We start from the raw sequence: 55076 nt of genomic DNA on the forward strand, positions 1-55076 counted from the left end.
GCCTCCGCCTGGAACTCGGCCTTGGCCAGCGCGAGCTCCTGGCGCGTCAGTTGTCCCAGGTCGGTGGTCAGCTGGGAGACCAGCTCGCCGACCGACCCGTCCATCGACAACCGATGCGAACCGCTGCCGGGTGGTGATCCGCTGACGGTCATCTCACAGCCCCGATCCCGGACCGAACCTGGGGGTGACGGGCGTTCCCGGATCCGGGTCGGGTGCTACCGGCGTGGGCGTCGGAGGCGGCGGCGTGGTCGGGGCGACCGGCGGGGCACTCATCGGCGCCGACGGCGGCGGGACGAGATAGTCATCGGTAGCGTCGCCGCCGACCGGCTGCTCTGTAAACCCGTTCCCGCTCGGCGATCCGACAGTGCTCGGGGTGACGGTGCTGCTCGACGTACGGGTGTCGCCTGACGCCAGCGCTCGTGTGAGGCGGCCGGCTACGACGCCGGCGGCCGCGGCGACCAGCAGGAACGTTCCGGGCTTGCGCCGCGCGAACCCGCGGACCTCTTCCAGCAAGTCACCCGGCTCGTGCTTCTGCAGGAAGTCCGCCGCCTGATCCGAGAAGTCCGCACCGTGCCGTGCCAACTGAGCGCCCAGACCGGACTGACCGTGCTCGGCCATCCCACGCAGCTCATCGCTCACCGAACGAAGTCCGTCGGCGGCCCGGTCCTTCTGCTGGCTCGCCTGCCCGATCAACTCGTCCCGTGCCTGACTCGCCAGCCGCCGGGTCTGCTCGACGGCATCCGACGTCACGTCCGATGCCTTCTCCTTGACGGTTCCCGCAACCTGACGAGCGGCCTCCGCCGATGTCTCCTTCAACTGCCCGGCTTCGTCTCGGGCTGTCTCGCTCACACCTTCCGTGGGTGGACGGTCGGCATCCATCCGATGGTTCGTCGTACGCGTCATGTGACGGCTCCTCCCAGGAGCGTTGATGGACGTCGCGAGGCCGCGTCTGATCCGCCGTCCGAGAACGACGGCAACAGAACGTGAAAGGGGGCGACCGACCAGGCCGAAGGGCGCAGCATCTCTGCCTCGCAACAAGGACTTACTGAAATGGCACTCTTCCGTACCACCACCGAAACTAGCTGCCCGGTACCCGCCACCAAACACGCAAACCAGGCAACTCGGGCGATCTTTCACAGACCTCGTACGCCGAGGACAGCCGGCGCGAGCCGTCGCCCAACGGATCGCTGTCAGGACTCGGTGCGCGGCTCTTGAGGCTCGCCGCAGGGCTGCAGCTAGTCCGATCCCGGCCCGGCATTCTGTGCGGCTGGTGATGGTGACTGGGTTGCTGGTGCGCTTGTCGTGGGTGCGTCGGTTGGCGCGGTGCTGGAGGGAGAGGTCGTGGGCGTGGGGTCGCTGGGCGTCGTGCTGGACCGGGCGGTCGTGCTGGGTGACGTGGTGGTGGGCGACGTCGTACTGGTCGGAGCAGTGCTCGGCGAAGGGGTGCCAGACTTAGACGGGCTTTGCGACGGCTGAACTGACGTGCTCGCAGTCGACTGACGCGCAGTACCAGGCTGGGTTGGGCCAGCGGTGGATGTAGTTCTCGTCGCGGCGGGCTTTGGTCCTGGCGTGCTTTGGGTCGGTTGGGGACCGACGTCGGTGGTTGGAGGCAGCCGCTTGTCGTTTTCGTTGAGTACGACGCCAGCCGTCACAGCCGCCGCCGTGGCGATGACGGCGATCAACCCCGCCACAAGGGATCTGTTTCGCATCCGATTGGGCGGCGCGCTGTCACCATCGCTGATGACGTCTTGCTTGGTGTCTAGAGCTGAGGCGGCAGGGACGGCCACGAGTGGCCAGGGGGCATGTCCGGGCGCCTGGGTACGCAAGGCGCCCGCGGCGATCTCGTCGGCCGTTGGACGGTCAGCGGGATCCTTGGCGAGCATCTGGAGCAGAACGGTCTCGAACGATCCACTGAGCTCGGGGCGGTTCGCGCTCGGTGGTGCGGGAGGAGTGTCGACGTGCTGGTACAGAATTGCCGCCGGGTGATCCGCCGTGAACGGCGGTCGACCGGTGACCAACTGGTAGAGCACACAACCGAGCGCGTACACGTCTGATGCCTTGCCGGCCTGCGCGCCTTTCGCTTGCTCGGGCGCGAGGTAGTGCGTGGTACCGATGATCTGGCCGGCCGCGGTGAGCGTGGTCGATCCTTCTCCTGGAAGGTGCGCGATACCGAAGTCCGCGACCTTGACGGTCCCGTCCGCCGCGAGCAGCAGGTTGCCCGGTTTCACATCACGATGGACGACGTCCTCCCGGTGCGCCGCGGCCAGGCCCATGGCGGCCTGTTCGACGATGTCGATGGCGCGGTCTTTCGGCAGGGTGCCGTGCTCGGCGAGTTCTTCGGCGACTGACCGGCCCTCGACCAACTCCATCACCAAGAAGAATCCGTCGTCGTGGTCGCCGAAGTCGTACACAGACACGACGTGCGCATCGCTCACCCTCGCGGCGGCTCGCGCCTCGCGATGGAATCGCTCAGCCGCTCTCACACCGTGATCGGTCGGCAACAGCAACTTGACGGCGACCAAACGCCCCAACTGCTCATCGGTGGCGCGGAAGACCTCTCCCATGCCGCCCCGACCAATTGAGGGACCCATTCTGTACCGCTTCGCAACCAGCATCCCGCCACCCGTACCCAATGCCATCCCCAGCCAACCTAACCAGGGGCCCAAGGTGGCCGCATGGGTGTGGGTACTGGTCGGGGCCAAACGAGCTGGAGGGACAGTTAGATGGCCGGGGATGTTGTTGATCTGATCATGCAGGACCACCGCGAGGTCGAGCGATTGTTCGACGAGCTCAAGGAGAATCCGGAGAAGCGTCCGAATTTGCTGCCAGTGCTGACGATCTTGCTGACCGCTCACAGTCGCGCCGAGGAAGCCGAGGTCTACCCGGTCGCGGCCGCGGAGGCCGGTGAGAAGGAAGAGGTCTCGCACAGCCAGCAGGAACATATCGAGGCGGACCAACTGCTGGCCGAACTCGCCGCGACGGACCCGACTTCACCCAAGTTCGACAGCGCGCTGCAGAATCTGGTCGACGCGGTGTCGCATCACGTCGAGGAAGAAGAGACCAAGGTCCTGCCCGGGATGCGCTCCAACCTGTCCGACAAGCGCCGTACCGAGCTCGGCGAAGCTTTCGTTGCCAGCCGCAAACAACACCTCGGCGAGCAGCCCGGCGACATGACCCGCGACCAACTCGCCCAGCAGGCAGCCAATGCCGACATCTCCGGCACGTCAGGCCTGAGCAAGGACAAGCTGCAGAAGAAGGTCCAAAGCGAAGCGGATCGCTGACAGGCCACGACGAGAACCTGAAGGAGACCCCGCAGGTTGCTACCCCGAGAGCCTTGAGTAGGGCTTCGGGGAAAGCGGGGAGGTCGTCTGGGTTGCGGCTTGTGATCAGGTTTTCGTCGGTGGCTGCTTCTCGGCGAGGAGGGCGAGGCGTTCTAGGGTTTCGGCGTTGCGGGCGCGGAGCATGACGTCTGTTGCCGCTGAGGGCATCAGGGCTACCGGACCGCTGGTTGTGTGTTCGCGCATGACGAGTCGGCAGCCTTCGGTGGTCTCGGTTGCTACGAACTCGACCTCGCCTTCGCCCACCGGCCAGACCCGGACCCGCAACAGCAGGCGGCGCAGGGGCTCGTACTCGAGGGCCCTCGTCGTGTCGTCGATCAGCAGCGGCCAGGCCCCGACCGAGTGGTGGATGCTGCGACCGGGTTCCGGGAAACCCGCTTCGACGTCGCGGACCCTGGATGCGCCGACGACCCAGCCGGCGTACGACCATCCGTCCGTCAGGATCGCGAATACGTCCTTGATGTCCGCGTGGATCAGCCGCTCGTTCTCGCTCATTGGTCGACCTCCCGTTCCTGGCCCTCAGGTACCCCACAGCGAGCACTTCATCCGAACGAGTACGCCACTAGCCGAGGACGCGCCGTGCCTGAGTCGCCATGGTCAGGTCCTCCCGCGCCGGTACGACGTACGCCGTCACCCGCGATCCAGACCCGGTGATGACCCGCTCGCCGGCCTCGTTGCTGGCGGCATCGAGCTCGACGCCGAGCCATTCGAGACGCCGGCAGGTCTCGGCGCGGACCGCTGCGGAGTGCTCACCGACCCCACCGCGCCCAAGGTGGCAGCTCACGACCCGTCGCGCTTCGACGGTGCGAGCGACGTACTCGTGCGACAACCCGTGGAAGCCGAACTTGCGCAGCCCGAACCCGGGACGCCGCGATCCGGATCGCCCGATCGAGCACGTTCGGCAGCTGCTCCGGGACCATCACCGTCAGCAGGTGGATCGCGCTGGGGGCCGCTGGTCGCCGTACGGACGCCAACCCGGCCCGTGAACTTGGCATACCCGACCGCCTCGAACGCCGCCATCTCCTCGTGCCGTGCGGCGTGGGGATCACGCCTGACCTTGTGTAACGTCTTTCGGTTGGGGCGCGATGTGGGGGGTGAAGCGTGGGCCGGTCGATGTCGCACTGCCTTGGCCGGGTCACGGCACCATCTACGGGGGTTGGTCACACGTGAGACCAACGACTCCAGGTCCCGGTGTTCAGAACAGCAGCTCCGGGACCGTCCAACTCGGCAAGCGCTGCCGGCGTGTCCGGGTTGGGGTCAGCGAACGACGGCTGGGGGGAGGACCCGACGATGTGCGCAACGACGCAACGGCTCATCACGCTGCTGCGCATCCTCGAACGCGAGCCTGCCCCCTTCGGAGCCCTCGGCGACGACGCGCTCCTCGACGCCTGGTTCGGGACCCGCTCTCCCCTCGTCGGACACCCGCAGCGCCCGGAGCCCCACGAGGACGTGCCGGCGCCTGTGTCGCCGTGACCACAGTCAAGAGCGCCGGAGTCGCAGCTGGGCGACGAGGCTGATCAGGGCGAGCAGCACGGTCGACGCGGTGTACAAGGTCACTGCCGGGATCTCCCCGAGCGGGCCGGCGAGTTGCCCGGCGATCACGATCGGAACACCGAGGGCGACGTACGAGACCAGGTAGATCCCGGCCACGACCGCGGCACGCTGGTGAACCGGAGCGAGCGGGAAGATCAGCCGCAGTGCGGCCGTGAACGCCGCGCCGAAGCCGACGCCGGCCACAGCCTGACCGACGATCATGATCGGCAGGCTCCCGGCCAGGACACCACCGATGATGCCGACCGCTCCGACGATCGACGCATGGATCCCGATCGTCATCGCCCGTCGTGGCTCGACCCTCGCGAAGGCGAGGCCGACGACGGCGGAGACGGCTGGTGCGACGAATCCGGCGAAGCCGTTGAGCAGGCCGCTGTTCAGGTGGAACACGCTGCGCACCATGCTCGGCGCGAGTCCGCCGGACAAGCCGGCGAGCATCCACACCGCGGCGACCACGGGCGCCGCCGCGGCGAACTCCCGTCGTACAGCCGGTGGGAAGGCAATCCGCGGAATCAGCGACCGCGCTGCGCCCGGCACCCGCGACACGGTCTCCGGCGACAGTACGGCGACGACGATCCCCAGCGTGGTGAGGACCGTCAGCGAGATGAAGACGATCGAGTTGGCTCGGGGCGTGAGCTGGATCGCAAGCCCCGCCAGCAACGAGCCGGCTCCGAGCCCCCCGGTGAGACCGACGCTACCGAGGACCGCACCCAGTCGCTTGCGGTTCGGCGGCGCCAACTCGACGAGCGCCGCCGTGAACGCCGACGTGGCGGCGCCGCTCGCAACGCCCTGCACGATCCGGCCGGCGATCACCCAGCCGACGTCCGAAGCAGCCAGGAACAACAGGTTGGACGCGATCTGGACGATCATTGCCCCGATCAACACCGGTCGCCGTCCGATGTGGTCGGACAGTGAACCAACGGTGAGTACGGCGGCCAGGAAGCCGACCGCGTAGACGGCGAAGGCCACCGTGAGAACGGCCGGCGCGAAATTCCACCTCTCCTTGTAGACCACCAGGAGCGGGGTCAGCGCACCGGCGGCCAGGTAGAGGCTCGTGAACGAGATCGCCGCACCGGCGACCGCGAACCCGGCCGGTAGCGTGCGACGGCGCCGACTTGACGGCACCTCAGTACGAAGCTGTGTCGACAGCAAGAGAAAGCTCCTTCGAGAAGACCAGGCGCGCTGGTCGAGAGTTGTCGATACCTGCGCGCCGGTCCCGAAGCTCAGCTGCTCTGCACGTCGGCCCAATCTCCGTTGGCGACGATCGCGAGGTCCTCGAGCTCGAGGTCGCGGCCGGATTCGGTCCGCGGACCGATGACCACCGGCTCACCGGTGCCGCGCTCCACCAGACGCAGCGGACCACCGTCCTCGGCCTGCAGGTACTTGTTGCCCCACTGCATCAGTGCGAACACCGCAGGGAGCAGGTCCCTCCCTTTGTCGGTCAGGACGTATTCGTAGCGGGTGCGTTTACCTGGCTCCCGGTACGGCTCTTTCGTGAACAGCTCGATGTCGCTGAGTTCCTTGAGGCGGGCCGCGACGATGGCGTCGGTCGACTTGGTCCGCCGGACGAAGTCGTCGAACCTGGTCGTGCCGTACAGCGCCTCGCGCAGGATCAGCATCGACGACCGCGTGCCGATCAGGTCCATCGCTCGCGCGATCGAGCAGTTGTCCAGCCGCCATGTGCTCCGGTCGGCCAGAACCCCTTCGAAGGTGATCGACATCTTCTCGTCTCCATGACTCGGTACCCGGTCCCATGGAGAGGATAGAGGCTGACTACCAGGTAAACGAGCCAGCGGTCAGTCGGTGATCACGACGACGCCGGTGGCACTTCCGAGCGCCTCGACGGTCAGGTCGGCGGCGCGATCGATGTGAACGCGCGGCTCCGCCGGCACGTCCGCCTCGTTGTAGGTGCCAGGTCCGTAGAACTGGCCATAGCTCAGTACGACGCCACCCTCGGCCAGCACGACTCGCTCCAACTCATGGACCGCCAGCTTGTCCGGGCCGTCCGGCAACTGCCAAGCCACGCTCTGCGCCAGGATCTTCGGCGATCCACTCTGCCGGGCGGCGTCGATCAGGTTCTGATTTCCTTCGGTCCGGATCCGCGCGTTCAGCGCCGTGAACTCACCGATCCGCGTCACGTCGTCCGGAAGATCGGTCAACTCGTTCAAGATCAGGTCCGGCTTGAACTCCTGGACCGCCTCGACCAGGGCGGACCGGTCGAAGACATCGCACACGATCGGTTCGGCACCGAGCTCGCTGAGCAGTTCCGTCTTGCCCGCCGAGCGGGTCAACCCGCCGACAACATGGCCGGCCGCGACCAGGCGCGGAACCAGCCGCTGCCCGATCACGCCGGTCGCCCCGGCCAGAAAGATCTTCATCCTGTTCCTCCTTCAGTTATTCTGGACTTTCAATGTCCTGGATAGACTCTAACCCCTGACTACCACAATGTCTAGTCAGCTATCGGCCACTGGACTCACTTCCACGCCGGGCGTTCAATGCCGTTGGCAAGGACCTTTGGGAGGGCAGTTGACCAGCGCGGTGATCACGGCCGACGGGCTGCGGAAGTCGTACGGGCGCCACGATGCGGTGCGCGGGATCGACCTGGAGGTTCGCGCGGGCGAGATCTTCGCCTTCCTCGGCCCGAACGGCGCCGGCAAGACGACGACCGTCGAGATTCTCGAGGGATACCGGGACCCGACCGCCGGGAAGGTCGAAGTGCTCGGCGCCGATCCGGCCCGCGCGGATCGGGAGTGGCGCTCGCGGATCGGTGTGATGTTGCAGAGCTGGCAGGTCGAGCCCGCGCTCACCGTCCGCGAGTCGCTCGAGCAGTTCGCCGGCTACTACCCACGACCGCTACCGGTCGAGGAGGTGGTCCAGCTCGTCGGTCTCGAGGAACAAGGCCGTACTCGCGCCGGCCGACTCTCCGGTGGTCAGCAGCGCCGGCTCGACCTCGGGATCGCCCTGATCGGTGACCCTGAACTCTTGTTCCTCGACGAGCCCACCACCGGTTTCGATCCGGCAGCACGTCGCGGGGCGTGGCAGATCATCGCCTCGCTACGAGAAGCCGGCAAGACCGTACTGCTGACGACTCATTACCTGGACGAGGCCCAAGCACTCGCCGACCGCGTCGCGATCCTCGTGGACGGCCGGATCCGGACCGAGGGCCCGCCGGACTCCCTGGTGGCCGGTCACGCGACGCGGATCACCTTCACACTCCCCCACGGCGTCGAGCTCCCCGCCCTCCCCGAGCCGGCCGAGGTATCAGCCGGCCGGGTCGAGCTTCGCTCCGACGAACCTGTGCCACTGGTCCACGCACTGACCGCCTGGGCCGTCCAGAACGAACTCGACCTCACCGACTTCGAGGTACGACGACCCAGCCTCGAGGACGTCTACCTCGAGCTCACGACGGGGGCGGCACAACCGTGAGCCTCGTGCGGCACCAGGTCCGCTACGACTGGAAGACGTTCTGGCGGAGTCCGAGCACGATCTTCTTCGCCGTCGTCCTGCCGATCATGTTCCTGGTCATCTTCGTCACCGTGTTCGGCAACCAGCGGATGGAACTCGCCGACGGGCAGCTGGTCAGCGGCGCGACGTACTATCTGCCGGGCATCGTGACCCTCGGGATCGTTCAGACCACCTTCACCAACCTCACCGTCTCACTCACCGCGTCCCGCGAACGCGGTCTGCTGAAACGGCTCCGCACCACGCCACTCCCGACCTGGACGTTCATGGCCGGACGCATCATCACGTCCGCGGTCGCGGCGATCCTGCTTGTCGTGGTCCTCGTGGCCATCGGGCGGATCGTGTACGGCGTCGCCGTACCGACCACCACGATCGCGGCCGGTCTGCTGGCTCTCGTGGTCGGGACCTTCACCTTCTCGGCCCTCGCGTTCGCCGTGTCGGCGGCGATCCCGTCCCAGGACGCGGCCGTACCGATCACGAACGCCATCACCCTCCCGCTGTACTTCATCTCCGGAATCTTCATCCCGCAGGAACTCATCCCGAATGGCGTCCGTGAGTTCGCGCAGATCTTCCCGGTGCAGCGGCTCTACGACGCGTTCCTGACCGTCTTCGACCCAGCAACCACAGGCGCCGGATTCGAACCCGTCGACCTCGCCATCGTCGCCGCCTGGGGCGTGGCCGCCACCATCATCGGTACGACGACCTTCCGCTGGGCACCTCGGACAAGCTAGGCCGGCAGAAGGCGATGGACCAGGTCGAGGATGCGGGACGGTGGCGGCTCCCAGAAGCTGTCGTCGGCTGACAGCGCATAGGTCAGGGATCCGCCGGCGATGAAGTCCAGCAGGCCCGGGTCGGCGAGTTCGTTGGCCGACCATTTGTAGAGCTGTCGCAGCCGCGGGACGATCACCCCGAAGTCCAGGAGCCGACCGAAACCGAGTTCCTGTCGGAGGTAGTACCGGACCTCTTCGCGCAGGGGATACTCGTCCGGCAGCACGCGGGACAGCTGGAGGAAGATCCCGGCCATGCCGACCCTTGGGTCACCGAGCAGCGGGGCGAGCGGACGGAGCCAGCCCAGTGCGATCCGGGGCGCGGCCACCAGGGCGTGGGTGTAGAGCACCCGGCAGAGCACGACGTTCATGAAGAACCGCTCGGCCGCGGTCTCCGTCTCGGCCAGCGCGCGGTGCTCCAGGTACCCGGCGACCACGCTTCCGTTGTGCGCTCGCCACCATGCCCGTGCGGTCGGGTACTGCGCGAAGGACAACCAGTACGCGACCGTGCGCGACGAAGCCGAGCCGGCCAGTTCCCCGCTCAGTGCCACCGCCTCGCAGCCGTCCCGAAGGACGCGCTCATTCACCGCCCGCCACCACGGACTCCCTGGACGGTCACTGAACGGTGGCTGCAGCACACCGCGCCGCAACTCCCATCGCATCGCCGACATCGCCGCACGCCGATAGGGCAGGTGCCGAGGTGCCTTGCCGAACGGACCGTAGTAGCAGCGCTGCATCAGCGCGAGCCGACCGGACGGGTCATCCCGGACGGCCGCGACCTGCTGCTCGGCCCAAGCAGCGGCCGTCATGCCAGAACTCACCGCAACAGGATGGCACTCAACCCCAGGCCCGCGATCACCACACTGCAGGTGACGAGCAGGCTGACGAGCAGCGGGGCCCGGACTCTGCGCGGTGGCCTGTCGTGGCCGCGGGGCAACTCTTCGTGACGGCCGAGCGCGGGTCCCCACCCGAACGGGGCGAACGGCGGATCGCCGCCTGGCATTCCCGGTAGCGGATGGCTGTCGTAGTACGGCATCGATCCGTCGGGCAACGCCGGGCGCGGCTTCGCTGTCCTGTCCTGGTCTGACAAACCTCACTCCTCCCCACGACACCTGCGGCCACTCCCCAGTACCCACAACACGACAGGTGTGACATCGAATGTACGACGTCATCCCGACACCGGCGAGGGCCGAATATCCACGCCGCCGCTGTCGCTCACACCGTGCAGGCGGGCGGAGACGTTCCGTCGAATTTCCTTCCCGACAAGGGGTTCGGCCTATCCGCCCGGCGGCCGGCGCCGAACGCGAGGTGGTCCGACTGCCGGTGTTCGCCGGTGGTCCAGGCAAAGGGAGGAACAGTCATGAGTGACGCCACACGCCGCGGATTCCTGGTGTTCGCGGGGGCGGGCACGGCGGCCGCGGTCGGTGCGGTCGCAGCGCCGAAGATCTTCAGCGACCGGCCCGAACCGACCGCACCACAGGCCGCATCGAAGCTGACGGCGGCCGAGCTGGCCAACGCCGAGTCGTTCGTCGTGCACGTCAAGAACGTCAAGAAGGGGCAGATGGCCATCATGGTCGGCCAGCGCGAAGTCCTCGTCACCGATCACGAACTGGCCGAGCGCCTGGCCGGCAAGACCACGGCCTGAGGAAGGAACCTGTCATGTCCTCGCACCGCGAAGCGCCCGAGATCTCGAAGGATCCGGTCGCCGACAACACCGATGTGTACGCGTTCGTGTCCCCGGACAAGCCGGACACGGTCACGATCATCGCCAACTTCATCCCGTTCGAGAACCCGTACGGCGGCCCGAACTTCTACGAGTTCGGCGACGACGTGCTCTACCAGATCCACATTTCCAACAGCGGTACCGGGAGGGCGGACATCAGCTACCAGTTCCGCTTCCAGGCCAAGATCCGCAACCCCAAGACGTTCCTGTACAACACCGGCCCGATCACCTCGATCAAGGACCCGAACTGGAACCGCCCGCAGTTCTACTCGGTCACCCGGGTCGAGGCCGGCAAGTCCCGGATCATCGCGCGTGACCTCGCCTCACCGCCGGTCAACGTCGGAGTCCGCAGTACGCCGAACTACACCAAGCTGGCGCGGCAGGCGATCCACACCATCGGGAGGAACCGCCAGGTCTTCGCCGGTCAGCGCGCGGACGGCTTCTTCGCCGATCTCGGCAGCATCTTCGACCTCGCGACCCTCCGGCCGTTCCAGATGGCCCACCTGATCCCGTCGGCCGCCGCGATGGGTGTCAACGGGCTGCAGGGATCCAACGTGCACACGATCGCGCTCCAGGTCCCGATCAGCGACCTGACCCGCGACGGCTCGACTCCCAAAGACGTGCTGGACCCGAAGTCCGTCATCGGCGTCTACGCCTCCGCGAGCCGGCAGCAGTCCCGGATCCTCGACGACCTGAGCGGTGACCCGATCTGGCACGGCCCCTACAAGCAGGTCTCGCGGCTGGGCAACCCGCTGTTCAACGAGGTCATCGTGCCGATGGCCGAGAAGGACAGGTGGAACCGCCTGGCACCCAAGGACGACAAGGCCTTCGCGAAGTACGTCACCACGCCGGAGCTGGCCGGGCTGTTGCCGGTGCTCTACCCGGGTGTGTTCCCGCGGCTGGCGGCGTACAAGAAGCCCCGGGCCGACCTCGCGGCGATCCTGCTGACCGGTATCCCCAAGGGTGTCGTGCCCGGCTTCCAGAACTACACCGGGCCGGTCCAGGCCGACATGCTGCGGCTGAACGTCGCCGTACCGCCGTCGAAGTCGCCGAACCCGCTCGGGCTGGTGGCAGGCGACGCGGCCGGCTTCCCGAACGGACGCCGGGTCTTCGACGACGTCGTCACCGTCGAGCTGCGCGCGGTCGCCGGAATCACGATCCCGCTGGTCGACCCCGCCTTCAAGCCCGACGACGCGGCCGGTGCGATCAAGGACGGTACGTCGAACACGAACTCCGACTACCTCAACTGGTTCCCGTACCTCGGTACGCCGGCCGGCGGCTACTCGTCCACCCCCGGCAAGCCGGCCGTCGCATGACCAGGCCGCTCACGAACGCCGAGGAGAATCCCCATGCGGGTAGGGGATCCTCGGTCCTGCTCGACATCGGCGACGACATCGGCGCGATCGTCGTCACCGCCCCCGCCGAGTTGTACGACGCCGAGATCGTCCGCCGCCCGGCCGGCGAACACCGTCATGGGCACTTTCCCCATGTCGGAGTGGTCCAACGATCCGCGCCCGACGGCCACACCATCCACTCGGCAGTCTTCTTCGACGTACCAGAAGGCCGCTACGACCTCGCCGTACTGCCCGACGGTCCCGTCCGGCTCACCGTCAACGTCTCCGGCGGCCGGGTCACCGAAGTGTCCTGGTAGCAACGCCTGAACTCTGGCACAAGGCAAACCGGCCACCTACCCTCGAAACAGGGGGTGGGTGGCCGGCTGCAGCCGGCAATGGCGGGTGAGAGGCCCACGCCCTAGCGGGGTTGTTTCCCGGGGGATCTGATGACGTGGGTGCTCGACCTTGGCCTAGGTGCACGTACCAAGGCGATCGCGCGTGCAATCAGCGCCGCACACCCCGACCTGCGCCTGGTGACAGCTCCCGAACCAGGTGAGCTGACCGGCGTCGTCGTGTGCTCGGCCGTCTCCCGCGATCTCGAACAAGCGCTGGCGATGGCGGCGTCGTCCAACGCCCATGTGATCGTCGTGTCGGAAGCCGGACACAGCCTCGAGCCCTGGTCGCTGCTGGCGTGTGGTGCGACCGATCTGATGATCTGGCACGACGATCCCCGACCGATCCAGGCTCGCCTCGAGCGACTGATCGAGGTGGAGAACGTGGTCGAGTCTCCACCCGTCGCCGACGTCATCCGGGGCAGCAGCCCGGCCTTGCGACAGGCCCTGCGAGACCTGGTCACGGCCGCCAAGTTCGGCGGCGGGCCGATCCTGATCACGGGTGAGACCGGGACCGGGAAGGAGCTGGCCGCGAAGGTGGCGCACACGGTGAGCGCGGCCGGCCGGTCCGGGCATCTCGTGGTGGTGGACTGCACGACCATCGTGCCCAGCCTGTCCGGCTCGGAGTTGTTCGGCCACGAACGAGGTGCGTTCACCGGCGCGGTCAGCGTGCGAACCGGCGCGTGCGCGGCGGCGAACGGCGGGACGCTGATGCTCGACGAAGTGGGCGAGCTCCCCCTCGAGCTGCAGCCGGAACTGCTGCGCGTGGTCCAGGAGGGTATGTACAAGCGAGTCGGCGCGGACACCTGGCAACACACGAGCTTCCGGCTGATCTGTGCCACCAACCGCGTCCTCGAGGACGACGTCACCGCCGGCCGGTTCCGGGCCGACTTCTACTACCGCATCGCCGCGTACTCGGTGCAGCTGCCACCGCTGCGGGACCGTCCCGGGGATCTCATCCCGCTGTTCCGCAGCTTCCTGTCCGAGGCCCAAGGCCAGGCCGAACCGGCGGAGGTGACACCCGAGGTGGAGGTCGCGTTGCGGCGCCGCGACTACCCCGGCAATCTCCGGGACCTCCGGCAGCTCGCCCACCGGGTGGCGTCGCGGCACGTCGGCCCGGGCCCGGTCACCCCAGGAGATCTCCCGCCGTCGGACCGCCCACTGTCCACGGACGGTACGGCCGACAGCCGGGCGCCGACCCTGATGGACGCGATCCGGCAGCAGCTGCGGCAGGGCATGACGCTCAAGGAACTGCGCGACTACGTTGCCGACCTCGCGGTGGCGGCCGCGATGGAGGATTCCGGTGGCAGCATCCGCGCGGCCGCGGCACGGCTGGGCGTCACCGACCGGGCTCTGCAGTTGCGCAGGGCGAAGCGCCGTACCTAAGCAACAGCCATCGCCTCCAGCTCAGACGCTAGCTCCGCGTACAACGGATCGCGCACTTGGCGCGCCAACTCGCGGTAGAAGTCGGCGAGCTCGGAGTAGGTCATGTCCGGGCCTGGTGAGGGACCGCCCGCGGTCGTCCACTTCCGCTGCGGAGTCGCCAGCGCGACCGCCAGTTTCACCCGCTCCTGGACGACGGGCTCGACCGCCCAGCCGAAAGCGGGCGCATGGTCCACCGGCGGGTGACTCATCGTCGGTTCCAGTTTGGTGAATCCCAGGTAGTGCCACCTCCCCGGCTGGTTGTACGCCGCCAGCGTGGGTTTCGGCTTGGCGTTCACCACCACCGCGTAGACCCGCAGGTACTTCGCCATGCCCTTGCTGAGCGGATTGCCGCGGGCGTCGGTCCCCACGTAGGTCGCGAGCACCCCGCTCGGGAGGTTTGCCTTCTCCAGGCGGGCGCCGAGCTGAGCCAGGCCGGAGCGGATCCCGGAGAGCGTGTGTGGCTTGATCTCCACGTACCCCGGCGTGCGCAGAGTCAGGCTCTGCCCCGGCGAGGATGCGGGCGGAAGGAAGCTGGTCGCCCAGTTCCGGACCTCGGACTCCTGCGGTGAGATGGTCATCGTTTGTACCTCCGGTTCTGGGTGGCCGCTCGATCAGGCGATGGCCGGGCCGAGCGGCGGGCGGTCCGGGTCAGTCGCAGGAGGTTGCCCCCGAGCACCAGAGCGGCGTCCTCGGCGGACAGGTGGAGGGCGTGGATCTTGCTGATCTCCACCGCGGGATGGAGGAACGGACCGTCGGATCCGAACAGCACCTTGTCGGGTCCGGCCCGGCGGACCGCATCGGCCAGTACGTCGAAGTACCGCACGCCGGCGGTGTCGGTGAAGAGGTTCGGCAGCCGGACCAGTTGGTCGACGAAGGCGATCTGCGCCTTCCAGTCGTCGGCGAACGAGGACAGGTGCGGGATGATCCACGCGACCTCCGGGTACGACGTCGCGGCCATCTCGACCGTGGCGGTATCGCCGGCCGGGTCGTACAGGATCGGCAACTGCCGGCGTCGCGCCACCTCGGCCACCTCACGGGTGATCCGGCCGTCGCGCCAATGCACCTTGATCCCGCACGCACCCCACGCACGCGCCTCATCCACCATGGCAGCGATCCGGCCCCGATCGGTCACGGGATTGACGAAGGCGAAGCCGAAGTAGCATCGCGGCTCCGCGGTCACCATCGCGCCCACCGCTCGATTGGCCGTGCGGTAGTCGGAGGTGAGCGGCGCCAGCAGCACCGTCATGTCGATGCCGGCCTCCTTGGCGCGCTCGCGATAGCGGTCGAGCGATGCATCGGTGTCCCACGGGCCGGTGAACCCGTCGCCGAGGCCGGCGTGGCAATGCGAATCGATGACCAGGGACCGCCTCATGCCACACCTCGCTGTCCAGCGAGCAGCGCCGCGGTCAGCCGTTCGAGATCGGCAGGTGAGTGATCGGCACGCACCAGGACGGTGAGCATGGCTCCTCGGCGGCACCGGGACTGCTGCAGTAGCGCGCGGATGCCGGCCGACTGAAGTCGCGACCACCACCTCTGCGCGTCCGATCCTGGCAACCGGATGCTCACGACCGGGAACGGCAGGCCGTTGGCCGTCAGGCCGAGGTCATGCAGTCGGCTGCGCAGACGCAGAACCTGCCCCTGCAGCCGGGTACGGCGAACTCGGTTGCCGCTCGGGTCATGCAGAGCCGTGCTCGCAGCCGCCAGATCCGCGGCCGAAGGCGGACTGCTGTGCACCCGGTTGCCACCCTCCCCCGCCAGCCGCCTGATCGTCGTGGAATCGCCGGTCGTCACCGCCAGCGGCGCCCCGAAAGCCTTGGCCAGCGAGGCGACCCACACGATGCCCGCGTGATCCAGTCCGCACCACCTCGGCGTACCGCTACCGTCGCCGAACACCTCGCCTCGGCGTTTGTTGCCTAGGACACCGAATGCCAGCGAGTCGTCGACGATGAGTGCGCCGCCCGTCTCGCGGGCCAACTGCTGCAACTCCGGCAGCGGCGCCGGCCGGTTGCAGCCGGGGCACCACCCATCGGTCAGGACGAACAGCCGGCGACCGGTCGTGGGGACGATCGCCTCCGGGCGGTGGTGCGGATACCTCCGCACCACGGCGCCGTTGGCTGCGGCCCGCAACGCCGCCCACTCGGCGAGCGAATAGGCCGCCGAGTCGATCGCGACGACGTCGCCGCGTTGCGGAATCATCCCCATCACGTCCATCAGCGCATGCAGAGCGGAACGTCCGACCACGCCGGCCTGCGCACCTTGCGCTGCCGCGACGGTGTCAGCGACTCGGTGCGCATCGGCCGCCTCGTGCAGCACCGTCGGTACGCCGGTCGTGAGCGAAGCCCATGGCGGCAGCGACCCGCTGCCGTGGTGCAGGCCGAGGAACAACGACGAGGTGAAGTCGAGCCTCGGGTCCAGTGCGGCATGACCGGTCACGCTCGGCGGATTTGCCGGCCGCCGCGGCGCGCCAGCAGGACCGAGGGCATCGTGGCGTCGACCGTGGTCGCCAGATCGACTCCGGTGACAGTCCGGTACGCGTGCAGGTAGCGCTGGACTTCGTTGCGCCAGGTCAGTGCCCAGTTCGCGGCGTCCTCGCGGGTCCGGCTCGACTCGTTCCAGCGTCCGTGCCGGATCGAGAGCAGCAGTTGCTCGCCATGGACGGCCAGTTCGAAGAAGTGCGTGATGCTGGCCTCGGGCCACCCCTGGATGCTCTTCATCGTGTCGACCCGGTCCATCCAGTCCTCTTCGTACGGAACCATGGTCGGGCCGCCGAGGAACTCCCGCATCTCCGGCTGGGCGAGGATCCACTGCATCGTCAGCATCTCCGCGCGGGCCACCAGCGGAAGGTCGGCGAACTGGTTGTGCGCCCCATGCGCGAGGACCAGGTGCACCTCACGCAGGCTGCTCAGCAACGGGAACGCGTCCGCGTCGACGGTCTTGTCGTCGCGTTCCTTGTAGAACTCGTGCGCCGCGTGCAGAAGCGCGTGGAAGCCCTCGAGGAACTGCGTCCGCCGATCCACCATCGTGTACGGCGGTGGCACGGCCCGGCCGACCAGCGGTAGCCCGTACTGCACCATGTACTCCGCCGCCCGGCGACGTACCGTCAGCCGGCTCTGCTCGTCCTCCGCGAACCCCCACAGCAGGTTGCGCAGTGGTAGCAGCGGATTGAGGTCGAACCGGGCCAGAGCGTCGTACTGCGGTCCGATCCGGCGGTTCTGGAACCGCGCGAGGATGTGGTTCATCGTCTGCACGAGACCACCTTCCTCATGCCAGTAGTTCCAGATGAGCTCGACAAACGGCACATTCGGCAACGGGAACAGCGCAGCGGGTCCGCCGCCGGCCCTGGTCGCCACACTGACGTCGTTCCGGACCGGAACGTCGGCGGCGAAGCGCAGTAACGGCTGGGCCAGGTCATCGCGCTCGCTGCTCACGTAGGACCGCTCGAGCCCGCCGGCCACGGTTCCCGGCGAGATCTCGTGCTTGAGCAGCTTCCGCTTCTCGACCGCGCGCAGCGGGTCGGCGGCTGCCTCGACGAAGGTCTCGGCGGCCCGGAACAGCCGGCGGTAGGCGTCGGTGCCGAACCACTCGGGTCCGGACAGACCGGTGAGCTTGGGCTCGACGAACTCGTGGAACTCCTCGAACCGCAACTGCCCGGTGAGTTCGCGGATGAAGCTCCAGAGCACCTCGTCGTCGCTCTGCGGCGGATCTCCTGCCACCAGGGCGACCGTCTGGGTCGGTACCTGCGCAACAGCCGCGGCGAGCACCGGGATGGTCACCTCCGGGTCCCCCTCGAAGGGCCCGGTGTCCTTTCCCCTGGTGATCGTGAGCGTCTTGGACCCTTCGACGCTGAAGAGCATCTCGGGTTCGAAGTCCAGGCCGCGCCGCATGCGATGGGCGATGCCGGTGCCGAAGGGGTTGACCTCGTCGGTCGCCACGGTGAGCCGGAAGGTGTAGTCGCCCGGGTCGTCGGTGTCCTCCAGCAAGAGCTGTAGGACGGCCAACTGGCCGGCCCGGATGGGGTCCGGTGTCCACGAAACTTGCACGGTCGTGTCCTTTCAATCGTTCTTCATGACGCCCGGCGCGCGGACGGCAGGTGGTTGGTATGAGGTCGTTGGACGACGTCGAGGCTGCTGCGGACCGCCCAGGCCTGGAGGAGGGCCGACAGCAGGTCGCTCTCCGCCTCCGGGCTGATCAGGTCGGCCGCCTTGGCCTGGCCGATGACGGCGAACACCAGCGACGGCGGCCGGCGCGCCATCACCGCGACATCGCCGGCCCACTCGCGGTGCAGCCGGATCAGCCGTTCCGGTTGGCGTTCCCGGGCCGGCCAGATGTCTCCAAGCCGCCGGCCGTGCAGGGCGGGTGCGCGGTGCGCGAGCAGCAGCCGGACGAAGGACGGGATCGCGGCCTCGAGCCGCTCCAGGTCGGTACGACGGCCGGCCGGCAGCTCGTGGGTCGGATAGAGCTGCTTCCAGGTGTGCCGCATCGCCGCCCACTGCGGGTGCGGGTACACGGCCTCGCCGATGGTCGCGCTGATCAGGACGCGCAGGTACGGAACCGGATGCGGGTCACTGCCGGACGGCCGGAAGACGAAGAAGGCCGGTAGGCTGACGACGGCGAGCAGACCGACCGTGGACGTGATCCCGAGCTTCCCGACCGACCAGCAGTCGGCGACGATCTCACTGATCCACTTGTCCCACGTTGGCCAGCAACCCTTGGGATCCTTGGTCGCCGCCCGGGCGATGTCGACCCGCAACGACTCGACCAGCCCCAGTTGCGCAGCTCCCTGGTGCCCCACCTCGTGAACCAGTGAGCTCGCGACACCGCTACCCACCATGCGCTCCCGGGGCACCCGGATGATCGCGACCGGGTTCGAATCGCCGCCGGGCAAGCGCGTGCGGGCCCGGCGGATCGCGGCACCGGGACCGCGGGCGAGGTAGCACACGGCCGGCACCTGCTCGTAGCCGTCGAGGTCGAGCCGGAGTGCGTCCCGCGCCAGTACGTCGAGACCGGACAACCACACCCCCGTCCCGTGCTCGCTGCGCTGGGTGATCACCTCGGTGAACAGATCGAACTGGGACAGCACGTCGTTGAATCCCAGCCGGATCAGCACGAAGCGCCGCTGCTGTTCGGCCGCGCCCGCCCGCCGACCCTGGCCGTGCAGCCAGTCGAGGTATCCATGGACCTTCTCCCGAAGGCGGCCGCGGCTCGCGTGCAGGAAGCGCTCGATGATCACCTGCGCTTCGTACGGGAGCGTCGCGGCGAGCACCATCGTCTCGTGCAGCGCGAAGGGCCTCACCTGGTCCAGACGGGCCAGCAGCCCTCGAGCCTCATGCTCGAGCAGGCGCGTCGCCAGGCCTCCGGGATCGACCATCGGAACCTCTCACGCACCAAGGACGACGATGCGGCCACCCCGGCGTACCCAGCGCCCGGACATGGCCCGTGACCCGTTGCTGCTGGGCGGACGGCCCGCCGCCTCGCCCTCGCCCTCTCCGGACTCGTAGTCGTCGCCGCCCTGCCACCACCCATCGGGCTCGCCGCCGTAACCGCCGCCGGCGTAGTCGTCCCCACCGCCGTACCACGGGGCCGGCTCGACGTACTGCCACGCCGGCCGGTAGCCGCCGCCGTACGAACGCCGGCGCGAGCGCCACGGCGACATCCGCTGGCCGGATTGGAGCAGGCTGGGCGCGTAGCGGCGGGCCGAGCTGATGCTGGCCGCACGGACGGCTGCCCGCATCGGCACGTTCTGCGGGGCGCGCGCCGCGTTGGAGTACGCGCCGCGGGCGAACCGGACGTAGCGGCTCGCGGCCTCCCACTCGGCCTCGACCTCACCCATGGACTCGGCTTCCTGCGCCTCGAGCAGACCACCTGCCATCGATCCCAGCTTGGCACCGATCGCGGTCCCGGCCCCCGGCAGCACCATGGAACCGAGTGCTCCGCCGACCATCGGCAACGCGGTCTTGGCGACGTTCTTCAGTACGCCGCCCAGCGCCTTGCCGATCGGCGACTTGACGAACTTCGACGCGCCCTTGATCACGCTGCTGGCCAGCTTGCCGAGGAACCGGTCCAGCTCAGCCTCGGTGGTGACCTCCAGCAATTCCTGGACGAGCTCGGCTTCCATCGCCTCGGCTTCACCCTCGTACGCCTCGCCCGACTCCCACTCGGACTCGGCCTCACCAGGAAACTCGTAGCTCTCCCCCGGGATCTCAAATGCCTCGTACATGCCGGTGTCCCTTCTTTCTTGGCTGTATCACGCGTCGAGGATGATGATTCGGTTGCCGCGACGGATCCAGCGGCCCTCGCTGCCGCGACCGCCGCCGGCCGCGCCCCGGGCCCCCACCAGTCCGGGCAGATGCCGCTGAGCCGCGGCGATGGCAGCCCGCTGGGCGGCCACCGCGGGCGGCATCGTGGGAGGCGCCTGCGCGGCGCCGCGGGCGGTCTCCTCCGCGAAGCGGACGAAAGCGCGTGCGGTCTCGTACTCGCGGTCTTCGGCCGACAGCCCCTCGGTCTGCAGCCCCAGCTCCAGCCTGCCGCCGAGCCACTGACCGGCCCGCTGGCCGATCGCGCCACCCCGCCCGGGGGCCACGGTGTCGCCGACCAGCTTCCCCAGTTGCGGCAAGGCCTGCTTGGCCGCCGACTTGAGGATCCCGCCGACCGCCCGGCCGGCATCGGAGCCGGCGAAGCCGCGGGCCGCGGAGATCGCGCTGCTGACCAACTGGCCGAGGAACCGGTCGAGCTCGGCCTCGGTCGTCACTTCCAGCAGCTCCGAGGCCAGCGCCAGCTCGTTCTCCGACGTCTCGCCGAACTCCTGGTACTCGTTGTACTCACCCTCGCCGAAGGCTTCGGACTCGAACAGCGCCCGGTCGATGTCGTGCATGGATATCTCCTTCTCCGCGTGGTCTCACCCACCTACTGCACAATTCGTGCCAACTCGGTCGAGCGCCCGTACGGCCTGCGCATGCGAAGCGCTCTTCGTGCGGAAGCAGTGGATCGGACCTGCGACCGAAGTCAGGTTCGGCGGCGGAGCCCGCCTGCCGCGATGCCCAGTTCGGCGCGGTACTTCGCGACCGTCCGGCGGGCGACGATGTGTCCGCTGTCCGCGAGCGCCCGGCACAAACGGGCATCGCTGACCCGGCCGGCCGCGGCCAACTCGGCGATCCGCGCCTTGATCGCGACCGCGCCGCCGAGCAGGTCGGCGAGTGCGACGATCTGCCCGTCCGGATCGCGCAGCAGCTTGCCGGCAACGCAGCGACTGACCGTCGACGGGTGCAGCCCGAGCTCGACGGCTACGTCGGTCCGGGTGAGCGGGACGTGGCCCGCCGGTCCGCGCGCGAAGTACCCAGCCTGTCGATCGACGATGTACGTCGCCACCCGGCGCAGCACGCTTCCCCGGATGTCGAGTTGGCGGAGCAGCTCTCGGGCAGCGCGTTCGTGTCCGCCGAGCCAGGCCACGGCTTCGGCGTCGGCCCGAACGGCGGGCGTCACCTCGGCCAGGCGCAGACCGAACCACTCGCTGTCGGGAACCTCGACCTCGAGGACTCCCGAGCGGGTCCGATAGACGAAGACATCCGGGATCCCCGACGAGCCCGTCCGTTCGGCTACCTCGACGGCGGCGACGGGCCGCAGCTTCGCCCGAACCAGCCGGAACGCTGCTTCGACGTCCTGCTGCGAAAGCCGGAGCACTCCGGCGACGGTCGCTGTGTTGCCTGCGGCAACGGCTTCCAGGTGGTCCCGCACCAGGGGGACGATCCAGGGCTCGGCCTCGCCGGCCGTCACGAGTGCGCGGGCCTGGGCGAGCAACAGGTCGATGACGGAGGTCTCCGCGACGCCGACCGGTCCGGCCGCCTTGATCGCGCGGACCGCTTCGGCGACCGCCTGCGGCGCGATGCCGTGCGCTGCCGCGATCTCGTCCGGCTCGGCGTCGAGCAGTCCACGGCGGGTGAGATGTGCGATCACGACTGGCAGCACCTCTCGGCAGTCCGACCGGATCTCGCAGGCAGCGGCCGACTCCAAGGTGTCGAACGGCATGACGGTTGGATCGCGACCGGTGTAGCGAGGTACGCCGGAACACCGCTTGCAGCTGTTCGACGTACGGTGGCGACCGCACCCCGGGCACGCCGAGCCGGATGCACGCTCCAGCATCGGGTTGTCGTTGAGTGCGCGCTCCACTGTGCCGGACAGAGCGTCGTACCCGAGCGGTAGAAGTTGTAGGGAATGGAGCAGGCCAGGGACAGCTCGAAGCTCACCCCGAGCCCCCAACTCCAGCCGAACCGCCGGCCCCCGCCCCACCTGTCAACGGTAGGCCTGAGACAGCGTCTGGCAACGGCGTCGGGACAGTTAGAGTTCGGTAGTCGTCTTACATATCTAGGTGGGGGCTGATGCTGGACCGGTCCGAGTCCGCGCTGCAAATCGTCTTGCGGTCCCGTTTCTACCGTTCTGCGTTCCTGTCCTTGCTGATAGCCGGCATCGGGCTGTCGGCCGCGACTCCTCAGCTGACCCTGTTCCTGGTGCGGGAGCTCGGCACTCCCCTGCCCGTGGCGGGGTTGTACTACGTCACGAACCTGGCCGCCCCTGTCGCCGGCTACCTCGTCGGGCGGTGGTCGGACCGTACTCAAGACCGGCTTCTCTGGTTCCGGGTGTGCACGGTGATCGGAACTGCCGGTTGGCTGGCCATGGCCGCGGCGAACACGGTCTGGCTCCCATTTGTCATCAGCACCGTCGCGCTGAGCATCGCAGGCGGGTCCATGGCCCAGCTGTTCGCCGCATGCCGGGACGAGCTGAGCCGGCACCCGACGAAGGCCGAGAACCGCGTCGTCGCGACCATCCGGATGGCCTTCACCGTCGGGTGGATCCTCGGACCGGTACTGGGCAGCTGGTTCGGCGGTGTCTTCGGGCTCCGAGCGCTGCTGGTCGCCACCGCTACCTGCGTCTTCGCAGCACTCATCCCGCTCGGCCGCCAACGAGTGGAGCGGTACGAGGTGGTGATTCCGCCGCGACCCGAGTCCCGGCGACGGATCGACCACATGATGCCGTTGCTGACCTTCACCGCCATCTGCATCCTGGCGATGACCGGCGACACGATCAAGTTCGGCTACCTGCCGATCTACATGGCCGAGCAACTCCACATCTCCGACTCCGTCCGCGGCGTGGTCATCGGAATCCAGCCCCTTCTCGAACTACTGCTCCTCACCGTCGTGGCGCATCTGGCCGACCGCTTCGGAGCACTCCGCATCATGACGGCGGGGACCGTGCTCGGCCTGGCCGGAAACCTCGCCTACGCCACCAGCACCTCCGTCGCCGGACTCCTCCTCGGACAAGCGTTGACCGCGGGCGTCTGGGCCTGTGTCGGAGCCCTCGGAGTCTCTATCGCCCAGCACCTCTACCCCGAAGGTGTCGCCACCGCGTCCGGCATCTACCTGAGCAGCATCGCCGTCAGCTCCGCCATCGGCGGCACGATCGGCGGCATCGGCGTGGCCGCCATCGGCCTCCCCCACGTCTTCTTCATCCCGGCGTTCCTGACCACGCTCGCCACGGTCGCCTTCGTCGTACTCGACACACGCCTCAAACCGATCAGCTGAATGCGTATCAGCGGGCGCACTCTCTGCGTCCGTACAGGTACAGGTGAGTGCAGAGGGGAGCATCACGATGAGTTGTACTACTGCCGCGCGTCCGCCCAGAGGGGGACCGGTGTAGGGGTATGTACCTGCCGCCGGTCCTAAGGCCCTTGGCGGCCGATGGGCCGATCACCCCGGCAGTCCAGCGCATCGCGGAGGCGCCGTTCACGGTGGTTCGCGGAGTACCGGGTTCCTACGCGGCCGAGCGGTTGGCCGGTGTGGTCGACAGCTGGCAGCGGTGGAACGACTGCGTCTGGCTGCGGGCCCACGACATCCGTTCGGCCGACCTGCCGCATGCCCTCGCAGCGGCCTGCAAGCATCGCTGGTCACCCGGAGCGCCGCTACGACGTGGGCTCGGCGAGGAGCTTGAAGCAGCACCCGAAGGCGCGGTCATCGTGCTCGAGCTCGGGACCCGCGTGACGCCTCGCATCGCCCGGCTGGTCAAGGCGATCCGGCCTGTCATCACCGGTCGCGGACTCAGAATGGTGGTGGTCGCCGAGAGCCGGTTGCATCCGCCGCTCGTCGGCGGACCGGACTGCGTCGTACCGGCGACCGACCTCGTCGACAGTGCTGCTCTCGAGCGCCATTCCTTGGCTCCCCGGCTGCTGACGTACGCCGGTCGGCACCCGGCAGTCCTCGACGACGTACTGGCCTCCGCGCGGTTGTGGTCCCCGGACTCCGTGGACGAAGCGCTCAAGTCGTCGTACGGTCTCCCGTCGTTGCTCGGCCGGCTCACCGCCACGCTGGTCGGCCAACTGACGCCCGAGCAACGCAGCGCACTGCAGGTTGCGCTGACCGTCGGCTATTGGCATCCGCAGATGGGTACCCGCCCGGTCGCTACCGAACAACTTCGCCCTTGGCTGGTGCCGATGGAGCAGCAGTGGGGCTGGCTGCGCCCGATCTGGGTCGCTCCTCTTCGCAGAGAGCTCACCAGTGCCAGACCTCGCAGAGTCGGCAAAACCCCTGAATTGCCAGCGATTCCGGCCACGCAGGCACCGACGCGCCAGGGCATCCTGCAAGCGCGGCTGCTCGGCTCCCTCGAGGTGCGGGTCGACGGCTCGCCGGTCACGTCATGGAACGGCCAGAAGGGGACGAGCGTGCTCCGGTACCTGCTCTACCGCCGGCAGCACGCCTGTTCGCGGGACGAACTGCTCGAGGAGTTCTGGCCCGACGTCCCGGCGGCCGCCGCGCGGAACCGGCTGCAGGTCGCGATCAGCGGTCTGCGCCGGGCGTTCCTCGACGTCACCGCGCTCAACGTCGTCGAGTACGCCGACGGCGGCTACCGGATCAACCCGGAACTTCTCGTCGAGGTCGACGTCGAGACCTTCGAACGCGACCTGCGCGCCGCCGCCGCGGCCGACCGGACCAACGTGCCAGACGAGGCCAGAACGGCGTACCAGCAGGCAATCGCGCTCTACCGTGACGACTTCGCCACCGACGCGCCGTTCGAGCAATGGACCTTGCTGCCGCGTGAGAGCCTGCGGATCAAACTCGTCGATGCACTCGACAGGCTCAGCCACATCGCACTGACCGACCGCCGGACGGACGACTGCATTGCCACAGCGCACCGCATGCTCGACGTCGACCCGTGCCGCGAGGACGCCCACCGGCTGCTGATGCGCTGCTACGCCGCCCAGGGACGGACCTATCAGGCCCTGCGGCAGTACGAGTTCTGCACCCGGATCCTGCAGGCCAGGATCGACGCCAGCCCGGCACCCGACACCATCAAGCTGTACGACGCGATCCGGTCCAGCTCGGCCCTGGAGCCTGAGCAGGCCAACTGATGCGGAGATGGGCACCGCAACCGCGCGGTGCCCATCTCCCCGAAGGCACCGGTCAGACCGGGTTCTCGACCTGGATGATCGGGCCCTCGTTGAACCCGGTCATGTCGAAGCCCGGGGCGCCCAGCGTGCTGTCGAGGAACACCGAGACGACCAGCTTGTAGATGCCACTGGTCTGGCTGCCCGGGTTGCCCTCGTCCAGGGTGTTCGGCGGAACCGTGAGCTCGACGGCGTAGTCCGAGACCGCCGGGTCGGCGGCCACCGTGTTGTCACTGGCGAGCAAGAGCTCCGGACCGCCGCCGATGGACTCGGCGAACACCTGTACGTTCCACCGGCCGCCGAGCGCGGACAGCCAGAGCGGCCGGAGCAGACCGGTGATCTTCCACGCCACCTTGATCTTGAACGAGTCGTTCCGGTTCAGGACGTGGTTGCCGACCTCGAACGGCGGGAACGTACCGGCCGGGTCGATCACGACCACGGTGGTGATGTCGCCCTCGATCAGGCCGGGAATGTTGGGATCGAACTGCTGCATGACTACTCCCCCTGGTACGGGCGGGCCCACGATTGATCCGCCTCGCACCGAGGGTCGCGCGCGGCACTGAGCCGGCGGCCACAGCAGTGCTGAGCGTCGGCGCTCAGCCTTCGCTAAGGGGGAAAGCGCAGGTCAGTCGCTGATTCCGAGGGAGATCTCCAGACCGTTCGTACCTCCGGAGTGCACGGCGAAGAAGTCGCCCCGGTCCAGCACCGTCAGCCCTCCCGACCGCTTGAACACCAGTCGACGGCCGCATCCGTCGTACGGACAGACGAACAGGAGCTCGGCTCCGTTGTCGGCCTCGAGAACCATCCGGTGGTGGGGATTCATGCCAACCTCCTCGGCGCAGCGATCACCGCGAGCCACTGACCGACATAGTTCCCCACCAAGCACCCAACATCCACCGGTGGTGTCCGCTAAGCGGTCGACTCAGAGAATTTCGGTATACACGATCCGAAATCCGCTTCTAGTGTGGAATTGCTCGCCTGGCGGTTGTAACCCCCACAACCGGACAGCCTGACCGAAATGCGCTGGGTCGCGCGACCCTCACCCCAAGAGGCGTGCCACTGCCCCGCCCGGTCCAAGCCGTTGTCCGGCACCGCCAGGCGGCCTGCGTTTCCCCACCCGCCGCGGCTCCGGCTCGTACCGCGCAGCACTCTTACCCGCCAGGGTGCATGATGGCACCAGGGTGTGCTCCGGAAAGTGGGCGCGTTTCCCGTTGTGCGACCCCTCGGGAGTCGTTGGTGTCCCTGGACCAGAGGTCGGCCGAAGATTTCGGCCAGTTCGCGCTCGACCTGCATGACCTCGGTGGAGTCGAAGAGACCGTCGAAGCCGTGGTTCAGTTCGCCCGGCAGGCGGTGTGGTGCAAACATGCCTCCGTCGTGCTCATCACGCGCGGCCGGCGGCCGGAGATCATGGCATTGACCGACCCGCAGCTCGCCGACCTGTATCACCAGCAGATCGCTGCCGGTATCGGGCCCCTCCTCACCGTGGTCGAAACCGGCGAGCCGCTGCTCATCCCGGATGTGACCGCCGAAGCCAGGTGGTCACCGCAGTGGAGCGAGCAGGTCATGGCGGTCGGCATCCGGTCGGCGATGCATCTGCCGTTGCTCTCCGGTGGCCACGCCGCGGCGGTGATGAGTTTGTACTGCGACGAGCCTGACGGGTTCGAGGTCGACGACATCGCCATTGCCCACATCCTCGCCCGGCACGCCTCGGTCGCGATCGCCGTGGCCCGCAACGACGCGTCCATGGCGCAGGCCGTCGACGCCCGCAAGCTCGTCGGCCAGGCCATGGGAATCCTGATGGAACGCTACGACCTCGACGGCGACCGTGCCTTCGACGTCCTCAAGCGCTACTCCCAGGACAACAACCGCAAGCTACGCGACGTCGCCCAAGAACTGATCGACACCCGCAAACTCCCGCACTGAAACCGCGTGCCGCCAGGTGTCATTCCTGGCGGCATCACTCCCTACGGACTCAGTCCTTGAAGGCGTCCTTGACCTTCTCGCCGGCTTGCTTGAGGTTTGCCTTGGTCTGGTCCGCCTGGCCTTCGGCTTGCAGGTCGCGGTCGTCGGTGGCGTCGCCGGCCTTCTCCTTGACCTTTCCCTTGGCCTCTTCGGCCGCATTCCGAAGTTTGTCGTCCGCACCCATCGATCTCTCCTGACCTGGTTCCGATGTTCTAGGTCTCGGGTGCCCCTCCCCCGCCACTCCATGCGTGGAAGGCTTCTACTGCGGTGGGGAGGGTGTAGAAGACGCGGTCCGGGCCCAGGCGGTCCAGGAAGCCGGCGGCTTGGAGGTCGTCGCGGAGTTCTTGTTTGACGCGGGCCAGGGCGAGGGTGATGCCGCGGTCGGCGAGTTCTTCGCGCAGCGAGTCGAGGGCGTCGATCGCGGTGATGTCGATCTCGATGTTCGCCTCGGTGTTGAGGAGCAGCCAGCGGACCGGCGTACCGGCGGTGTCGACCGCGGCCAGGGCGCGGCGGCGGAAGTTTTCGGCGTTCGCGAAGAACAGCGGGGAGTCGTAGCGATAGACCACGAGCCCTGGGACGGGCTGGGCGTCGGGGTAGTCGTCGACGTCGTGCATGCCCGCGATACCTGGCACGTAGCCGAGGATGCCGTCGTGCGGTCGCGCGACCCGGCGCAGCACGTCGAGCACCGACAACGCGACCGCCACGAGTACGCCGTACAGGACGTTGAGAGCGATCACGCCGATAGTCGTTGCCACCGCCAACAACAACTCACTGAACCGGAAGGACGCGATCCGGCGGAACTCGCCGAGCTCGATCAGCCGGAGGGCCGCGAAGACCACAAGCGCTCCGAGCGCCGGGATCGGGAACGTCGAGAGCAGCGGCCCCGCGAACAGCAGGGTCGCGACGATCACCGCAGCCGCGACCAGCGAATACACCTGGCTCTTCGCTCCGGATGCCTGAGCGACCGCCGTACGGCTTCCACTACTGCTGACCGGGAAACCACGGACCAAGCCCGCGCTGATGTTCGCCAACCCGAGAACCAGCAACTCCCGGTCGGCATCGACGCGCTCATCACCTCTGGCCGCAAAGGCCCGGCCGGTCAGCACAGTGTCCGTGTAGCCGACCAGCGCAACCCCGAGCGCGGGCAGTGCGAGCAGTGCGAGATCTTCTCCGGTCAGCGCAGGCACGTGCAGCTCCGGAAGGCCGCTCGGCACCTGACCGACCAGCGCCACGCCCTTGTCCTCCAGTCCCGCCGCCCACGCGACGAAAGCGGCCAGCGCAACGACGATCAGCGGCCCAGGCAGCCGGGGTGCCCAGCGCGCCAGCGCCAGCAACGACGCCAAGGCGGTCACCGACAACAGCACCGGCGCCAGCTGCCACTCGCCGAACAACCGGATCGCAGACAACACCTCGGCCGGCGGCGAGTCTCCGCTCACAGGAGCGCCGGTCAGCCGCCCGAGCTGACCGGCGATCATGATCACCGCGATACCCGCCATGTAGCCGACGAGTACCGGCTTCGACAACAGATCCGCAAGAAACCCCAGCCGGGCCAGCCAGCCCACCACACAGATCGCGCCGACCAGCAACGCCAGTACGGCGGCCAGCAGCGCATAGCGAGCCGGATCACCCGCTGCCAGCGGCCCGATCGCCGCTGCGGTCAGCAACGCGGTCGTGGACTCCGGCCCGAGCGACAGCAACCGAGATGTGCCGAGCAGGAAGTAGATCACCAGCGGCGCCAGTGCGACCCAGAGCCCGGTCACCGCGGGCAGCCCGGCCAGCTGGGCATACGCCATCACCTGCGGGACGAAGTACGCCGCCACCGTGACGCCCGCGATCAGGTCGGAACGAAGCCAGGCCACGCGGTACTGACGAAGTGTCGCAACCCCGGGAGACGACAATCTCCAGCCCGCCATCGCGAACCCCCCTCGCCTCGATCATTGTGCACGCGACCCCGGCCCCAGGACACGCAACTGGAGCTGGATGCCGAAGCGTACGTCGGGATCGTCGAGGTCGAGAGCACCGACGTCGACGGCGCGGCGGAGGCGGTAGCGGAAGGTGTTGGGGTGCACATGCAGCGTCTCTGACGCGGCCGTGACATCGCCGAAGAAGTCCAGCCAGGCCTGCAAGGTCTCGAGCAGGTTGCTCTGGTGCAGGCCGTCGTAGTGGATCAGCCGCGCCAGCGGGTCGCTCGGGCGGTCGCCGCGCGAGGTCGCCAGATCACGCATCTCGAGGATCAAGGCCTCCACCTGCACGTCGGCCAGCCGCGCGATCCGGGAGCCGCTGCGACGCTCACGAAGAACCCGCAGCGCACGATCGGCGCAGTCCCGGGCATGAACGATGCCGGGCAGATCCCGCGCGACCGGGCCGATACCGACGATCGGGCACATCCGGTCGCCGACCCGATGGAGGAAGTCGGTCGCCATCCGCACGACCCGGTGCTCGCCGTCGTCGTTCGCGGTCGGCACCGGGACGAGACCGTAGACGACTGCGCCGACCTGAGCGGCGGCCGCTCGGGACTGGACCGCCCCGAGGTGCACCGCGAGCGCGTCGCCGAGTCGTTCCAGCTCCTGGGCGACCGCTGCCCCCTCAGTGACGGATTCCCGGACGGCGACCGCGAGTACGACGAGCGGCTGGCGGGCGAGGCCCAGCCGTTCCAGCGCCTCGTGGGCTCCGACGCCGCCTTCGAGGACGGAGCTGAGTAGATCGGTCCGCAACCGCCGTCGGACATCCGCGCCCGCACGCACCCGCATCAGATGGAGGGCAACCAACTTCGCAGCCTCCAGCATCGCCTCGGCGCGCTTGTCACTCAGCGGTCCGTGCACCGCCGCCCAGATCGAACCGAGAAACTGGTCGCCGGCCCGGACCGCGACTGCGACGCGCGGCATCGTCAGACCGTCCGGATCGTTGGGCAGTGGGTAGATGTACACCGGCTGATCGCTGCGGTGCAGCTCGCGGAAGACCCCCCGCTCGGACAGCACCCGGGAGAACCGCTCGGGCACCTGCCGGCCGAGGATGGTCTCGACCCGCGAGGAATCCGCCTCGTCCTGCCGGCCGGAGAACGCCAGTACGCGCGAGCTGCGGTCCTCGATCGTGATCGGTGCGTCGAGCAACGCTGCCACCGCGTTCGCCACCGCGAACAGGTCGCCGGACGGCATGCCGCCCAAGGACTCGTCCTCCATCTGACCGACGTCGTCCTCGGCGAGCAAGGACCGCAGCATCGCGGCGAGGTGAGCCCAGGGCACACCACGGCTGAGGCCGATCAGGGCGACCTGCGAGGTGTCGGCCGCGGCCCGCACCGCGGGCGTCAACGGTACGGGCGCCCGCAGTACGAGCGCCGCCGCTTCCGCTCGCCCCAACTGCTCGAGGACGTCGACGACCTCCGCCGGTTCGTCCAGGCCCACACCCAGCATCAGAGCGTGTGGAGGCAGCGATGGAGCGTCGACCCGGTCGTGGATCACGACTCCACTGACGTCGACCGTGTGCTCGGGATCGCCGCGCACCAGGTCGAGCAACGTCGCACCGAGGTCGTCGAGGATCCTGGCCAGACTCGCGCGCGGCCGCGCGCCAGGGATCGAGCTCATCGCGGGGAGCACCTCCCGACGGTAGGCGTCGTCCCGAGCAGGCTACTTTGTCCAGGCGGACAAGATCTAGGGTTCTGATTCGTCCGCGTCGACAATCAGACCGCCAGCCACTCCATCCCGGTGGTGACCTCCTCGAGCCGTTCGGCGACCGGTACGACCCCGAGTCCGGCGCCGGTCGGTACGGCGAGATGCCCGTCCTCCAGGACAAAGGGTTCGGTGATGTCGGTGCGGTAGTAGCGCGACGACCCCGAAGTGTCCCCAGGGAGCGTGAAGCCCGGCAGGGCCGCGAGCGCGACGTTGCCGGCCCGGCCGATACCGGTCTCGAGCATGCCGCCACACCAGACCGGGATCCCGTGGGCGACGCACACGTCGTGGATGCGACGGGCCTCGAGATAACCGCCCACCCGGCCAGGCTTGATGTTCACTACATCGCAGGCGCCCATTCGGATCGCTGCCGCGGCCGACCGCGCAGAGGTGATCGACTCGTCCAGACAGACCGGGGTGTTGATCAGCTTCGCGAGATCCGCATGGCCGAGTACGTCCTCCTCGTCGAGCGGCTGCTCGATCAGCAGCAGCCCGAACGCGTCCAGCTGTGCCAGGTGCCGCGCGTCCGCGATGGTGTACGCCGTGTTCGCGTCGACCTGCAGCAGTACGTCGTCGCCGAACCGTTCACGCACTGCCCGCACCGGCTCGATGTCCCAGCCGGGCTCGATCTTCAGCTTGATCCGCAGGTACCCCTCGTCGAGATACCCGCCGACCGCGTCGAGCAGCGCCGGGATGCTGTCCATGATCCCGACCGAAACCCCGCACGGCACACGTTCGTGCACGGCACCGAGCTCACGAGCGAACGAGCGTCCCGTCGCCCGCAGCTCAGCGTCGAGCACGGCGGCTTCGAGTGCTGCCTTGGCCATCCGATGACCCCGGATCGGCTCCAGCACCGGTGCGACGAGCTGCGCCTCGAGCGGTCCAGCCGCCGCAAGCGCAGGAACGAGAAACCTCCGCAGTACGTCGGCCGCACCCTCGACGTACTCGGATGAGTACAGCGGTTCCGTCATCGCCACGCACTCGCCCCAACCCTCGGCCTCGTCGGTGACGACGCGGACCAGCAGCACGTCACGGGTGGTCTGCGAACCGAAGGACGTCCGGAACGGCGCGACGAGCGGCATCGCGATGTGCCGCAGTTCGACCCCGGTGAGCTTCATTCGCCTCTCCTCACGACGTACCAACCGGCGCGGTCGAACCCGGTGATCCGCGCGCCGTCGGACAGCAGCTCTGCCAGCGTTTCGCGGACCGCTGTCCGCCACTGCCGTGCGATCGCGGGCTCGGTCACCCGCAACGCCTCGATGTCGGCCGGCACCGCGACGAGGCAGGTCGTCCCGGTCGACCGGCCGGCGACCGGTTTGCCGGCACCCGACCGGCCGAGGGCCACCACCGCGCCTGCGGCGACCTCGCTCTCAGCGGATGACGACCCTGCCGCGGCCCGGTCGCAGGCCGCGGCGACGGCGGGATCGGCAAGCTGCCAGCGCACCAGCAGCCGGTCCGACTCATCTCCATCATTGATCGAATCGGTCATCGGGCCGTAGAAGTTGGGCAGGTACTCGTCGGTCTGTGCGCCGAGCTTCACGAGGTTGAAGTAGGCGTTGCGGCTGACCAACGGATCGAAGGTCCACGCAACTTCGGAGACTCCGCGTTGCAGCGCCCACGATCGCTGGTGAAGCTTGAGTGCGAACCCAACCCCGTGCCCGGTGCCGTTCCGCGAGACACCGGCGATGTGGCTGTGCAACGCGTCCTCGGCAGGCGCGTGGAAGAAGCCGACACAGGCACCGACAAGTCGCGGTCCGTCGAACGCGCCCCCGACGTAGTTGCCGGCTTTCGTCAGCGCCCGCAAGAGCTCGACCGACACCTGCGGGTTGCTACCGCGACCCCAGATCTCCACGTAGAGGCGTACGACGTCCTCGAGCTCCGGCAGCTCGACGAGCTCGCGCACCACGACGCGCGCCGCCACGGCCGCGGAATCGGCCGCGCGGGCGGCTCGGTCCCGGACGGGATCCGTCAGCACCTCCAGGCCGCCAAGTGGCTCAGGTCTGATCATGGTGGGTCCCCGTCGTCTCGAGTTGGTGGATCGGATCGGCCAGCAGGTCGTCGATCAGTGCCCGCAGCAGGTCGGTCCGCGCTGCGAGCGGCTCGACGAGTACGTGCTCGTCGTCGGCATGCGCTCCTCCCCCGACCGCGCCGAGGCCGTCGAGGGTCGGCGTACCCACGCCTGCGGTGAAGTTTCCGTCCGAGGCCCCACCGACCGCCGCCGAGGTCGGCTCCGGCAGGCCCAGTCGCCTGGCGACGGTGCGGACCCGCTCGAACAGCTGGGCGGACGACTCGGCCTCCAGCGGCGGCCGGTTCGGTCCGCCACTGACCAGCACCTGTGCAGCCGAGAGGACTGGCCGAAGGTTGCGGATCGCGGTGTCGACCCGGTCCTGCTCGGCGCGAGTCCTGGTCCGCACGTCAACCGAGAACGACCCCTCGGCCGGCACGGTGTTGCTGGTCGTGCCCGCGCGCGAGACGGTCGGGGTGACCGTCGTACCGACCTCGGGAGACGTCAGCGCACTCACCGCCAGCGCCTGATGTGCAAGCTCCAAGGTGGCGTTCACACCCCGCTCGGGATCCAGTCCCGCGTGAGCGGCCCGCCCGACGAGCTGTACGTCGTACAGGGAGACGCCCTTGCGCTCGGTCTTCAGTGCACCGCCGTCGGCGGACGCCTCGAGGACCAGGGTCACCTCGGCCCGGCGGGCCTCCTCCTCGATCAGTTCCCGTGACGAGGGTGAGCCGAGCTCCTCATCACCGGTGACGAGGAGCGTGACCCCGTCGCGGCCCGCGGCCGCATGGAAGGCCATCGCGAGTCCGGCCTTCATGTCGAAACAGCCCGGGCCGCGCAGGACGCCGCCCTCGACCGAATACGGCCGGGTGGCGAGCGAACCGAGCGGCCAGACCGTGTCGTGATGCCCGAGCAGCAGAACCCGCGAACCGCCGCCGATCCGCCAGCGCAGGTGGGTGCGCCCGTCCACCACGATCCAGTCGGGTTCGACGCCGAGCCGCGCGGTGCCGACCCGCTCCACCACGGCGGCGGAGCGGGCGACCGCGGACAGGTCGGACGACGGCGACTCGCACTCGACCAGGGCGCGGATGTCGGACAGCAGGTCGGTCAGCATCAGTCCGCCCGCGGTGTCGCGCGGACGCCGAAGTGGACGTACCGCTCGCCGGTCGGCAGCGCGTAGAAGGTCACCGGCAGCCAGGTCTCGGCCGAGGGCGGCTTGACCACGAACAGCCCGGGCCCGACCGGGACCATCGGGAACTCCTCCACCGGATTCGGCTGCAGCTCGGCCAGCGGGCCGGTGAGGATCGTCCGCAGCAGCGGACCGTCGTCGGTCGCCTCGACCTCCATCCGAACCGAGGCTCGCTCGTAGCCCCCGACGTACGGCGTGATGTCGACGGTCACCGGTTCGGCCGGCGGAGCCAACGGCGCCGGCATGTCGACGCCGGCGACCTCGGCGAAGATCTCGCGGTACAGATCCTGGTAGAGATCGCGGGTGTTGCCGCCGTTCGTCAACAGGCTGACGGCCAGCCCTGCGTCGGGAAGGACCCGCAGGAAGGCTGCCTGGCCGATCGTGTTGCCGTCGTGGCCGTACAACCGGTGCCCGTCCCAGCCGAAGCGGATCCACCCCAGTCCCCACGAGTCGCCGCGGGCGTACTTGTCAGGAAGATCGGCCTGGTGCGCGGCCATGGCGGTCGCGCTGTCCTCCGCGAGAACCCGCGTGCCGTCGGCGATCGTGCCGCCGGTCAGGTGCAACCGGGCGAAGGCCAGCACGTCCGCGACAGTCGACGTCACCAGTCCGGCGGGTCCAAGGGATCGCGGCAACCCCCAGACCGGGGCCGGCTGCTGCGTGCCGTCGTTCTCGATGTGTCCCACGGCCGCCGAGAACAGCAACGCATCCTCCGGCAGGGTGCTGGTGTGGATCAGCCCGAGCGGGGTGAACAGCTGCTCCCGCATCGCCGCGTCCCACGTCTTCCCGGTGACCTTCTCGATCACCCGTCCGAGCAGGGAGTAACCCGAGTTGCAGTACGACCAGGTCGCGCCGAGCGGGTGGTTCTGTGCCGCGTCGGCCAGCAGGTCGACGTACTTCTCCAGGCAGTCGTCGCCGCGGCCGGTGTCGGTGAAGATGTCGCCGTCGATCCCGCTGGTGTGGGTCAGGAGGTGCCGCAGGGTCACGGACTTGGTCACCTCGGGATCGCGCAGCCGCAGTTCCGGCAGCACCTCAACAAGCGGAGCGTCGAGGTCGAGCAGTCCCTCGTCGACCAGACGCATCGCGACCGTTGCCGTCCACACCTTCGTGATGGAGCCGATCTGGAAGACCGACTCGGCGCTCACCGGGGCCGCGGTCCTCAGGTTGAGTACGCCGTACGACGCCACCACCTGCTCATCCGCTTCGCCCTCGTGCAGGCGCAGGATGCCGAGCTGGGCACCCGGAACACCGTGCCGCTCGGCGAGTTGCGCCAGCCGCCGCTGCCAATGCGCAACGTCGATCCGCCCGCGTCCCGCGTGCACTGTGTACTGCTCGACCCAGTCGACAACGCGACGGTTGTAGTCGAGCCGTTGCGACGGCGGACCGCTGACGATGAACAGGTGCGACGCGTCCGGGTACAGCACCAACCGCGTCGGTACGCCGAGTTGCCGCAACGCAGTGTGCCACTCCTGGGCCTGGCCGACCGGGCATCGCACGTCGGCCCCACCGTGCAGCACGAGTGTCGGCGTCCGTACGGCGCTCACGTTGGTGATCGGCGACATCGCGGCGAATCGCTCCGGCTCCGCCCAGGGCGTCCCGTTGAGCTCGAGCACGTTGAGGAAATGCCCCTCGTCGCTGGTACCACCCATGCTCACCAGGTCACTCACCACGCCGCCCGCCACCGCGGCGGCGAACCGATCGTCGTGCCCGGTCAGCCAGCACGTCATGAAACCGCCGTAGCTGTAGCCGGTGACCGCCAGCCGATCGCGGTCCACCAGTCCTTCCGCGACGAGCTGATCGACGGGCTCGAGGAAGTCGTTGCCGTCAGCAACGCCCCAGCCACCCTTCACGCCGTTGTAGAAGGCCGAACCGTAGCCGTCGCTGCCGCGCGGGTTGATCAGCAGCACCGTCCAGCCGCGGGCCGCGAGCTCCTGGTGATAGAGATGCACCTCGTCGGCGGCGGCATTCCAGGCATTGTGCGGACCGCCGTGAATGTCGAGCAGCAGCGGACTCGGTCCGGTCCGCTCCGGATCACGGACCAGCCAGCCGGAGACGCTCGTACCATCGGAGATCGTGAACGTCCGCTCCTCGCGAAGGAACAGCTCGACCTCGCTCACCGCGGCGCCGTGCTCAGTCAGTACCTTCAGGTCCGTACTCGCGAGGTCCACCACACAGATCTCGCCGTACGACGTGGGCGTGGCGAGCGCGCTCGCAGCCTTGCCCGCGGCAACGGACAGGCCGGACACCACTCGCCCATCTCCCGCAATGACCGGGCGAGCGTCACTGCCGTCGAGTGCGACCGACCACAGGTTCGAACAGCCACGGTCGCGGACACAGAGGTACACGCGGCCTTCGTGCTCGTGCGGCCGACCGCCCGGGTACGCCGCCGCGCCGGGCATCACGTTGCGATCAAGGGAAGCGGACAGGTCGACGATCTCGCCTCCGTCCAGCGGGACGCGCAGCAGGCTTGCGTGCCCTTCCGGGTCGCCGAGCCATCCGACGACCAAGAGTGCGCTTCCGTCTGAGGAGTAGTCGACAGTCCCCGCAACGCCTTCGGTCAGTGCGATCACCTGTGGCTTGGCCTTCGGGTCATCGACCGCGAGGGTGTGAACGGCTGTGCGGTACCGCAGGTCGCTGTCGGTTCCGACGCGGCGGGCGAACGCGATCGTCGTACTGTCCGGCGACCAGCTCAGCGCGCCGACGCTCTCCGAACCATCGGTGAGCTGGCTCAGCTTGCGTGTCTCCGGCTCGATCACGTGCAGCTGGGCGCGGGCAGCGCCGTACAGGCCTGCGCCATCCGCTTGATAGTCCAGCCCGTCCGATACCAACGGCCCGCTCGCACCGCCGGCCGGATCGACCGGTGCACTGAACGCCAATCGAGTGCCGTCCGGGCTCCACGCCGGCGCGCCCGCACCGAGGGCAAGGTCGGTCACACTCTCGGGTTCGCCACCGTCAGCCGCGAGTACGGCGAGCTGGCCGTCACGGAGGAACGCGAGCCGCGAGCCGTCCGGTGACCAGACCGGTCCGGTGTCGCTCGGGCCGCTGGTGAGTTGCCGTGCCGTCCCACCGTCGGTCGGGACCAGCCACAACCGGTCGACGTTGCGGTCCTCCTCGGCGTCGAGAGTCCTCACCACGTAGGCGATCCGGGATCCGTCCGGGGACAACGCGGGCTGGGACGGGACCACGAGGCCGGTGAGATCATCGATGCGCATCCGTCGGGTCATGATGTGCTCCTGTCGGTCGCGCCCTGCCGCCCGGGTACGGCGGCGAGCAGCTCACGGGTGTAGTCGTCGCGGGGATCGGCCAGCACCTGTTCGGTGGGACCGTGCTCGACGATCCGGCCGCGATACATGACAGCGATGTGCGCCGCGACGTAGCGGACCACCGCGAGGTTGTGCGAGATGAAGAGGATGGACAAGCCGAGCTCGCGCTGCAGCTCGCGCACCAGGTTCAGTACGGCGCCCTGGATCGAGACGTCGAGCGCCGACGTGATCTCGTCGGCGATCACGACCTCGGGACGGCCGGCCAGCGCGCGGGCCAGGGCGACCCGCTGGCGCTGACCACCGGACAGCTCGGCCGGGTAGGACCTGGCCTGCGCCGGATCGAGGTGCACGAGCTCGAGGAGGCGCGCGACCTCGGCTCGCCGCTCGGCCCGTGAACTGCCGGGCGGGATCGTCTCGGCGACGCTCTCCCCGATCCGCATCCGTGGGTCGAGTGCGGAGTACGGATCCTGGAAGACCAGCTGCAACGGTCGCTGCCGCCCGCGGGTCGGAACGGGCCGGCCATCGAGCCGGATCTGCCCGGCGTGCAAGGGCGCGAGCCCCACGGCAGCGCGAGCGAGGGTGGACTTGCCCGACCCCGATTCGCCCACCAGCCCGACGATCTGACCAGCCGGAACGGTCAGGCTGACCCCGTCGACCGCGGTCGTCCGTCCGTAACAGACGCTGACGTCGTCGAAGTGCAACTCGCTCATGGTGCCTCCACCAACTCGTCGATCGCCTCGTCCAGGTCCAGCGGCTCGCCCGGATGCCAGCACGCGACCCGACGTTCGGAGCCGTCCGCGATCAGCGCTGGGTCCTCAGCACGGCAACGCTCGTCGGCCAGCGGACACCGGTCCGCGAACGCACAGCCCACCGGGACCTCCGCGGGCGCAACCGGACGGCCCGGGATCACCGCGAGCGGACGATCGAGGTCGGTGTCCAGATCGGGGACGGCGGCAACCAACGCCCGCGTGTACGGATGACGAGCCGCGGTCGTCAGCTCGTCCGCCGGGAGATCCTCGACGATGCGACCGGCGTACATCACCAGCACGCGGTCACACACCTCGCGGACGACGGTCACGTCGTGACTGATGAGAACCAGCGCGACATCGTCGGCCCGGCGGATCGAGTCGAGCAGGTCGAGGACCTGTCGCTGGACGGTGACGTCGAGCGCGGTGGTCGGCTCGTCGGCCACGATCAAGGCCGGCGTACCCATCAGCCCCATGGCGATCATCGCCCGCTGGCGCATGCCGCCGGAGAACTCGTGCGGGTACTGCCGGACCCGGCGATCGGCGCCGGGAATCCGGACCGCACGCAACCGATCCACGGCACGGGCCATGGCATCCTTGCGACCCAGACCCTGGTGATGGTGCGCGACCTCGGCGAGCTGCCCACCCACTCGACGCGTGGGGTTGAGCGAGGTCATCGGATCCTGGAACACCATGGCGAGCGACGTTCCGAGTAGCCGCTGCCGCGCCTTGGTGTCACGGCCCAGCAGGTCGGTGCCGAGCAACTCGAGCCGGTCGGCTTCGACCCGTCCTGGTACGTCGACCAGCCCGGACACAGCGAGCGCGGTGAGCGACTTGCCCGAACCCGACTCGCCCACGACACCGAGTGCCTCGCCGCGCCGTACGACGAACGAGACGCCGCGGACGGGGTGGATGTCGCCGGTCGGTCCGGGGAAGCTGACGGTCAGGTCGTCCACGTGCAACACAACGTCGGGCTGATCGCTGCTTCCCTTCACTGAGGACGTTTCGGGTACGGGACTCGAGACTCCGCCGACCTTGTTGGTGATACCGAGGCCCTTGGCAACGGTCTCGCCGAACAGGTTGAACGCCAGGCCCGCCAGCAGCACGGCGGCGCCAGGTGCTAGCGCCGCGGCCGGGTTCACGTAGATCGCGCTGATGCCGTCGTACAGCAACCGGCCCCAGTCGTACGCCGGCGGCTGCACACCGAGTCCGAGGAACGAGAGCCCCGCGAAGGCCAGCAACGCGCCGCCGGCAGCGATCGTGGCATTGACGATCAATGGCTCGGCGATGTTCGGCAGGATGTGCCGGAACAGGATGCGGACCCGATTGACGCCCGCGATCCGCGACGCCGCGACGAAGTCCCGAGCAGCCAGCCCGGCGACGAGCGTCTGGGTGAGCCGGGCGAACGCCGGTGCGCCGGCGAACCCGATCGCGAGTACCGCGCCGGTCGCGCCGACGCCGAAGATCACCGCGAAGAACAGTGCGAGCAACAGACCCGGGAAGGCGACCACGACGTTCACGGCCGCCGACACGAACCGTCCACCGCGCCGGCCGAGCAGGAACGGCGCCGCTCCGAGGATCAGGCCGGCGACGATCGCGATGGCAGTCGCAGCGAGGGCGAGCGCGACCGACAACCGGCCGGCGACCAGCACGCGGTAGAGGATGTCGCGGCCGAGGTTGTCGGTTCCCACCCAGTGCGCGCCGGACGGACCGGCCAGGATGTCACCGGTGTCGACCACGTTCGCCCGGGTGGTCCAGAGCTCTGGCCCGAGGACGGCGAGGACCAGGATCATCGCCACCAGGACGGTCGCGGTGAGCCCGAGCGGCGTGCGGAGTACGGCGTACCACCGTCGCTTCATCTCAGTCCTCCCGGATCACGGAGCGCGGATCGAGCAGCGCGAGCGCCACGTCGACGACGGTGTTCGCGAGCAGGACGCCCACGCCGTACACCAGGACGATGCCCTGGACGACCGGGTAATCCTTGCTGAGGATCGACTGCACGATCGTCATCCCCAGGCCCGGCCAGCTGAAGACGTTCTCGATCAGCACGGTCCCGGCGACCATCGAACTCAGGATCAGGGCGCCGAGGGTGAGCGCTGCGGTCGCCGCATTGGGCAGCGCATGGCCGAGGTAGACCGTCCGGGCCGGGAGGCGCTTGGCACGGGCGGTGCGAATGAAGTCCGCGTCCAGCACGCTGACCATCTCGACCCGAAGGATGCGCGCCAGGATCGCCGCCGGACCGAGTGCCAGGCACAGCACGGGAAGGACGTACGCGCCGGCCGTCTGGTTGCCCGCGACCGGCAGCCAGTGCAGGCTCACGCCGAAGACGAAGACCAGTCCGACACCGATCAGGAAGTCGGGAATGATCCCGAGCACGACGCTGACCGCGGTGAACCCGAGCTCGGTCCGGCGGCCGTGCCCTCGCCGCGTCAGCACGCCGACGACGACACCCACCGGTACGGCGATCGCCACGGCGAGCGCGAACGCGAGCACCGCCAGGATCACCGTGGCCGGCAGCCGCTGGGCGATCACGTCGGAGACCGGTAGCTGCGACTGCAGCGAGGTGCCGAGGTCACCGCTGAAGAGTCGCTTGAGGTAGTCGGCGTACTGCATCCACAGTGGGTCGTCGAGCCCGAGCTCCAACCGCTTGGCCGCGACCAGGTCGGCCGGTGCCGTCGGTCCCAACGCGGCCCGGATCGGGTCGCCCGGAATCAGGTGGATCATCAGGAACGACGCCGTCACGACCACCCACAGGGAGACGAGCAGGCGGCCGAGACGTCGTACGCCGAAGCGCACCCAGGCGTGTGACCAGAGGGCTTGCCGGGTTTCGGCTGGAATCGTGGTGGCCATCTGGTCAGTGCGCCAGCATGCGGATGCTGGTCGGGACGATCTGCCCCGGAGTCTCGAACCGCGCCTTGGCTCCGAACGTCTTGACCGGGCTGTTGGCAAACGGCACCAGATCCGCGTCGGCGACGATGGCCGACTCGGCCTCCAGCCACGTGGCACAGCTGTCCTTGCCGGACAACGCGGTGGCCTTGGCGACCGTCGCCTCGTACTTGGCGTTGTGGATGCCGGAGAAGTTCGTCCCATTCGGAGCGGCCGGTCCGGACAGGAACGGCACCACTCCGTCGGGACTGTTGACGTTGAGCGGGACCCAGGCGATGTCCCAGTCACCGGCGCTGAAGATGGTCTCGGTCAGCGTGGACGCGGCCTGGCCTCTCGCGGTCACCTTGACGCCGGCCGCCTGCCACTGCTGGACGGCGAGCTCCGCGGCCGCCGCCATCCCACTGCCCCGGCTGTTGTCGTAGAGGAAGGTGAGTGGCGGGACGTTCGCCTTCTGCAAGGCCGCCTTCGCCGCTTCGACGTTCCGCGTGGGCAGGCTCTTCGAGACGGAGTCACCCGGGCAGGCGACCGCGCCGATGGTGGCCAAGGTCGTTGCCGGTCCACCCTTTCCGGACGTCAGCACCTTCTGGAGCTCGGCCAGATCGAGCGCCTGGGTGAGCGCCATCCTGACCGCGGGGTCGCTCGCTGCCCTCCCCTTGGCGTGGTTGTACCACTGCTCGCCGATCAGGGCGGTCGTCTCGGCCGCGAACAGGCCCGACTTCTCCAGCCGGTCCGCATCCGGGCCGATCACCGTGGCGGCGTTGAGTCCGCCGGACAGCAGCAGGTTCGCGGCCGTCGTCTCGTTCTGGATGACCTTCATCACGATCGTGTCGGGCATCCCCGCGGTGGCGGTGGTCGCGCCGTTCGGTCCCCAGGTGTAGCCCTCGCGGATCTTGTAGGTGTAGTGGTCGCCGGGAGCGGCCTCGGTCAGCTGGTAAGGCCCGGTTCCCGCGGTCGTCCGGGCCAGCGACTTGCGGTCCTGCAGGCCGTTCGGGCACACGATCGGCAGGCTCGCCAGTCCGTTCAGGACGAACGGCGCGGGCGTGGCGAGGGTGAGCGTCACGGTCCCGGCCGCGTCGTCGGCCTTGGCGGTGGCGCCGACCGGGAGGAAGGTGCCGAGGAACGGACTCTTGTTCTTCGGATCGCCGACGTACGCGACGTTGGCGGCGACGTCGGAGGCCTTCAGCGCCGTACCGTCGGCGCAGTTGATGCCGTCGGCAAGCGTCAGGGTGACGGTCTTGCCGCTCACCGCCCACTTGGTGGCCAGGCCGGACCGGATCTCACCGTCGTCGGACTTGACCGACAGCAGCGAGTCGTAGGCCAGCTGGGTGACGGTGAAGAGCGCGCTCGCAGCCGACGACTGCGGGTCCAGGTTCCCCGGGTCGGTCGAGAGCGCCATCGTGAACGTGCCGCCGTCCACCACGGCGGCTGCGTCGCCACCGCCGGACGGATCGCTCTTATTGCCGCAGGCAACTAGGAGGGCGAGGGCGAGCACGGCGCCGGTGGTGGCGGCAGGCAGTTTCATATCGGAGTCCGTTCCGTCGGTGAGGGGTGGTCCGCTGCTCAGACGCCGGCGCGCCGGACGGCGCGACCCATGTGCAGGTAACGGGCGTGGCCGTCGCCCTGATCGCCGATGAACACGTACGGCAGGTACATCCCCCGGTCGGCCTCGAGCGGGATCAGCCGGTCGGTGCCGTAGGGCACGAGCTCCTTGCGCTCGGCCTGCTCCCCCAGTTCCACGAACAGCCCCTTCGGTGCCTGGACGAGCCAGATCCGGCCGTCGTCGTCCTGGCTGACGGTCAGCTCGACCACGTCCGCTTCGTAGGTCCCGACGTACCGGCTCGCGTCGATCCGCCCCGGGTATCCGCGCCGCGGCATCCTCGTCGGCGATCCGGAACTCCGGAAGATACGTACGGATCTAGCGTGCCGGTCCACAACTTCGCGATCGACCCGATCTGGAACACCGAGTCGGCGGTCGCCTCGACCTCTGTCGCCTTGCTCAGCACCCCCGCGGCGCCGTCCAGGACCTCGCCACCCGCCAGAACCGCCCAAGCCACTCCCGGCACCTCGTGCCGAGCGATCGCCGCCGGAACATACTCCCCCAGCCACTTCCCGACCTCTCCCAAACCAGTCATGCGGACAAGCTAGGCACCCCGTCCACCCGGGTATCTGTCCCACCCAACAGAATCCCGCCCACCCCTCTGTCCCCCACAACAACCACCCCGGACCGGTCAGTTTTGTATCAACTCGTAGCGCTGGACGGTCCGATCTACGACCACACCTTCGAGATCAGCGTTCTCGATCCCGGGGGTTCGGGTCTACGCAGTCACCTTCGGCTAGATCAGGGGGGTCCGGCCATGTCAGATCAAGTTCCTGCGGTTGCCGACACTCAGCGGCGACGAGTGCGCGTCTGGTTCGGGAGCCACGTGATCGCCGAGCTCATCGCCGTACCGGCCACCGCGGACCGTTACGCCGCGGCGATGGACCGAAGGTTCGGTGGTCTGCGGATCACCAACGACCCCATGCCCGGCACAGGCCGCGCCGAAGACGCTGCGCCACCGCTCTGGTCGCCCTGAGCGAGCACAGCACAGCGAGCAGTCACCAGACCGGTGGGCGGGCGTTCAGAGTCTCCTCAGCGCCCGCCCGCCGTGCCAACCGGTTCTTGGGGCAGTCGGTCAGGAGCGGTCGTAGTGGCTCGGGGGGAACGGGTGGCGTTCGGTCAGCGGATAGGCCTCGCCCTCCGCCTCCTCCCGGCGCAGCTCCGCCTGTGCCTCCTGGAACTCCTCGGACTCGGTCACATCGGTCGGCACCGGGTCGTCCGTCGCCGGCGGCACGTCGTCCGGGTCGTAGTCGTCGATACCGGCCTCGACGCGCTCCTGCTCGGTCCGGCGGGCCAGGTCGTCGTCGTCCGGCCGGATCGACGATGCCCCACCGTGCTCGCGCCGATCACGCCGAGCATCCTCAGTAGTCTCGAACGGTTCCTCCGTCATCACTCCTCCTCAGCCCATGACCCCACCAACCACCCATTAATCCCCCGCTGACCCGGTTCGCGGTAGGGGTCAGTGCGGGGTGACGAGGGATTGTTCGAGGAGGGCGATCATGGCGGCGTGCCGTTTGGCGGCGGTGTGGGCCTCGCCCAGGGCGATGATGTCGAGGAAGACCCGGCTGACGATGAGCTCGGCGGCGGTCTGGACCCGGGCGCGGTCGGCGACGACGTCGTCGGCTCCACTGAGGACGTCGGCGACCGTGGTGGCGGCTTCGGCGAACAGTTCGGCGGCGCGGGCGGCGATCTCGGGGTGTGACTGTGCTTCCCGGAAGACGATGATCCTCGGGTAGCGGTTGCGCTCGAGTTCCGCGGCGACGACGGACACGATCGCGCGGAGCCGGCTGTGCACCGTGCGGCCGCGCGCGGCGGAGCGGATCACCTCGCTCGGGGTCGGCCGCTCGTGGACGATGGCCAGCAGGAGGTCCAGCTTGGTGGCGAAGTGGTAGAACACCAGGCTGGACGGAACACCGGCCTCCTGCGCGATGCGTGCCGTCGACGAAGCGTCGTACCCATGCTCGGCGAACAACCGCTCGGCGGTCTCGACGATCGCCTGCCGCTTGCTGCTGTGCTTGGTGGGGGTGGTCACCCCTTGGCCCGTCCGAACCTGGCCCACCAGCGATCTCCATCCTTGTCCACAGCCGATTCCGCGGCCCGGCGGAAGGCCTCGAAGACATAGTCCGGCACCCGGAGACCGCGCCGGTGAGCCCACAGTAACTCGTGCTCGACCCGGCCGACCTGGCGGGCGTAGTGCAGCAGGTCCGCCTCGTCGCCGGCACTGATGCCCAGCGCGCGAATCGCCTGCCCGAACTCCGCCCGCTGCCGGTCATTGCTGACCCCTACCGGCCCGAACGTCCGCCGCCGCAAGGTGCGCACCAGCCACCGCTGCCAGGCACTCAACTGACCCCAGAGCTCGCGGGCTGCGATCTGGTAATAGGCGAAATGGCCAGGCTCCTGGCGACGGATCGGCGCGACCACGGTGGCGGCGACGGTCCGCTCGCCCAGCTCTTGCAAGCCGGCATGAAGCTTGTTGTAGGCAAGCACCGCGGACCGTTCCGTCGCCAGCCCGGTGAGGTAGTAGAGCATCCGGCTCACGTCTTGTACGGCGCTCACCCGGCCGAGGGCACCGAGCAGCCGGAGCTGAAAGGACACGTCGGTCACGTTGGGCTCGGCGGCGTCGAGACCAGCGAGGATCTGGAGGCGATCGAGGATCAGCCCGTGGCGCGTCTCCTGCGGGAGCCACACGTGGGCGTAGAAATGCCGATCGACCTCGGGCGGATCGGGCAGCAGCAGGTTGAGTTCCAGGACGTTGCGCTCGACCTCGAGCTCGACGCGGGACATGTAGGACAGCACGGGCCCGAACCGCTCGGCCAGCAGGTCCGGCCGGTTCATCGTGTAGTCGACGCTGTCCAGCGGGATCGGCGGGTGCTCCTCCCCCAGCCGATCGACATGGTCGGCCAGTCGCGAGTCTCCCCGTCGCCGGCCGCTTCGCGGCGGAACAGCCACATTCGTCAGCGCCATCGTCGGCACCTCACTCCGGTCCAGAGCTTTGCTTCGATCCAGCACTTGAAAGCGTAACAAACAAACCTGACTGATCAGTCAGTCAAGTAATGTGACGTCGCCGACAGGTGGTGTGATCGCGTGTAGTTGCTACTGGCAACCGTTCAGCGGAGCTGGAAGCCTTGAGTGTGAAGGGCGTCACGCAGATGTTCGCGACCGTTCAGACCGGCGACAGTGCCGAAGCGGCGGGCGACTCGTTTCGCCCAGCTGTCGGGAAGGCCGGCCGCGGCGTAGAAGGTGTTGAGCAGTTCCTCGTAGGTCTCGACGTGGGCCGTCTGCGGCTCCAAGGCGTAGCGCTCGTGGTGCAGGACGGCCTGTTGCGGGAGGCGAGGCTTGACGGCGCTCTCGGCCACGCGATCCGGGTGACCGATCGTCAGGCCGAAGACCGGGAAGACATTCGGCGGCAGGTCCAGCTCCGCCGCGACGTCGAGCGGCCGGTTCCGGATGGCGCCCACGAAGACCGTGCCGAGACCCAGCGACTCCGCGGCCAGAGACGCGTTCTGGGCCGCGAGGGCCACGTCGACGAACGACAGTACGGCGGCCTCGACGAAGTCCGCGCCTTCAGCGGTCGCCGAGTCAACTCCCGTGGTCACCTGGCGCGCCCGGGCGAGATCGGCCAGCCAGACCAGGAACAACGGCGCCTCGACGATGAACTGCTGATCGCCCGCGAGGTGCGCGAGCCGGGCACGACGCTCGTCGTCGCGCACGGCCACGACACTCCACAGCTGCAGGTTGCCCGACGTCGGCGCCGACTGTGCCGCGGCGATCAGCGCCGACAGTGTCGCGTCGGACACGGGCTCCGGGCGATAGCTCCGCACGGATCGGTGATCCAGCTGCTGCGCGAGTATGTCGGTCCATTCGGCCGGCGGATCGAGCGTCGGCTCGGATCCGTACCGCAGCCGATAGGACGCTTCCGGGGATACAGTCATGAACTCTCCTTCACGCGCGCTGTCCGGTGCCATGGATGCCGTACTGGTCGATGAGAGCCAACTCCGCCTCGGTCAGCGGCGGGAAGTCCAGAGCGGCCACGTTGTGATCCAGCTGGCTGGTCGAGCTCGCACCGATCAGGGCCGTGGTGATCTCGGGCTGACGCAGGACCCATTGCAGCGCCAGCTGGGCCAGCGACTGACCGCGTTCCCGGGCGATCCCGTTGAGAGCGGTGGCACGCTCGCGGTACACCTCGTCGATCTGAGCCGGCGAGAGGAACGTGCTGTTGGCAGCTCGGGCACCCGTCGGGATCGTGCCGTCGAGATACTTGTCGGTCAGCAGCCCCTGAGCAAGGGGGCTGTAGGCAACGAGTCCGAACCCGTCCGCGGCGGCAAGCTTCAGCAGCCCGGTGTTCTCCGGCCCACGATCGAAGATCGAGTACCGCGGCTGGTGAACAAGCAGCGGTACGCCGGCCGCCCGCAGCAACTCGGCGGCCTCGTGCGCCTGCTCGGTCGGGTAGTTCGACACCCCGACGTACAGGGCCTTCCCCTGCTGAACCGCGCTCACCAACGCACCGACCGTCTCCTCCAGCGGCGTCGAGGGGTCCGGTCGGTGGTGGTAGAAGATGTCGACGTACTCCGTGCCGAGGTCGCGCAGACTGTGGTCCAGCGAGGACAACAGCGACTTGCGCGATCCCCCTTTGGAATAAGGGCTCGGACTGATCGGGTTACCGGCCTTGGTCGTGATGATCAGCTCGTCGCGGTACGCCGCCAGGTCCGTCCGCAGCACGTGCCCGAGGAACTTCTCCGCCGCGCGATGCGGCGGCCCGCGCAACCACCGAAATACGGTCAGCCGGTGACGGCCTCCAGGATGCAGACTCGGGTGCCGGTGTCGATGACCTGGTTCAGGTGCAGACCGGCGGCCTCGAAGAGAGCGGCGTACTCGTCTTCGGTGCGTTCGCGGCCGCCGGGCATCACCAGCATGTTCAGGTCCGAGAACGCCGCCATCACCTCGTGGCCCGGCCGGTCCAGGACCAGCTCGATCACCAGGACGACGCCACCGGGGTTGAGCGATGCGGCGCAGGTGCGCAGGATCTTTACGCACCGGTCGTCCGGCCAGTCGTGCAGGATCGACTTGATCAGGTACCCGTCCGCCGGCGGGACCGCCTCGAAGAAGCTGCCCGCCACGGCCGACCACCGCGACGCCACCGCCTCGGACCTCGGCCCGGTGGCCACGACATGCGGCAGGTCGAAGACGACACCCTGCAGCTGCTCGTACCGGTTCAGCACCGCGTCCAGCAGAATCCCCTGCCCGCCGCCGACGTCCACGACCTTGTCCAGCCCGGAGAAGTCATAGGAGTCCGCCACCGACTTCCCGACGTACCAACTGAGCGCGGTCATGTTGTCGTTGAAGATCGCGTTGTACTCGGGCCGCTGCTCCCGATGAGTCCAGACATCCACACCGTGCACTGCCTCGAACGCGTTCTCACCCGTGCGCACGCTGTGAGCGAGGTGCCCCCACGCCGCCCAGAACGCCGGGTCCTGCCCCATCCGGGCCAACGGTCGCAGGGACCCCGGTACGTCGGACCGCAGCCGCTCGCCCATCGACGTGTTGGTGTACACCGCGTCCTGTACGGCGTACACCCCGACAGCCACCAAGGCCCGCAGCAACCGGCCCAGCGTCTCCTCGTCCGCCTTCACAGCCGCGGCCAACTCGGCGAGCGTCTGCCCGTCGCCCGCCAAGGCGTCCGAGATGCCGAACTCGGCCGCCACACTGAGCGCCGCGGAAACACGGAACCCCGTAATCATCGCCTGCAGAGTCTCCCCATCATTCATAGGCCGATGATGCGCTCAGCGCGCGGGCGCGACCAGTCCCCGGTGCCCTGGGCCCGGGAGTCTCACTGGTGCGATCCGGCGTCGCGCGGGCCGAGAATGGCGACAACGGGGTTCAGCCCAAACGGAAGAGGGACACCATGCAATTTCTCGTCACCATGACGACCCACGTTCCCGATGGAGTCTCGGCGGAGACGGTCGAGGAAGTCCGCGGACGCGAGGCTGCCCGCTCGCGCGAGCTCGCCGCCGAGGGACATCTGCTCCGGCTGTGGCGACCGCCGCTCGCACCCGGCGAGTGGCGCACGCTCGGTCTGTTCGCCGCCGCCGACGAGGTTGAGCTCGAAAAGGTGCTCGCCTCGATGCCACTGCGGATCTGGCGGACCGACGAGGTGACACCCCTCTCGCCCCACCCCAACGATCCAGCACTCGGAGGCTGAGATGACGCTCCACCTGCCCTCACTCGACGGGGCGACGACCTGGTTGAACTCCGCTCCGCTGCGAAGCGCCGAGCTGCGCGGGAACGTCGTACTGTTCGACTTCGGCACGCTGACGTGCATCAACTGGCTGCGCACCCAGCCCTACATCCGGGCCTGGTCGCGGGCTTACCGGGACGACGGCCTGATCGTCATCGGGGTCCACACCCCGGAGTTCGCCTTCGAGCACGACATCGATCGGGTACGCCGGGCCGTCAAGGAGCGCGGTATCGACTACGCGGTGGCCGTCGACAACGACTATGCGGTCTGGAGCGCCTTCGACAACCACTACTGGCCGGCGCTGTACTTCGTCGACACCGACGGCGTAATCCGCGATCATCACTTCGGCGAAGGCAACTACGACCGGTCGGAGCGCCGGATCCAGCAGCTACTCGACGTCGACCGCGACCTGGTGTCCGTGCAACCCTCCGGCATCGAGGCGGCCGCCGACTGGCCCAACCTGCGGACACCCGAGACGTACCTCGGTGATCAACGTGGCGCGCCCAGCCAGTGGGCCTTGGACGGCAAGTGGACGAGCCGGCCCGAGTACGTCGAGCTCGACGAGGCCCGCGGGACGATCGCGTACCGCTACCACGCTCGGGACGCACATCTCGTCGCGTCACCCGGAACGCAGGGACCCGTTCCGTTCCGTGTCCGGCTCGACGGCGGTGCGCCAGGCGCGGCCCACGGACTCGACGTCGATGCGGACGGGAACGGCGTACTCGACGACGGCCGCCTGTACCAGCTCATTCGTACGCCGGATGCGGTCCGCGATCGGACCCTGGAGATCACCTTCCTGGCCGCCGGGGCCCGCGCCTACGTGTTCACCTTCGGGTAGCGGTCAGACGAGTTGCTGGCCGCCGTCGATGTCGAAGGTGGCGCCGGTGACGGCCGGGTTGTTCATCAGCTGGACGGCCAGCAAGGCGATGTCTTCCGGTCCCACCACGCGGCCGATCGGGAGCGTCGTCCGGAGCTGCTCACGGCGTGCCTCCAGATCGTCACCCAGGAGCGTCGCCGACAGCGGGGTGTCGACGAACCCGGCCGCGATCAGGTTCACCCGGATCGGCGCGATCTCGAGCGCGAGGTTCCGCACCAGCGCCGGCATCGCCGCCGTCAGGGCACCGATCAGCGTGAGGCCCACGCCCGTACGCCGGCCACCCGTGCCGCCCATGAAGGACAGCGATCCACCGGCGCGGACCCGGCCGATCGAGAGCTTGGCGATCTGCAGCGGCAGGAACAGATGGGACTCGATGTCATCCCGGGCCTTGTCGAAGTCGAACACCTCCAGCGGGGCGTAGTACGGGCCGGGCCCGGTGACGAGGATGTGATCGATGGGAGCGGGCAGGTCGTCGAAGAACTCCTTGAGCCGGTCGGTATCGGTCGCGTCGAAGGCGGCCGTGTCGGCTCCGAGTTCCTTGCCCGCCAGCTGCAGGCGTTCCTGGTTCCGGGCCGTGATGATCACCGAGGCGCCCTCCGCCCGGGCGCGGCGAGCCGTCTCGAGCCCGATTCCCAGACTGCCACCGATCACCACGACCGTCTGCCCGGCCAACTCGGGTGTGCTCGCGCTCATGGCTGCCTCCTGCTTCGATCCGGTGTCAGGACCCACAGTGCCGCCTGGACGACCGTCGCGCACCAGTGAGAGTCCCTGGTGAACGAGATTCGCACCACAACTGACCAGTGACGAGCACTGGTGTGCCGGGGGTGCCCGAGCAGTCATAGTCAGTGGTGACAGCACCACGACTCAGGAGGCAGCGAATGAGCACCACCGACGAGACGGCCGCCGCGAAGGTTCCGTTCAAGCTCGAGGCCGTCGTCATCCCGGTCACCGACGTCGACCGGTCGAAGGACTTCTACGCGGGCCTGGGCTGGCGGCTCGACGCGGACTTCGCGTTCGACAACGGCTTCCGGATCGTCCAGTTCACGCCGCCGGGCTCGCCGGCCTCGGTCCAGTTCGGGACCAGCGTCACCTCGGCCGCGCCGGGCTCGGCCCAGGGCCTGTACCTGGTCGTCTCCGACATCAAGGTCGCGCGCGACGAGATGGCCGGCCACGGTGTCGAGGTCAGCGAGGTGTTCCACCCGGGTACGCCGGGCGCCCAGTTCCAGCCGGTCGACTCGGACAGCCGCGTGGGCGGGCCGGACGGCGACCACGCCAGCTACGGGTCGTTCGCCACCTTCACCGACCCGGACGGCAACGGCTGGCTGCTCCAGGAGATCACCACCCGGCTGCCCGGCCGCATCGAGGCCACGGAGACGACCTACGCCTCGGTGGAGGACCTGCAGCAGGCGTTGACGCGCGCGGCGACCGCTCACGGCGAGCACGAGGCGCGCAACGGCGGCGTGCGCGACGCAGAGTGGCCCGCCTGGTACGCCATGTACATGGTCGCGGAGGCCGCCGGCGACGAACTCCCCCAGTGATCGGAGGCTGCTAGACGGCGAAGACCTGGGAGTCGTCGGCGAAGGCCTTGAACTCCAGAGCGTTGCCGGCCGGGTCGAGGAGGAACATCGTCCACTGCTCACCGGTCTGTCCCTCGAAACGCACGTACGGCTCGATCACGAACTCGGTGTTCGCGGCACGCAGCCGGTCGGCGAGCTTCTGGAACTCGGGCACGGCCAGGATCAACCCGAAGTGCGGCACCGGTACGTCGTGACCGTCGACGGGGTTGTGGATCCGCCGGGTTCGCTCCGGGGCCACATGCGTCACGAACTGGTGGCCCCGGAGGTTCCAGTCGATCCAGGTCTCGGAGCTCCGGCCCTGCTCCAGGCCGAGCACCTCGCCGTAGAACTGTCGTGCGGCGTCCAGGTCGTCGACCGGCATGGCGAGGTGGAACCGTGGGATCGGCGAGTCGAGAACAGTCATGGACGTCCTTCCTGGGGCATTGGATGTCGCAATGTTAGGACCTGGGCTGCGTGCATTCTCCGGGCCGAAATGGGAACTGGACCGGGGAGAGGTGATCCGGCGCTCGGGAGTCGTGGACACCTCGAGGTCTGGGACCGTTCAGTCAAAGACGCGGCCCCGGACCGTACCCCAAGCATCCGGACCGGTCAGGCAGGTGGTGGGTACGGCGAATCCGGGAGACCGAGGTTGCGCCAGACGAAGCGCGGGACGCGGGCCAGGAAGCCCCGCAGGAACAGCGAGTTGTGGGCAATGGCCGGCTGACTGTGCACGCCGGGCGAGAACCACGCCCAGTCGTCGGTCAGCGCGAAGGACGCGGGCGGGTTGGCCATCAGGTACTCCATCTGCCGCGGATGGATGACGTCGTACGCGTACTTCGTGTCCTGCGCGTGGACCGCGAACTGGTCGTTGAACGCCTGGCTCTCGAAGCTGATCCCCCGGCCGAAGCCGCGTCGGGCGACCTGCAACGGCGGCATCCTGATCGGCAACTGGAACCCGAGGATCGGCTCACTGTGGCTCTCGACCACGGTCCGGGTCTGACTGCGCCCCTCGCTGTCGGTGTAGGTCTCGGTGCGCGTCGTCTTCCAGTGGTGCGTGAACGCGACGAACGACGGTCCGTCACCATCGCGACCGCGGACGACGTCGCTGGTGCGGTGGTCATGGCCCAACCGGCTCACCGGGGTGAACTGCAGGAGGCTGTCGTCGACGCCGATCCAGTACCACTCCGGGTGGTGATAGAAGGTCAGCCGGCGTGGCTGCTCCGGCTGGATCCACTGATCCAGCGGCGCGGCGTCGATCACCGCGGCGATACTGCCGAGCTGCTCCAGCCAGGGACCGAGGAGCTCGACCTCCTTGCGCGGCGGGTCCAGCATCACCAGTTGGTCGGCGTCGATGCTCAGGTTCACACCGGGCTGACCGGCGGCCAGCGCGTTCAGTCGCTCACACAACTGTGGCGAGACCACGGCTGCGGCGAACGACGAGTCCAGTGCGCCGATCTGCCACCCCGGACCGAGCTGCGCAGGAGACGGTACGCCGGTCGCCTGTACGCCGTACCGCGGCTGCGTCTCGCCACCGGTGATCCAAAGCTCCGGCAGCCGGCGGGAGAGACTGACCATCCCGACCCAGCCCGACCAGTGCTCGGACTTGTACTCGATGACCTGGAACGGCCGGCCGAGGCTGGTCAGCCCGGTGATCTGATCGTCGGGCTGCCGGTGGAAGCCGATTCCGAACGGCGGGTTGCCGAGCCGCGCGACAGCGTCGAACGTCGGGCTGTTCACGAACGTCCAGCCCCGATCCCGCAGCGAACCGATGTACTGCTGCCGCCGGACCAGCGCGACGATGCCCCAGGTGACCCCAGCCACGCCCAGCAGCGCGACGACCAGCACGAAGATCCCGAGTCCGCCCAGGTGACCACTCACGCCAGAACCCAACCACACCGCGAGGTTCAGCCCCGGAGTCCACGCCGCCTCGTACCATCCATGGCATGAATGACGCTCGCAGTACCACCGGCGAGACGCAGGCCGAGGTGATCGCGGACCTACGGTCCCGGATCCGGGAGCGCTGGGAGGGCTTCTCTCCGGCAGCGCGCGCTGTCTGCCGGTCGTTGGCCGAGCGGTCGGCGGAGGAGTTGCTCTTCCTGTCGGCCGTCGAGCTCGGCGCCGAGGCCAAGACGAGCAACGCGACCGTCGTCCGGACCGTCCAGGCGCTCGGCTACACCGGCCTGGCCGAGCTGAAGGCGAGGATCGCCGCGCCGTTCACCCGGTCCAACCGTCCGGAGTTGCGTGCGCGCAAGCGGGTCGAGTCCAGCGGTGGCGACCTCGAGAACCTGTGGCAACGGGTCCTCGCGGAGTCGATGGACCGGATCGAGCTCCTGCAGCCGACGTTCGCGCTCGATCGCTACCAGCAGGCCGTTCAGCTTCTCCTCGATGCGAACAACACGCTGACCTACGGCTTCGGCGCGTCGTTCGTCGCGGCAGACCATCTGACGTTGATCCTCCGGCGCGTCGGTCTCCGCTCGTCCACCCTCCAAGCCGGCGGTTTCCGGCTCGCCGACGACCTGCTCGGGATCGGATCCGGCGATGTGGTCGTCCTCTTCGCACCCGGCCGCTCGGTGGTCGAGGTCGAGACCCTCGTCGATCAGGCCCGTACGGTCGGCGCCTCGACCGTCCTGATCACCGACGACCCGGCCAGCAAGCTCGCCGAGCAGGTGACGGTCACACTGCAGTCGCCGACGACGCCCACGGGCCTCACCGGTGAGCCGCTGACGTCGATCATCGTCGCCGACGTTCTGGCCCAAGGCGTGGCCGCCGCGAACGTGGAGCAGTCGGTCGAGGCCTCCGAGCGGCTGACCGCTCTGCGTCATCGTCTCGGCTTCTAGCGCAGTCGCCATCCAAGATTGCTCACCAATTCCGGTTCTGCTAAATTGCTCACCAATCACGAGGAAGGCGGCAGGGGTGGGCGAGCTGGCGGGCAGAGCTGCGGTCGTCACCGGCGTCGGCGGACCCCACGGCATCGGCTTCGCGGTCGCGCGCGCGTTGGCTGCTCGCGGCACATCCCTGGTCGTCTCCGCCACCGGCGACAGAGTCCATCAACGCGCCGCTGAGCTCCCGTCCGGGACCGTCGCGATCACCGGGGACCTGACTCACTCCGGGACTTCGGGGTTGCTCGCCGGCGCGGCCAAGTCACACTTCGGCCGGCTCGACATCGCCGTGAACTGCGCAGGTATGACCTCGACGACTCACCCGGAGCCCGAGGCAAGCCGTGTGCAGGACATGTCGTTCGAGACCTGGCGAGCGGGCCTCGCGCGCAATCTGGACGCTGCGTTCCTCTTCGCCCGCGCCGTCATGCCGGCGCTCGAGGAGTCTGATGCCGGGCGCCTGGTGCTGGTGGCCAGCCTGACCGGCCCGGCCATGGCAATGCGCGGCGAAATCGCGTACGGCGCTGCGAAGGCAGGCGTCGTCGGACTCGTCCGAAGCCTCGCGCTCGACTCCGCCGCGGCCGGAGTCACCGTGAACGCCGTCGCGCCCGGATGGATCGCCACCGACTCCCAAACGCCGGCCGAACACCAGCAGGGCTTGCGAACTCCGCTGGGTCGCAGCGGTACGGCGGACGAAGTGGCCGGCCTGATCGCCTATCTGTGCACCCCGTCGTCGTCCTACCTCACCGGCCAGTGCGTCATCGTCGACGGCGGCAACTCGATCGCGGAGGAACGCGCATGA

Annotated in this window: 59 protein-coding genes (1 of these 59 running past the window's edge); 18 read left to right on the top strand and 41 right to left on the bottom strand. The window is 68.6% G+C overall.

Annotation, left to right across the window (positions count from 1 at the left end; all coding sequences use genetic code 11):
* Positions 1-153: 153 nt before the first annotated feature.
* Entirely contained in the window at positions 154-903 is a 750-nt protein-coding gene (locus tag AB0E63_RS31680) for a hypothetical protein (RefSeq protein WP_360374402.1), read from the bottom strand.
* Between the two features lie 332 nt (positions 904-1235).
* A complete protein-coding gene (locus AB0E63_RS31685; RefSeq protein ID WP_360374404.1) occupies positions 1236-2855 on the bottom strand; it encodes a serine/threonine-protein kinase in 1620 nt (539 codons plus the stop codon).
* Here AB0E63_RS31685 and AB0E63_RS31690 point away from each other — a divergent pair.
* Entirely contained in the window at positions 2751-3281 is a 531-nt protein-coding gene (locus AB0E63_RS31690; protein ID WP_360374406.1) for a hemerythrin domain-containing protein, read from the top strand. The genes AB0E63_RS31685 and AB0E63_RS31690 overlap by 105 nt on opposite strands.
* 105 nt (positions 3282-3386) lie before the next feature.
* On the opposite strand, the gene AB0E63_RS31695 is transcribed toward AB0E63_RS31690, so the two are convergent.
* Together AB0E63_RS31695 and AB0E63_RS31700 are read right to left on the bottom strand one after the other, a co-directional pair.
* The gene (locus AB0E63_RS31695) at positions 3387-3833 is read right to left on the bottom strand and encodes an SRPBCC family protein (RefSeq protein ID WP_360374408.1); all 447 of its coding nucleotides are present in this window, start codon (positions 3831-3833) and stop codon (positions 3387-3389) included.
* A gap of 67 nt (positions 3834-3900) precedes the next feature.
* Entirely contained in the window at positions 3901-4122 is a 222-nt protein-coding gene (locus AB0E63_RS31700; protein WP_360374410.1) for a hypothetical protein, read from the bottom strand.
* A gap of 506 nt (positions 4123-4628) precedes the next feature.
* Here AB0E63_RS31700 and AB0E63_RS31705 point away from each other — a divergent pair.
* Positions 4629-4811, top strand: coding sequence for a hypothetical protein (locus AB0E63_RS31705; RefSeq protein ID WP_360374412.1), 183 nt, complete (start codon positions 4629-4631; stop codon positions 4809-4811).
* Positions 4812-4817: 6 nt separating this feature from the next.
* Here AB0E63_RS31705 and AB0E63_RS31710 read toward each other — a convergent pair whose 3' ends face one another.
* The 3 genes from AB0E63_RS31710 to AB0E63_RS31720 all read right to left on the bottom strand — a co-directional run bounded on the left by AB0E63_RS31710 (position 4818) and on the right by AB0E63_RS31720 (position 7267).
* Positions 4818-6041 carry an MFS transporter gene (locus AB0E63_RS31710; RefSeq protein WP_360374414.1) on the bottom strand — a complete coding sequence of 408 codons (1224 nt, stop codon included), beginning with the start codon at positions 6039-6041 and terminating at the stop codon, positions 4818-4820.
* Between the two features lie 71 nt (positions 6042-6112).
* The gene (locus AB0E63_RS31715; protein ID WP_360374416.1) at positions 6113-6610 is read right to left on the bottom strand and encodes a helix-turn-helix domain-containing protein; all 498 of its coding nucleotides are present in this window, start codon (positions 6608-6610) and stop codon (positions 6113-6115) included.
* Between the two features lie 75 nt (positions 6611-6685).
* A complete protein-coding gene (locus tag AB0E63_RS31720) occupies positions 6686-7267 on the bottom strand; it encodes an NAD-dependent epimerase/dehydratase family protein (protein ID WP_360374418.1) in 582 nt (193 codons plus the stop codon).
* 148 nt (positions 7268-7415) lie between these two features.
* On the opposite strand from AB0E63_RS31720, the gene AB0E63_RS31725 reads away from it, so the two are divergent.
* Together AB0E63_RS31725 and AB0E63_RS31730 are read left to right on the top strand one after the other, a co-directional pair.
* Complete coding sequence (locus tag AB0E63_RS31725; protein WP_360374420.1) at positions 7416-8315, top strand: ABC transporter ATP-binding protein; 900 nt, start codon at positions 7416-7418, stop codon at positions 8313-8315.
* The gene (locus AB0E63_RS31730) at positions 8312-9082 is read left to right on the top strand and encodes an ABC transporter permease (protein ID WP_360374422.1); all 771 of its coding nucleotides are present in this window, start codon (positions 8312-8314) and stop codon (positions 9080-9082) included. Before AB0E63_RS31725 ends, AB0E63_RS31730 begins: the two co-directional genes overlap by 4 nt.
* On the opposite strand, the gene AB0E63_RS31735 is transcribed toward AB0E63_RS31730, so the two are convergent.
* Both AB0E63_RS31735 and AB0E63_RS31740 read right to left on the bottom strand, forming a co-directional pair.
* A complete protein-coding gene (locus AB0E63_RS31735; protein ID WP_360374424.1) occupies positions 9079-9939 on the bottom strand; it encodes a hypothetical protein in 861 nt (286 codons plus the stop codon). The genes AB0E63_RS31730 and AB0E63_RS31735 overlap by 4 nt on opposite strands.
* A complete protein-coding gene (locus tag AB0E63_RS31740) occupies positions 9936-10208 on the bottom strand; it encodes a hypothetical protein (protein WP_360374426.1) in 273 nt (90 codons plus the stop codon). The genes AB0E63_RS31735 and AB0E63_RS31740 overlap by 4 nt, the downstream gene beginning before the upstream one ends.
* Before the next feature lie 270 nt (positions 10209-10478).
* Between AB0E63_RS31740 and AB0E63_RS31745 the strand changes: the two genes are divergently transcribed.
* From AB0E63_RS31745 to AB0E63_RS31760, 4 genes are all read left to right on the top strand, one after another.
* Positions 10479-10763: a twin-arginine translocation signal domain-containing protein gene (locus AB0E63_RS31745; RefSeq protein ID WP_360374428.1), complete on the top strand. Its 285-nt coding sequence runs from the start codon at positions 10479-10481 to the stop codon at positions 10761-10763.
* Positions 10764-10777: 14 nt separating this feature from the next.
* Positions 10778-12157 carry a DUF4331 domain-containing protein gene (locus tag AB0E63_RS31750; RefSeq protein ID WP_360374430.1) on the top strand — a complete coding sequence of 460 codons (1380 nt, stop codon included), beginning with the start codon at positions 10778-10780 and terminating at the stop codon, positions 12155-12157.
* A complete protein-coding gene (locus tag AB0E63_RS31755; RefSeq protein ID WP_360374432.1) occupies positions 12154-12492 on the top strand; it encodes a hypothetical protein in 339 nt (112 codons plus the stop codon). The genes AB0E63_RS31750 and AB0E63_RS31755 overlap by 4 nt, the downstream gene beginning before the upstream one ends.
* 129 nt (positions 12493-12621) lie before the next feature.
* Positions 12622-13953: a sigma 54-interacting transcriptional regulator gene (locus AB0E63_RS31760; RefSeq protein WP_360374434.1), complete on the top strand. Its 1332-nt coding sequence runs from the start codon at positions 12622-12624 to the stop codon at positions 13951-13953.
* Here AB0E63_RS31760 and AB0E63_RS31765 read toward each other — a convergent pair.
* From AB0E63_RS31765 to AB0E63_RS31800, 8 genes are all read right to left on the bottom strand, one after another.
* A complete protein-coding gene (locus tag AB0E63_RS31765) occupies positions 13950-14570 on the bottom strand; it encodes a hypothetical protein (protein WP_360374436.1) in 621 nt (206 codons plus the stop codon). The genes AB0E63_RS31760 and AB0E63_RS31765 overlap by 4 nt on opposite strands.
* Positions 14567-15364, bottom strand: coding sequence for an amidohydrolase family protein (locus AB0E63_RS31770; protein ID WP_360374438.1), 798 nt, complete (start codon positions 15362-15364; stop codon positions 14567-14569). The genes AB0E63_RS31765 and AB0E63_RS31770 overlap by 4 nt, the downstream gene beginning before the upstream one ends.
* The gene (locus AB0E63_RS31775) at positions 15361-16425 is read right to left on the bottom strand and encodes a hypothetical protein (protein ID WP_360374440.1); all 1065 of its coding nucleotides are present in this window, start codon (positions 16423-16425) and stop codon (positions 15361-15363) included. Before AB0E63_RS31775 ends, AB0E63_RS31770 begins: the two co-directional genes overlap by 4 nt.
* Complete coding sequence (locus tag AB0E63_RS31780; RefSeq protein ID WP_360374442.1) at positions 16422-18032, bottom strand: hypothetical protein; 1611 nt, start codon at positions 18030-18032, stop codon at positions 16422-16424. Before AB0E63_RS31780 ends, AB0E63_RS31775 begins: the two co-directional genes overlap by 4 nt.
* 23 nt (positions 18033-18055) lie before the next feature.
* Entirely contained in the window at positions 18056-19360 is a 1305-nt protein-coding gene (locus tag AB0E63_RS31785) for a hypothetical protein (RefSeq protein ID WP_360374444.1), read from the bottom strand.
* A gap of 9 nt (positions 19361-19369) precedes the next feature.
* Positions 19370-20209 carry a hypothetical protein gene (locus tag AB0E63_RS31790; RefSeq protein ID WP_360374446.1) on the bottom strand — a complete coding sequence of 280 codons (840 nt, stop codon included), beginning with the start codon at positions 20207-20209 and terminating at the stop codon, positions 19370-19372.
* A gap of 27 nt (positions 20210-20236) precedes the next feature.
* Positions 20237-20863 carry a hypothetical protein gene (locus AB0E63_RS31795; RefSeq protein WP_360374448.1) on the bottom strand — a complete coding sequence of 209 codons (627 nt, stop codon included), beginning with the start codon at positions 20861-20863 and terminating at the stop codon, positions 20237-20239.
* 131 nt (positions 20864-20994) lie between these two features.
* Entirely contained in the window at positions 20995-22014 is a 1020-nt protein-coding gene (locus AB0E63_RS31800) for a hypothetical protein (RefSeq protein ID WP_360374450.1), read from the bottom strand.
* A gap of 350 nt (positions 22015-22364) precedes the next feature.
* Here AB0E63_RS31800 and AB0E63_RS31805 point away from each other — a divergent pair, with 350 nt between their 5' ends.
* On the top strand, positions 22365-23564 hold the full coding sequence (locus AB0E63_RS31805; protein ID WP_360374452.1) for an MFS transporter: 1200 nt from the start codon (positions 22365-22367) through the stop codon (positions 23562-23564).
* 119 nt (positions 23565-23683) lie between these two features.
* A complete protein-coding gene (locus AB0E63_RS31810; protein ID WP_360374454.1) occupies positions 23684-25384 on the top strand; it encodes a BTAD domain-containing putative transcriptional regulator in 1701 nt (566 codons plus the stop codon).
* Between the two features lie 52 nt (positions 25385-25436).
* Here AB0E63_RS31810 and AB0E63_RS31815 read toward each other — a convergent pair whose 3' ends face one another.
* The gene (locus AB0E63_RS31815) at positions 25437-25913 is read right to left on the bottom strand and encodes a hypothetical protein (protein WP_360374456.1); all 477 of its coding nucleotides are present in this window, start codon (positions 25911-25913) and stop codon (positions 25437-25439) included.
* A gap of 132 nt (positions 25914-26045) precedes the next feature.
* Positions 26046-26243 (bottom strand): hypothetical protein, encoded by a 198-nt coding sequence (locus AB0E63_RS31820; RefSeq protein WP_360374458.1) that lies wholly within the window; start codon positions 26241-26243, stop codon positions 26046-26048.
* Between the two features lie 413 nt (positions 26244-26656).
* Between AB0E63_RS31820 and AB0E63_RS31825 the strand changes: the two genes are divergently transcribed.
* The gene (locus AB0E63_RS31825; RefSeq protein WP_360374460.1) at positions 26657-27343 is read left to right on the top strand and encodes a GAF and ANTAR domain-containing protein; all 687 of its coding nucleotides are present in this window, start codon (positions 26657-26659) and stop codon (positions 27341-27343) included.
* Positions 27344-27392: 49 nt separating this feature from the next.
* Here AB0E63_RS31825 and AB0E63_RS31830 read toward each other — a convergent pair whose 3' ends face one another.
* From AB0E63_RS31830 to AB0E63_RS31890, 13 genes are all read right to left on the bottom strand, one after another.
* Positions 27393-27566, bottom strand: coding sequence for a CsbD family protein (locus AB0E63_RS31830; protein ID WP_360374462.1), 174 nt, complete (start codon positions 27564-27566; stop codon positions 27393-27395).
* 28 nt (positions 27567-27594) lie between these two features.
* Positions 27595-29295: a sulfate permease gene (sulP, locus tag AB0E63_RS31835; RefSeq protein ID WP_360374464.1), complete on the bottom strand. Its 1701-nt coding sequence runs from the start codon at positions 29293-29295 to the stop codon at positions 27595-27597.
* A 21-nt stretch (positions 29296-29316) separates the two neighbouring features.
* Positions 29317-30963, bottom strand: a complete 1647-nt coding sequence (locus AB0E63_RS31840) for a helix-turn-helix domain-containing protein (protein ID WP_360374466.1) — start codon at positions 30961-30963, stop codon at positions 29317-29319.
* 95 nt (positions 30964-31058) lie between these two features.
* Positions 31059-32165: an o-succinylbenzoate synthase gene (gene menC / locus AB0E63_RS31845; RefSeq protein ID WP_360374468.1), complete on the bottom strand. Its 1107-nt coding sequence runs from the start codon at positions 32163-32165 to the stop codon at positions 31059-31061.
* Positions 32162-33055 (bottom strand): GNAT family N-acetyltransferase, encoded by an 894-nt coding sequence (locus AB0E63_RS31850; protein ID WP_360374470.1) that lies wholly within the window; start codon positions 33053-33055, stop codon positions 32162-32164. The genes menC and AB0E63_RS31850 overlap by 4 nt, the downstream gene beginning before the upstream one ends.
* Positions 33042-34166 (bottom strand): M20 family metallopeptidase, encoded by a 1125-nt coding sequence (locus AB0E63_RS31855; RefSeq protein ID WP_360374472.1) that lies wholly within the window; start codon positions 34164-34166, stop codon positions 33042-33044. The genes AB0E63_RS31850 and AB0E63_RS31855 overlap by 14 nt, the downstream gene beginning before the upstream one ends.
* Complete coding sequence (locus tag AB0E63_RS31860) at positions 34166-37462, bottom strand: serine hydrolase (protein WP_360374474.1); 3297 nt, start codon at positions 37460-37462, stop codon at positions 34166-34168. Before AB0E63_RS31860 ends, AB0E63_RS31855 begins: the two co-directional genes overlap by 1 nt.
* Positions 37459-38211, bottom strand: coding sequence for an ATP-binding cassette domain-containing protein (locus AB0E63_RS31865; RefSeq protein ID WP_360374476.1), 753 nt, complete (start codon positions 38209-38211; stop codon positions 37459-37461). Before AB0E63_RS31865 ends, AB0E63_RS31860 begins: the two co-directional genes overlap by 4 nt.
* Positions 38208-40106, bottom strand: coding sequence for a dipeptide/oligopeptide/nickel ABC transporter permease/ATP-binding protein (locus AB0E63_RS31870; protein ID WP_360374478.1), 1899 nt, complete (start codon positions 40104-40106; stop codon positions 38208-38210). Before AB0E63_RS31870 ends, AB0E63_RS31865 begins: the two co-directional genes overlap by 4 nt.
* A gap of 1 nt (position 40107) precedes the next feature.
* Positions 40108-41097 (bottom strand): ABC transporter permease, encoded by a 990-nt coding sequence (locus AB0E63_RS31875; RefSeq protein ID WP_360374480.1) that lies wholly within the window; start codon positions 41095-41097, stop codon positions 40108-40110.
* A 4-nt stretch (positions 41098-41101) separates the two neighbouring features.
* A complete protein-coding gene (locus AB0E63_RS31880; protein WP_360374482.1) occupies positions 41102-42655 on the bottom strand; it encodes an ABC transporter substrate-binding protein in 1554 nt (517 codons plus the stop codon).
* A gap of 38 nt (positions 42656-42693) precedes the next feature.
* Positions 42694-42942: a hypothetical protein gene (locus AB0E63_RS31885; RefSeq protein WP_360374484.1), complete on the bottom strand. Its 249-nt coding sequence runs from the start codon at positions 42940-42942 to the stop codon at positions 42694-42696.
* Positions 42930-43265 (bottom strand): serine hydrolase, encoded by a 336-nt coding sequence (locus AB0E63_RS31890; RefSeq protein ID WP_360374486.1) that lies wholly within the window; start codon positions 43263-43265, stop codon positions 42930-42932. Before AB0E63_RS31890 ends, AB0E63_RS31885 begins: the two co-directional genes overlap by 13 nt.
* 222 nt (positions 43266-43487) lie before the next feature.
* Here AB0E63_RS31890 and AB0E63_RS31895 point away from each other — a divergent pair, with 222 nt between their 5' ends.
* A complete protein-coding gene (locus AB0E63_RS31895; RefSeq protein WP_360374488.1) occupies positions 43488-43706 on the top strand; it encodes a hypothetical protein in 219 nt (72 codons plus the stop codon).
* 99 nt (positions 43707-43805) lie between these two features.
* Here the strand turns inward: AB0E63_RS31895 and AB0E63_RS31900 are convergent, their stop codons facing one another.
* The 6 genes from AB0E63_RS31900 to AB0E63_RS31925 form a co-directional block, all read right to left on the bottom strand.
* Complete coding sequence (locus AB0E63_RS31900; protein ID WP_360374490.1) at positions 43806-44120, bottom strand: hypothetical protein; 315 nt, start codon at positions 44118-44120, stop codon at positions 43806-43808.
* Positions 44121-44189: 69 nt separating this feature from the next.
* A complete protein-coding gene (locus AB0E63_RS31905; RefSeq protein ID WP_360374492.1) occupies positions 44190-44789 on the bottom strand; it encodes a helix-turn-helix domain-containing protein in 600 nt (199 codons plus the stop codon).
* Positions 44759-45694, bottom strand: coding sequence for a GTP-binding protein LepA (locus tag AB0E63_RS31910; RefSeq protein ID WP_360374494.1), 936 nt, complete (start codon positions 45692-45694; stop codon positions 44759-44761). The genes AB0E63_RS31905 and AB0E63_RS31910 overlap by 31 nt, the downstream gene beginning before the upstream one ends.
* Positions 45695-45837: 143 nt before the next feature.
* On the bottom strand, positions 45838-46662 hold the full coding sequence (locus AB0E63_RS31915; protein ID WP_360374496.1) for an NADPH-dependent oxidoreductase: 825 nt from the start codon (positions 46660-46662) through the stop codon (positions 45838-45840).
* A 10-nt stretch (positions 46663-46672) separates the two neighbouring features.
* A complete protein-coding gene (locus AB0E63_RS31920; protein WP_360374498.1) occupies positions 46673-47494 on the bottom strand; it encodes an aldo/keto reductase in 822 nt (273 codons plus the stop codon).
* A 14-nt stretch (positions 47495-47508) separates the two neighbouring features.
* Positions 47509-48495, bottom strand: a complete 987-nt coding sequence (locus tag AB0E63_RS31925; RefSeq protein WP_360374500.1) for a methyltransferase — start codon at positions 48493-48495, stop codon at positions 47509-47511.
* Positions 48496-48632: 137 nt separating this feature from the next.
* Here AB0E63_RS31925 and AB0E63_RS31930 point away from each other — a divergent pair, with 137 nt between their 5' ends.
* Both AB0E63_RS31930 and AB0E63_RS31935 read left to right on the top strand, forming a co-directional pair.
* Entirely contained in the window at positions 48633-48929 is a 297-nt protein-coding gene (locus AB0E63_RS31930; RefSeq protein ID WP_360374502.1) for a muconolactone Delta-isomerase family protein, read from the top strand.
* A gap of 1 nt (position 48930) precedes the next feature.
* Positions 48931-49803 carry a hypothetical protein gene (locus tag AB0E63_RS31935; RefSeq protein WP_360374504.1) on the top strand — a complete coding sequence of 291 codons (873 nt, stop codon included), beginning with the start codon at positions 48931-48933 and terminating at the stop codon, positions 49801-49803.
* A gap of 3 nt (positions 49804-49806) precedes the next feature.
* On the opposite strand, the gene AB0E63_RS31940 is transcribed toward AB0E63_RS31935, so the two are convergent.
* Positions 49807-50535 carry an SDR family oxidoreductase gene (locus AB0E63_RS31940; RefSeq protein ID WP_360374506.1) on the bottom strand — a complete coding sequence of 243 codons (729 nt, stop codon included), beginning with the start codon at positions 50533-50535 and terminating at the stop codon, positions 49807-49809.
* 185 nt (positions 50536-50720) lie between these two features.
* Between AB0E63_RS31940 and AB0E63_RS31945 the strand changes: the two genes are divergently transcribed.
* Positions 50721-51380, top strand: a complete 660-nt coding sequence (locus AB0E63_RS31945) for a VOC family protein (RefSeq protein WP_360374508.1) — start codon at positions 50721-50723, stop codon at positions 51378-51380.
* A gap of 10 nt (positions 51381-51390) precedes the next feature.
* Here the strand turns inward: AB0E63_RS31945 and AB0E63_RS31950 are convergent, their stop codons facing one another.
* Both AB0E63_RS31950 and AB0E63_RS31955 read right to left on the bottom strand, forming a co-directional pair.
* Positions 51391-51822, bottom strand: coding sequence for a VOC family protein (locus tag AB0E63_RS31950; RefSeq protein WP_360374510.1), 432 nt, complete (start codon positions 51820-51822; stop codon positions 51391-51393).
* A gap of 185 nt (positions 51823-52007) precedes the next feature.
* Positions 52008-53276 carry a hypothetical protein gene (locus tag AB0E63_RS31955; protein WP_360374512.1) on the bottom strand — a complete coding sequence of 423 codons (1269 nt, stop codon included), beginning with the start codon at positions 53274-53276 and terminating at the stop codon, positions 52008-52010.
* 65 nt (positions 53277-53341) lie between these two features.
* Here AB0E63_RS31955 and AB0E63_RS31960 point away from each other — a divergent pair, with 65 nt between their 5' ends.
* Positions 53342-54235: a MurR/RpiR family transcriptional regulator gene (locus AB0E63_RS31960; protein ID WP_360374514.1), complete on the top strand. Its 894-nt coding sequence runs from the start codon at positions 53342-53344 to the stop codon at positions 54233-54235.
* 76 nt (positions 54236-54311) lie between these two features.
* Positions 54312-55076, top strand: a complete 765-nt coding sequence (locus tag AB0E63_RS31965) for an SDR family oxidoreductase (RefSeq protein WP_360374516.1) — start codon at positions 54312-54314, stop codon at positions 55074-55076.
* On the top strand, positions 55073-55076 hold the 5' end (the start) of the coding sequence (locus AB0E63_RS31970) for an aminotransferase (protein WP_360374518.1). The gene runs 2852 nt beyond the window's last position; 4 of the gene's 2856 nt are visible here — the first part of the coding sequence; its start codon is at positions 55073-55075; its stop codon lies off the right edge, out of view. The genes AB0E63_RS31965 and AB0E63_RS31970 overlap by 4 nt, the downstream gene beginning before the upstream one ends.

Origin of the sequence: Kribbella sp. NPDC026596 (assembly GCF_040638415.1) — a bacterium.
Lineage (GTDB): Bacteria > Actinomycetota > Actinomycetes > Propionibacteriales > Kribbellaceae > Kribbella.

What these genes read in the sequence shown, in the direction of transcription:
- AB0E63_RS31755 (WP_360374432.1), top strand. Translation starts at nt 12,154, where the DNA reads ATGACCAGGCCGCTCACGAACGCCGAGGAGAATCCCCATGCGGGTAGG.
- AB0E63_RS31925 (WP_360374500.1), bottom strand. Translation starts at nt 48,495, where the DNA reads ATGAATGATGGGGAGACTCTGCAGGCGATGATTACGGGGTTCCGTGTT.
- AB0E63_RS31745 (WP_360374428.1), top strand. Translation starts at nt 10,479, where the DNA reads ATGAGTGACGCCACACGCCGCGGATTCCTGGTGTTCGCGGGGGCGGGC.
- AB0E63_RS31945 (WP_360374508.1), top strand. Translation starts at nt 50,721, where the DNA reads ATGAGCACCACCGACGAGACGGCCGCCGCGAAGGTTCCGTTCAAGCTC.
- AB0E63_RS31830 (WP_360374462.1), bottom strand. Translation starts at nt 27,566, where the DNA reads ATGGGTGCGGACGACAAACTTCGGAATGCGGCCGAAGAGGCCAAGGGA.
- AB0E63_RS31890 (WP_360374486.1), bottom strand. Translation starts at nt 43,265, where the DNA reads ATGACTGGTTTGGGAGAGGTCGGGAAGTGGCTGGGGGAGTATGTTCCG.
- AB0E63_RS31860 (WP_360374474.1), bottom strand. Translation starts at nt 37,462, where the DNA reads ATGACCCGACGGATGCGCATCGATGATCTCACCGGCCTCGTGGTCCCG.
- AB0E63_RS31800 (WP_360374450.1), bottom strand. Translation starts at nt 22,014, where the DNA reads ATGCCGTTCGACACCTTGGAGTCGGCCGCTGCCTGCGAGATCCGGTCG.
- AB0E63_RS31785 (WP_360374444.1), bottom strand. Translation starts at nt 19,360, where the DNA reads ATGGTCGATCCCGGAGGCCTGGCGACGCGCCTGCTCGAGCATGAGGCT.
- AB0E63_RS31810 (WP_360374454.1), top strand. Translation starts at nt 23,684, where the DNA reads ATGTACCTGCCGCCGGTCCTAAGGCCCTTGGCGGCCGATGGGCCGATC.
- AB0E63_RS31850 (WP_360374470.1), bottom strand. Translation starts at nt 33,055, where the DNA reads ATGATCAGACCTGAGCCACTTGGCGGCCTGGAGGTGCTGACGGATCCC.
- AB0E63_RS31680 (WP_360374402.1), bottom strand. Translation starts at nt 903, where the DNA reads ATGACGCGTACGACGAACCATCGGATGGATGCCGACCGTCCACCCACG.
- AB0E63_RS31705 (WP_360374412.1), top strand. Translation starts at nt 4,629, where the DNA reads ATGTGCGCAACGACGCAACGGCTCATCACGCTGCTGCGCATCCTCGAA.
- AB0E63_RS31795 (WP_360374448.1), bottom strand. Translation starts at nt 20,863, where the DNA reads ATGCACGACATCGACCGGGCGCTGTTCGAGTCCGAAGCCTTCGGCGAG.
- AB0E63_RS31805 (WP_360374452.1), top strand. Translation starts at nt 22,365, where the DNA reads ATGCTGGACCGGTCCGAGTCCGCGCTGCAAATCGTCTTGCGGTCCCGT.
- AB0E63_RS31720 (WP_360374418.1), bottom strand. Translation starts at nt 7,267, where the DNA reads ATGAAGATCTTTCTGGCCGGGGCGACCGGCGTGATCGGGCAGCGGCTG.
- AB0E63_RS31715 (WP_360374416.1), bottom strand. Translation starts at nt 6,610, where the DNA reads ATGTCGATCACCTTCGAAGGGGTTCTGGCCGACCGGAGCACATGGCGG.
- AB0E63_RS31895 (WP_360374488.1), top strand. Translation starts at nt 43,488, where the DNA reads ATGTCAGATCAAGTTCCTGCGGTTGCCGACACTCAGCGGCGACGAGTG.
- AB0E63_RS31695 (WP_360374408.1), bottom strand. Translation starts at nt 3,833, where the DNA reads ATGAGCGAGAACGAGCGGCTGATCCACGCGGACATCAAGGACGTATTC.
- AB0E63_RS31880 (WP_360374482.1), bottom strand. Translation starts at nt 42,655, where the DNA reads ATGAAACTGCCTGCCGCCACCACCGGCGCCGTGCTCGCCCTCGCCCTC.
- AB0E63_RS31790 (WP_360374446.1), bottom strand. Translation starts at nt 20,209, where the DNA reads ATGTACGAGGCATTTGAGATCCCGGGGGAGAGCTACGAGTTTCCTGGT.
- AB0E63_RS31815 (WP_360374456.1), bottom strand. Translation starts at nt 25,913, where the DNA reads ATGCAGCAGTTCGATCCCAACATTCCCGGCCTGATCGAGGGCGACATC.
- AB0E63_RS31840 (WP_360374466.1), bottom strand. Translation starts at nt 30,963, where the DNA reads ATGAGCTCGATCCCTGGCGCGCGGCCGCGCGCGAGTCTGGCCAGGATC.
- AB0E63_RS31940 (WP_360374506.1), bottom strand. Translation starts at nt 50,535, where the DNA reads ATGAGCGCGAGCACACCCGAGTTGGCCGGGCAGACGGTCGTGGTGATC.
- AB0E63_RS31690 (WP_360374406.1), top strand. Translation starts at nt 2,751, where the DNA reads ATGCAGGACCACCGCGAGGTCGAGCGATTGTTCGACGAGCTCAAGGAG.
- AB0E63_RS31950 (WP_360374510.1), bottom strand. Translation starts at nt 51,822, where the DNA reads ATGACTGTTCTCGACTCGCCGATCCCACGGTTCCACCTCGCCATGCCG.
- AB0E63_RS31750 (WP_360374430.1), top strand. Translation starts at nt 10,778, where the DNA reads ATGTCCTCGCACCGCGAAGCGCCCGAGATCTCGAAGGATCCGGTCGCC.
- menC (WP_360374468.1), bottom strand. Translation starts at nt 32,165, where the DNA reads ATGAAGCTCACCGGGGTCGAACTGCGGCACATCGCGATGCCGCTCGTC.
- AB0E63_RS31930 (WP_360374502.1), top strand. Translation starts at nt 48,633, where the DNA reads ATGCAATTTCTCGTCACCATGACGACCCACGTTCCCGATGGAGTCTCG.
- AB0E63_RS31875 (WP_360374480.1), bottom strand. Translation starts at nt 41,097, where the DNA reads ATGGCCACCACGATTCCAGCCGAAACCCGGCAAGCCCTCTGGTCACAC.
- AB0E63_RS31960 (WP_360374514.1), top strand. Translation starts at nt 53,342, where the DNA reads ATGAATGACGCTCGCAGTACCACCGGCGAGACGCAGGCCGAGGTGATC.
- sulP (WP_360374464.1), bottom strand. Translation starts at nt 29,295, where the DNA reads ATGGCGGGCTGGAGATTGTCGTCTCCCGGGGTTGCGACACTTCGTCAG.
- AB0E63_RS31870 (WP_360374478.1), bottom strand. Translation starts at nt 40,106, where the DNA reads ATGAAGCGACGGTGGTACGCCGTACTCCGCACGCCGCTCGGGCTCACC.
- AB0E63_RS31820 (WP_360374458.1), bottom strand. Translation starts at nt 26,243, where the DNA reads ATGAATCCCCACCACCGGATGGTTCTCGAGGCCGACAACGGAGCCGAG.
- AB0E63_RS31910 (WP_360374494.1), bottom strand. Translation starts at nt 45,694, where the DNA reads ATGGCGCTGACGAATGTGGCTGTTCCGCCGCGAAGCGGCCGGCGACGG.
- AB0E63_RS31765 (WP_360374436.1), bottom strand. Translation starts at nt 14,570, where the DNA reads ATGACCATCTCACCGCAGGAGTCCGAGGTCCGGAACTGGGCGACCAGC.
- AB0E63_RS31900 (WP_360374490.1), bottom strand. Translation starts at nt 44,120, where the DNA reads ATGACGGAGGAACCGTTCGAGACTACTGAGGATGCTCGGCGTGATCGG.
- AB0E63_RS31770 (WP_360374438.1), bottom strand. Translation starts at nt 15,364, where the DNA reads ATGAGGCGGTCCCTGGTCATCGATTCGCATTGCCACGCCGGCCTCGGC.
- AB0E63_RS31855 (WP_360374472.1), bottom strand. Translation starts at nt 34,166, where the DNA reads ATGCTGACCGACCTGCTGTCCGACATCCGCGCCCTGGTCGAGTGCGAG.
- AB0E63_RS31760 (WP_360374434.1), top strand. Translation starts at nt 12,622, where the DNA reads ATGACGTGGGTGCTCGACCTTGGCCTAGGTGCACGTACCAAGGCGATC.
- AB0E63_RS31915 (WP_360374496.1), bottom strand. Translation starts at nt 46,662, where the DNA reads ATGACTGTATCCCCGGAAGCGTCCTATCGGCTGCGGTACGGATCCGAG.
- AB0E63_RS31935 (WP_360374504.1), top strand. Translation starts at nt 48,931, where the DNA reads ATGACGCTCCACCTGCCCTCACTCGACGGGGCGACGACCTGGTTGAAC.
- AB0E63_RS31865 (WP_360374476.1), bottom strand. Translation starts at nt 38,211, where the DNA reads ATGAGCGAGTTGCACTTCGACGACGTCAGCGTCTGTTACGGACGGACG.